This is a genomic window from Microbacterium sp., from assembly GCF_046295495.1.
In the GTDB taxonomy this organism is placed as follows: domain Bacteria; phylum Actinomycetota; class Actinomycetes; order Actinomycetales; family Microbacteriaceae; genus Microbacterium.
The window spans coordinates 55087-109713 of sequence record NZ_JBKBNC010000001.1; the positions used below are offsets into that span (position 1 = coordinate 55087).

62 protein-coding genes (2 of these 62 cut by a window edge) are annotated in these 54627 nt (G+C 70.3%); 34 read left to right on the forward strand and 28 right to left on the reverse strand.

The annotated features are described in order from the left end of the window. A protein-coding gene (locus ACK4LS_RS00280; RefSeq protein WP_409711928.1) for a TM0106 family RecB-like putative nuclease crosses the window boundary here: on the forward strand, positions 1 to 3408 show its 3' portion. 135 nt of this gene lie to the left of the window's left edge; only the last 3408 of its 3543 coding nucleotides appear in the window; its start codon lies off the left edge, out of view; its stop codon occupies positions 3406 to 3408. A 222-nt stretch (positions 3409 to 3630) separates the two neighbouring features. On the opposite strand, the gene upp is transcribed toward ACK4LS_RS00280, so the two are convergent. Further along, entirely contained in the window at positions 3631 to 4263 is a 633-nt protein-coding gene (gene upp, locus ACK4LS_RS00285) for a uracil phosphoribosyltransferase (RefSeq protein ID WP_056224019.1), read from the reverse strand. Positions 4264 to 4350: 87 nt separating this feature from the next. Between upp and tadA the strand changes: the two genes are divergently transcribed. Further along, positions 4351 to 4785: a tRNA adenosine(34) deaminase TadA gene (tadA, locus tag ACK4LS_RS00290; RefSeq protein WP_409712197.1), complete on the forward strand. Its 435-nt coding sequence runs from the start codon at positions 4351 to 4353 to the stop codon at positions 4783 to 4785. Between the two features lie 3 nt (positions 4786 to 4788). On the opposite strand, the gene ACK4LS_RS00295 is transcribed toward tadA, so the two are convergent. Continuing rightward, complete coding sequence (locus ACK4LS_RS00295; RefSeq protein ID WP_409711931.1) at positions 4789 to 5718, reverse strand: LLM class F420-dependent oxidoreductase; 930 nt, start codon at positions 5716 to 5718, stop codon at positions 4789 to 4791. A 16-nt stretch (positions 5719 to 5734) separates the two neighbouring features. Then, the gene (locus ACK4LS_RS00300; protein ID WP_409711933.1) at positions 5735 to 6847 is read right to left on the reverse strand and encodes an alpha/beta hydrolase; all 1113 of its coding nucleotides are present in this window, start codon (positions 6845 to 6847) and stop codon (positions 5735 to 5737) included. A gap of 121 nt (positions 6848 to 6968) precedes the next feature. Between ACK4LS_RS00300 and proC the strand changes: the two genes are divergently transcribed. Both proC and ACK4LS_RS00310 read left to right on the forward strand, forming a co-directional pair. Continuing rightward, positions 6969 to 7814 carry a pyrroline-5-carboxylate reductase gene (gene proC, locus ACK4LS_RS00305; RefSeq protein ID WP_409711935.1) on the forward strand — a complete coding sequence of 282 codons (846 nt, stop codon included), beginning with the start codon at positions 6969 to 6971 and terminating at the stop codon, positions 7812 to 7814. Position 7815: 1 nt separating this feature from the next. Continuing rightward, a complete protein-coding gene (locus ACK4LS_RS00310; protein ID WP_409711937.1) occupies positions 7816 to 8103 on the forward strand; it encodes a DUF1905 domain-containing protein in 288 nt (95 codons plus the stop codon). A 22-nt stretch (positions 8104 to 8125) separates the two neighbouring features. On the opposite strand, the gene ACK4LS_RS00315 is transcribed toward ACK4LS_RS00310, so the two are convergent. Together ACK4LS_RS00315 and ACK4LS_RS00320 are read right to left on the reverse strand one after the other, a co-directional pair. Then, positions 8126 to 8797 carry a potassium channel family protein gene (locus ACK4LS_RS00315; RefSeq protein WP_409711939.1) on the reverse strand — a complete coding sequence of 224 codons (672 nt, stop codon included), beginning with the start codon at positions 8795 to 8797 and terminating at the stop codon, positions 8126 to 8128. After that, positions 8790 to 10232, reverse strand: coding sequence for a TrkH family potassium uptake protein (locus ACK4LS_RS00320; RefSeq protein ID WP_409711941.1), 1443 nt, complete (start codon positions 10230 to 10232; stop codon positions 8790 to 8792). Before ACK4LS_RS00320 ends, ACK4LS_RS00315 begins: the two co-directional genes overlap by 8 nt. Before the next feature lie 68 nt (positions 10233 to 10300). Between ACK4LS_RS00320 and ACK4LS_RS00325 the strand changes: the two genes are divergently transcribed. The 6 genes from ACK4LS_RS00325 (at position 10301) to ACK4LS_RS00350 (ending at position 12183) form a co-directional block, all read left to right on the forward strand. Next, a complete protein-coding gene (locus ACK4LS_RS00325; RefSeq protein ID WP_409711943.1) occupies positions 10301 to 10696 on the forward strand; it encodes an ArsR/SmtB family transcription factor in 396 nt (131 codons plus the stop codon). Between the two features lie 140 nt (positions 10697 to 10836). Then, positions 10837 to 11028 (forward strand): helix-turn-helix domain-containing protein, encoded by a 192-nt coding sequence (locus tag ACK4LS_RS00330; protein ID WP_103205849.1) that lies wholly within the window; start codon positions 10837 to 10839, stop codon positions 11026 to 11028. Positions 11029 to 11110: 82 nt separating this feature from the next. After that, positions 11111 to 11209 carry a 30S ribosomal protein bS22 gene (locus tag ACK4LS_RS00335; RefSeq protein ID WP_003792170.1) on the forward strand — a complete coding sequence of 33 codons (99 nt, stop codon included), beginning with the start codon at positions 11111 to 11113 and terminating at the stop codon, positions 11207 to 11209. Positions 11210 to 11283: 74 nt separating this feature from the next. Beyond that, the gene (locus tag ACK4LS_RS00340) at positions 11284 to 11577 is read left to right on the forward strand and encodes a rhodanese-like domain-containing protein (RefSeq protein ID WP_409711946.1); all 294 of its coding nucleotides are present in this window, start codon (positions 11284 to 11286) and stop codon (positions 11575 to 11577) included. Positions 11578 to 11605: 28 nt separating this feature from the next. After that, complete coding sequence (locus ACK4LS_RS00345) at positions 11606 to 11884, forward strand: glutaredoxin family protein (protein ID WP_409711948.1); 279 nt, start codon at positions 11606 to 11608, stop codon at positions 11882 to 11884. Next, positions 11881 to 12183, forward strand: coding sequence for a Dabb family protein (locus tag ACK4LS_RS00350; protein WP_409711950.1), 303 nt, complete (start codon positions 11881 to 11883; stop codon positions 12181 to 12183). Before ACK4LS_RS00345 ends, ACK4LS_RS00350 begins: the two co-directional genes overlap by 4 nt. 12 nt (positions 12184 to 12195) lie before the next feature. Here the strand turns inward: ACK4LS_RS00350 and ACK4LS_RS00355 are convergent, their stop codons facing one another. Continuing rightward, positions 12196 to 13260 carry an ABC transporter ATP-binding protein gene (locus ACK4LS_RS00355; RefSeq protein ID WP_409711952.1) on the reverse strand — a complete coding sequence of 355 codons (1065 nt, stop codon included), beginning with the start codon at positions 13258 to 13260 and terminating at the stop codon, positions 12196 to 12198. Between the two features lie 73 nt (positions 13261 to 13333). After that, positions 13334 to 14692 (reverse strand): aspartate--tRNA(Asn) ligase, encoded by a 1359-nt coding sequence (gene aspS / locus ACK4LS_RS00360; RefSeq protein ID WP_409711954.1) that lies wholly within the window; start codon positions 14690 to 14692, stop codon positions 13334 to 13336. A gap of 66 nt (positions 14693 to 14758) precedes the next feature. Between aspS and ACK4LS_RS00365 the strand changes: the two genes are divergently transcribed. From ACK4LS_RS00365 to ccsB, 7 genes are all read left to right on the forward strand, one after another. Beyond that, complete coding sequence (locus ACK4LS_RS00365; RefSeq protein ID WP_409712199.1) at positions 14759 to 15280, forward strand: DUF6264 family protein; 522 nt, start codon at positions 14759 to 14761, stop codon at positions 15278 to 15280. 99 nt (positions 15281 to 15379) lie between these two features. Beyond that, the gene (locus tag ACK4LS_RS00370) at positions 15380 to 16060 is read left to right on the forward strand and encodes a DedA family protein (protein WP_409711956.1); all 681 of its coding nucleotides are present in this window, start codon (positions 15380 to 15382) and stop codon (positions 16058 to 16060) included. A 79-nt stretch (positions 16061 to 16139) separates the two neighbouring features. After that, positions 16140 to 16781, forward strand: a complete 642-nt coding sequence (locus ACK4LS_RS00375; protein WP_409711958.1) for a histidine phosphatase family protein — start codon at positions 16140 to 16142, stop codon at positions 16779 to 16781. Then, positions 16781 to 17386: a TlpA family protein disulfide reductase gene (locus ACK4LS_RS00380; protein WP_409711960.1), complete on the forward strand. Its 606-nt coding sequence runs from the start codon at positions 16781 to 16783 to the stop codon at positions 17384 to 17386. The genes ACK4LS_RS00375 and ACK4LS_RS00380 overlap by 1 nt, the downstream gene beginning before the upstream one ends. Continuing rightward, a complete protein-coding gene (locus ACK4LS_RS00385) occupies positions 17383 to 18132 on the forward strand; it encodes a cytochrome c biogenesis CcdA family protein (protein ID WP_409711962.1) in 750 nt (249 codons plus the stop codon). Before ACK4LS_RS00380 ends, ACK4LS_RS00385 begins: the two co-directional genes overlap by 4 nt. A 43-nt stretch (positions 18133 to 18175) precedes the next feature. Further along, on the forward strand, positions 18176 to 19879 hold the full coding sequence (locus tag ACK4LS_RS00390; RefSeq protein ID WP_409711964.1) for a cytochrome c biogenesis protein ResB: 1704 nt from the start codon (positions 18176 to 18178) through the stop codon (positions 19877 to 19879). A 4-nt stretch (positions 19880 to 19883) separates the two neighbouring features. After that, positions 19884 to 20891 (forward strand): c-type cytochrome biogenesis protein CcsB, encoded by a 1008-nt coding sequence (gene ccsB, locus ACK4LS_RS00395; protein ID WP_409711966.1) that lies wholly within the window; start codon positions 19884 to 19886, stop codon positions 20889 to 20891. 129 nt (positions 20892 to 21020) lie between these two features. Here the strand turns inward: ccsB and ACK4LS_RS00400 are convergent, their stop codons facing one another. From ACK4LS_RS00400 to ACK4LS_RS00410, 3 genes are all read right to left on the reverse strand, one after another. Next, complete coding sequence (locus tag ACK4LS_RS00400) at positions 21021 to 21965, reverse strand: endonuclease domain-containing protein (RefSeq protein ID WP_409711968.1); 945 nt, start codon at positions 21963 to 21965, stop codon at positions 21021 to 21023. A gap of 182 nt (positions 21966 to 22147) precedes the next feature. Continuing rightward, positions 22148 to 24232, reverse strand: coding sequence for a YhgE/Pip domain-containing protein (locus ACK4LS_RS00405; RefSeq protein ID WP_409711970.1), 2085 nt, complete (start codon positions 24230 to 24232; stop codon positions 22148 to 22150). Next, positions 24229 to 27120: an MMPL family transporter gene (locus tag ACK4LS_RS00410; RefSeq protein ID WP_409711972.1), complete on the reverse strand. Its 2892-nt coding sequence runs from the start codon at positions 27118 to 27120 to the stop codon at positions 24229 to 24231. Before ACK4LS_RS00410 ends, ACK4LS_RS00405 begins: the two co-directional genes overlap by 4 nt. A 117-nt stretch (positions 27121 to 27237) precedes the next feature. Here ACK4LS_RS00410 and ACK4LS_RS00415 point away from each other — a divergent pair, with 117 nt between their 5' ends. Then, positions 27238 to 27864, forward strand: a complete 627-nt coding sequence (locus ACK4LS_RS00415) for a TetR/AcrR family transcriptional regulator (protein ID WP_409711974.1) — start codon at positions 27238 to 27240, stop codon at positions 27862 to 27864. Here the strand turns inward: ACK4LS_RS00415 and ACK4LS_RS00420 are convergent. Next, complete coding sequence (locus tag ACK4LS_RS00420; protein WP_409711976.1) at positions 27851 to 28852, reverse strand: o-succinylbenzoate synthase; 1002 nt, start codon at positions 28850 to 28852, stop codon at positions 27851 to 27853. The genes ACK4LS_RS00415 and ACK4LS_RS00420 overlap by 14 nt on opposite strands. A gap of 16 nt (positions 28853 to 28868) precedes the next feature. Next, a complete protein-coding gene (locus tag ACK4LS_RS00425; RefSeq protein WP_409711978.1) occupies positions 28869 to 29048 on the reverse strand; it encodes a hypothetical protein in 180 nt (59 codons plus the stop codon). Between the two features lie 93 nt (positions 29049 to 29141). Between ACK4LS_RS00425 and ACK4LS_RS00430 the strand changes: the two genes are divergently transcribed. Genes ACK4LS_RS00430 through ACK4LS_RS00445 form a run of 4 tightly spaced genes read left to right on the forward strand, consistent with a single transcriptional unit; the run spans position 29142 to position 33059 of the window. Continuing rightward, complete coding sequence (locus ACK4LS_RS00430; protein WP_409711980.1) at positions 29142 to 29939, forward strand: LLM class F420-dependent oxidoreductase; 798 nt, start codon at positions 29142 to 29144, stop codon at positions 29937 to 29939. A 57-nt stretch (positions 29940 to 29996) separates the two neighbouring features. Continuing rightward, positions 29997 to 30899, forward strand: coding sequence for a 1,4-dihydroxy-2-naphthoyl-CoA synthase (locus ACK4LS_RS00435; protein ID WP_409711982.1), 903 nt, complete (start codon positions 29997 to 29999; stop codon positions 30897 to 30899). A gap of 16 nt (positions 30900 to 30915) precedes the next feature. Next, a complete protein-coding gene (locus tag ACK4LS_RS00440) occupies positions 30916 to 32076 on the forward strand; it encodes an AMP-binding protein (RefSeq protein WP_409711984.1) in 1161 nt (386 codons plus the stop codon). 11 nt (positions 32077 to 32087) lie between these two features. Next, on the forward strand, positions 32088 to 33059 hold the full coding sequence (locus ACK4LS_RS00445) for a 1,4-dihydroxy-2-naphthoate polyprenyltransferase (protein WP_409711986.1): 972 nt from the start codon (positions 32088 to 32090) through the stop codon (positions 33057 to 33059). A 30-nt stretch (positions 33060 to 33089) separates the two neighbouring features. On the opposite strand, the gene ACK4LS_RS00450 is transcribed toward ACK4LS_RS00445, so the two are convergent. Next, positions 33090 to 33413: a DUF4229 domain-containing protein gene (locus ACK4LS_RS00450; RefSeq protein WP_409711988.1), complete on the reverse strand. Its 324-nt coding sequence runs from the start codon at positions 33411 to 33413 to the stop codon at positions 33090 to 33092. 108 nt (positions 33414 to 33521) lie between these two features. On the opposite strand from ACK4LS_RS00450, the gene ACK4LS_RS00455 reads away from it, so the two are divergent. The 3 genes from ACK4LS_RS00455 (at position 33522) to ACK4LS_RS00465 (ending at position 36680) form a co-directional block, all read left to right on the forward strand. Beyond that, a complete protein-coding gene (locus ACK4LS_RS00455; protein ID WP_409711990.1) occupies positions 33522 to 33932 on the forward strand; it encodes a PLD nuclease N-terminal domain-containing protein in 411 nt (136 codons plus the stop codon). A 6-nt stretch (positions 33933 to 33938) separates the two neighbouring features. Then, positions 33939 to 35723, forward strand: a complete 1785-nt coding sequence (menD, locus tag ACK4LS_RS00460) for a 2-succinyl-5-enolpyruvyl-6-hydroxy-3-cyclohexene-1-carboxylic-acid synthase (protein ID WP_409711992.1) — start codon at positions 33939 to 33941, stop codon at positions 35721 to 35723. A 99-nt stretch (positions 35724 to 35822) separates the two neighbouring features. Beyond that, positions 35823 to 36680: a polyphosphate kinase 2 family protein gene (locus ACK4LS_RS00465; RefSeq protein ID WP_409711994.1), complete on the forward strand. Its 858-nt coding sequence runs from the start codon at positions 35823 to 35825 to the stop codon at positions 36678 to 36680. Positions 36681 to 36698: 18 nt separating this feature from the next. Here the strand turns inward: ACK4LS_RS00465 and ACK4LS_RS00470 are convergent, their stop codons facing one another. After that, the gene (locus ACK4LS_RS00470) at positions 36699 to 37913 is read right to left on the reverse strand and encodes an isochorismate synthase MenF (protein ID WP_409712201.1); all 1215 of its coding nucleotides are present in this window, start codon (positions 37911 to 37913) and stop codon (positions 36699 to 36701) included. Positions 37914 to 38186: 273 nt separating this feature from the next. Between ACK4LS_RS00470 and ACK4LS_RS00475 the strand changes: the two genes are divergently transcribed. The 7 genes from ACK4LS_RS00475 (at position 38187) to ACK4LS_RS00505 (ending at position 45052) form a co-directional block, all read left to right on the forward strand. Next, entirely contained in the window at positions 38187 to 38750 is a 564-nt protein-coding gene (locus ACK4LS_RS00475) for a DUF402 domain-containing protein (protein WP_409711996.1), read from the forward strand. A gap of 9 nt (positions 38751 to 38759) precedes the next feature. Next, positions 38760 to 39479: a demethylmenaquinone methyltransferase gene (locus ACK4LS_RS00480; RefSeq protein WP_409711998.1), complete on the forward strand. Its 720-nt coding sequence runs from the start codon at positions 38760 to 38762 to the stop codon at positions 39477 to 39479. Between the two features lie 62 nt (positions 39480 to 39541). Next, on the forward strand, positions 39542 to 40603 hold the full coding sequence (locus tag ACK4LS_RS00485; RefSeq protein ID WP_409712000.1) for a polyprenyl synthetase family protein: 1062 nt from the start codon (positions 39542 to 39544) through the stop codon (positions 40601 to 40603). A gap of 41 nt (positions 40604 to 40644) precedes the next feature. Continuing rightward, the gene (locus ACK4LS_RS00490) at positions 40645 to 42018 is read left to right on the forward strand and encodes an FAD-dependent oxidoreductase (protein ID WP_409712002.1); all 1374 of its coding nucleotides are present in this window, start codon (positions 40645 to 40647) and stop codon (positions 42016 to 42018) included. Between the two features lie 131 nt (positions 42019 to 42149). Then, positions 42150 to 43112, forward strand: a complete 963-nt coding sequence (locus ACK4LS_RS00495) for an alpha/beta hydrolase (RefSeq protein ID WP_409712004.1) — start codon at positions 42150 to 42152, stop codon at positions 43110 to 43112. 20 nt (positions 43113 to 43132) lie between these two features. Next, complete coding sequence (locus ACK4LS_RS00500) at positions 43133 to 44830, forward strand: AMP-binding protein (RefSeq protein ID WP_409712006.1); 1698 nt, start codon at positions 43133 to 43135, stop codon at positions 44828 to 44830. Positions 44831 to 44911: 81 nt separating this feature from the next. After that, on the forward strand, positions 44912 to 45052 hold the full coding sequence (locus tag ACK4LS_RS00505; protein WP_409712008.1) for a hypothetical protein: 141 nt from the start codon (positions 44912 to 44914) through the stop codon (positions 45050 to 45052). Between the two features lie 6 nt (positions 45053 to 45058). On the opposite strand, the gene ACK4LS_RS00510 is transcribed toward ACK4LS_RS00505, so the two are convergent. After that, positions 45059 to 45199 (reverse strand): hypothetical protein, encoded by a 141-nt coding sequence (locus ACK4LS_RS00510; RefSeq protein WP_409712010.1) that lies wholly within the window; start codon positions 45197 to 45199, stop codon positions 45059 to 45061. A gap of 180 nt (positions 45200 to 45379) precedes the next feature. Beyond that, entirely contained in the window at positions 45380 to 45601 is a 222-nt protein-coding gene (locus ACK4LS_RS00515; protein WP_409712012.1) for a hypothetical protein, read from the reverse strand. A 141-nt stretch (positions 45602 to 45742) separates the two neighbouring features. On the opposite strand from ACK4LS_RS00515, the gene ACK4LS_RS00520 reads away from it, so the two are divergent. Together ACK4LS_RS00520 and ACK4LS_RS00525 are read left to right on the forward strand one after the other, a co-directional pair. Next, entirely contained in the window at positions 45743 to 45943 is a 201-nt protein-coding gene (locus tag ACK4LS_RS00520) for a helix-turn-helix domain-containing protein (protein WP_409712014.1), read from the forward strand. Between the two features lie 53 nt (positions 45944 to 45996). Then, positions 45997 to 46281, forward strand: a complete 285-nt coding sequence (locus tag ACK4LS_RS00525; RefSeq protein ID WP_409712016.1) for a hypothetical protein — start codon at positions 45997 to 45999, stop codon at positions 46279 to 46281. Here the strand turns inward: ACK4LS_RS00525 and ACK4LS_RS00530 are convergent. The 12 genes in view from ACK4LS_RS00530 to ACK4LS_RS00585 are tightly spaced (at most 46 nt apart) and all read right to left on the reverse strand, a layout consistent with a single transcriptional unit that may run on beyond the window. Then, on the reverse strand, positions 46278 to 47246 hold the full coding sequence (locus tag ACK4LS_RS00530) for a hypothetical protein (RefSeq protein ID WP_409712018.1): 969 nt from the start codon (positions 47244 to 47246) through the stop codon (positions 46278 to 46280). The genes ACK4LS_RS00525 and ACK4LS_RS00530 overlap by 4 nt on opposite strands. Positions 47247 to 47248: 2 nt before the next feature. Further along, positions 47249 to 47773 carry a DUF859 family phage minor structural protein gene (locus ACK4LS_RS00535; protein ID WP_409712020.1) on the reverse strand — a complete coding sequence of 175 codons (525 nt, stop codon included), beginning with the start codon at positions 47771 to 47773 and terminating at the stop codon, positions 47249 to 47251. Next, complete coding sequence (locus ACK4LS_RS00540; RefSeq protein ID WP_409712022.1) at positions 47773 to 48057, reverse strand: hypothetical protein; 285 nt, start codon at positions 48055 to 48057, stop codon at positions 47773 to 47775. The genes ACK4LS_RS00535 and ACK4LS_RS00540 overlap by 1 nt, the downstream gene beginning before the upstream one ends. Further along, positions 48050 to 49141: a hypothetical protein gene (locus tag ACK4LS_RS00545; protein ID WP_409712024.1), complete on the reverse strand. Its 1092-nt coding sequence runs from the start codon at positions 49139 to 49141 to the stop codon at positions 48050 to 48052. The genes ACK4LS_RS00540 and ACK4LS_RS00545 overlap by 8 nt, the downstream gene beginning before the upstream one ends. Continuing rightward, the gene (locus ACK4LS_RS00550; protein WP_409712026.1) at positions 49138 to 49590 is read right to left on the reverse strand and encodes a hypothetical protein; all 453 of its coding nucleotides are present in this window, start codon (positions 49588 to 49590) and stop codon (positions 49138 to 49140) included. The genes ACK4LS_RS00545 and ACK4LS_RS00550 overlap by 4 nt, the downstream gene beginning before the upstream one ends. Further along, on the reverse strand, positions 49581 to 50840 hold the full coding sequence (locus ACK4LS_RS00555) for a hypothetical protein (RefSeq protein ID WP_409712028.1): 1260 nt from the start codon (positions 50838 to 50840) through the stop codon (positions 49581 to 49583). The genes ACK4LS_RS00550 and ACK4LS_RS00555 overlap by 10 nt, the downstream gene beginning before the upstream one ends. Beyond that, the gene (locus ACK4LS_RS00560; protein WP_409712030.1) at positions 50840 to 51364 is read right to left on the reverse strand and encodes a hypothetical protein; all 525 of its coding nucleotides are present in this window, start codon (positions 51362 to 51364) and stop codon (positions 50840 to 50842) included. Before ACK4LS_RS00560 ends, ACK4LS_RS00555 begins: the two co-directional genes overlap by 1 nt. A 3-nt stretch (positions 51365 to 51367) precedes the next feature. Continuing rightward, positions 51368 to 51775: a hypothetical protein gene (locus ACK4LS_RS00565; RefSeq protein ID WP_409712032.1), complete on the reverse strand. Its 408-nt coding sequence runs from the start codon at positions 51773 to 51775 to the stop codon at positions 51368 to 51370. A gap of 2 nt (positions 51776 to 51777) precedes the next feature. After that, entirely contained in the window at positions 51778 to 52128 is a 351-nt protein-coding gene (locus ACK4LS_RS00570) for a hypothetical protein (RefSeq protein ID WP_409712034.1), read from the reverse strand. A gap of 46 nt (positions 52129 to 52174) precedes the next feature. Further along, positions 52175 to 52510 (reverse strand): hypothetical protein, encoded by a 336-nt coding sequence (locus tag ACK4LS_RS00575; protein WP_409712036.1) that lies wholly within the window; start codon positions 52508 to 52510, stop codon positions 52175 to 52177. A 27-nt stretch (positions 52511 to 52537) separates the two neighbouring features. Beyond that, on the reverse strand, positions 52538 to 54286 hold the full coding sequence (locus ACK4LS_RS00580; RefSeq protein ID WP_409712038.1) for a hypothetical protein: 1749 nt from the start codon (positions 54284 to 54286) through the stop codon (positions 52538 to 52540). Beyond that, a protein-coding gene (locus ACK4LS_RS00585) for a hypothetical protein (RefSeq protein WP_409712040.1) crosses the window boundary here: on the reverse strand, positions 54283 to 54627 show its final stretch. Its footprint extends 744 nt past the window's final position; 345 of the gene's 1089 nt are visible here — the last part of the coding sequence; its start codon lies beyond the right edge, outside the window; the stop codon is at positions 54283 to 54285. Before ACK4LS_RS00585 ends, ACK4LS_RS00580 begins: the two co-directional genes overlap by 4 nt.

The window sequence follows — 54627 nt, forward strand, 5'->3', positions numbered from 1 at the left end:
GACGCGACGCTCGAGCGCGCCGCTCGCCTCGGTACCGCGCACGAATTGCGCGTGCTCGACGATCTCCGCGCGCGCCTCGGCGACGCCGTACGCGAGATCCCCGCGGCGCGCTCGTCGGACGCCGCGGCGCTGGGCGAGGCCGTGCGCCTCACCGACGCGGCTCTGGCCGATCCCTCCGCCGAGGTGGTCTACCAGGCGGCGTTCGCGACCGACGAGTTCGTCGGATTCGCCGACTTCCTCGTGCGCGAGTCCGTGCCCCGATCCGACGGAACGCGCCCGTGGATCGTGCAGGACACCAAACTCGCGCGTCGCGCGCGGGTCACCGCCCTCATGCAGCTCGCGGCCTATGTCGACCAGCTCGATCTGCTCGGGGTCCCCCGCTCCGGCGAGGTTCAGCTGCTCCTGGGCGACGGCACCACGAGCACCCACCGCGTCGACGACCTCCTGCCGGTCTTCGGTCTGCGACGCGACCGGCTGCGCGCCCTCATCGCCGACCGCCGGGTGGAGCTCGGCGCGGCGGGTCCGACCATCGCCTGGGGCGATGCGCGCGGCGAACTCGACGTCATCGCCTGCGGTCGGTGCGCCACCTGCGAGATCGAGGTCGTCGCCCACCGCGACCTCCTGCTCGTCGCCGGTATGCGGCCGGTGCAGCGCGATCGCCTGCGTGCCGCCGGCATCGAGACGATCGACGCCCTGGTGGCGGCGACCGACGTCCCTCCCGCGATGAGCGCCGACACGTTCGCCTCGTTGCGCACGCAGGCGCGCCTGCAGCTCGAGAGCCCCGCGGGCGTGCCGAGCGACACCGCGCCCGCTCACGCGGTGCCCCTGTTCGAGGTCGTCGCTCCGAAGTCGCTCGGCGTGCTGCCCCGTCCCGACCATGGCGATCTGTTCTTCGACTTCGAGGGCGATCCGCTCTACACCGAGGGCGTCGGCGAGCACTGGGGCATCGACTACCTCTTCGGGTGGGTCGATTCGCGAGAGACGTACGGCGCGCTCTGGGCCCACACCTTCGACGAGGAACGAGTGGCCCTCGAGAGGTTCCTCGACATGGTCGCGCTGCGCCGGACGCAGTACCCCGGCATGCACATCTACCACTACGCCCCCTACGAGCCGACGCACCTGCTCACGATGGCCGCGCGCTATGGGGTGCGGGAGGCCGACGTCGACCGGCTGCTGCGCGACGGCGTCTTCGTCGACCTCTACCCGGTCGTGCGCCGCGCTCTGCGCGTGGGGTCGCGGTCGTACTCCATCAAGAAGCTCGAGCCGCTCTACATGGGCGACGAGGTGCGCACGAGCGACGTGCAGCGCGGTGACGACTCCATCGTGAAGTACGTCGAGGCGCGGGCGCTCGCCGCCGACGGCGACACGGCGGCGGCTCAGCGGGTGCTCGACGACCTGGCCGACTACAACCGCTACGACTGCGTGTCCACGCGCCGGCTGCGCGACTGGCTCGTCGACCGTGCGCGCGAGTCGGGAGCCGTTCCGGCCCGGGGAGCCGAGCCTGACGAGCAGGCGTACGAGCCGTCTCCGCGGGCGACGGCCCTCCAGCGGTGGGCGGCCGATGCGGCCGAGCCCGATGCCACGGCGCTCCGGCTGGCAGCCGCCGCGATCGACTACTACCCGCGCGAAGAGAAGACCTACTGGGCGACCCACTTCCTGCGCCTGCGCGAGCCCGTCTCGGTCTGGGAAGAGACCAGAGACGTCCTCGTCGTCGATGGCGCCCGCTCCCGCGTGGTCGCGGACTGGCACATCGCCGAGTCGGGGCGGGGTTCCGAACGCCGCCTCGTCGAACTCCGCGGGGAGCTCGCCCCCGGCACACGCCTGAGCGTGGATGCCGACCCCTTCGCGGTCTACGACCTGCCGGCGCCCTTCCCCCTCGAGACGCGGCCGCGGTGGATCCATGGAGCCCGCCGCGCGACCGTGCGCGAGGTGCTCGACGACGGGGCGATCGTGGAGGAGATCGCCGCCGACGGCGTCACCTGGGAGGAGCTTCCGCTCGCCCTCACACCCCCCGCGCCTCCGCGTGCGGGCAACCAGCAGAAGGCGATCGACGCGTGGGCCGACGCCGTGCTCGCGGCCGCTCCCGGCCTCCCCGACGGCGCCGCCGCCGACATCCTCCGTCGGGTGCCCCCGCGAACGCGATCGGGCGCGCTCGCGCCGGTCACCGCGGTCGACGGCGCCCCCGGCGACGACGAGGTGACGGCGATCGCCCGCAGCGTCGCCGACCTCGACCGGAGCTACCTCGCGGTGCAGGGTCCCCCCGGAACGGGGAAGACCTACGTGGGGTCGCATGTCATCGCGCGCCTGGTGGCCGAACGGGGCTACCGCATCGGCGTGGTCGCGCAGTCGCACGCCACCATCGAGCACATGCTCGATCAGGTCATCGCCGCGGGCGTGCCCGCATCCCGGGTCGGGAAAGCCCCCAAAGACCCGAGCCGACCGCACGCCTTCACGGTGCTGCCCAAGAACGGCGTCGCGGCGTTCACCGCCGAGAACGCCGCGCACGGGTTCGTCGTGGGCGGAACCGCGTGGGACTTCAGCCACGAGGCGCGCATCCCCCGCGGGAGTCTCGACCTGCTCGTGGTCGACGAGGCGGGGCAGTTCTCGCTCGCATCGACCATCGCCGTCTCGCTGGCATCGAGTCGTCTGCTGCTGCTCGGCGACCCCCAGCAGCTGCCGCAGGTCAGCCAGGGCACCCACCCCGAGCCGGTCGACACCTCCGCCCTCGGGTGGATCATCGACGGCGCCGAGGTCGTGCCACCTGACCTGGGGTACTTCCTCGCCCGCACGCGGCGCATGCACCCGGCGGTCGCCGGTCCCGTGTCGCGACTGTCGTACGAGGGACGCCTGGCCGCCCACCCCTCGACGATGCTCCGACGCCTGGACGGCGTCGAACCCGGGGTCCACGTCGTGCCCGTGCGCCACCGCGGCAACGCCACCTTCTCCACCGAGGAGGCCGACGCGGTCGCCCGTCTCGTCGAGGGGCTGGTCGGCCGTGAATGGATCGGCGCCGAAGGGGGAGCGGGCGAGACCGCGACGGTCCGGGAGCCCCGCCCGCTGCGGCCCGACGACATCATCGTCATCACGCCGTACAACGCGCAGCAGGTCGCAGTCGAAGAGGCGCTGGCCGCCGCCGGCTACGCCGACGTCCCCGTCGGCACCGTCGACCGGTTCCAGGGGAAGGAAGCCGTGGTCGCGATCCTCACCCTGGCGGCCTCGTCCGGGCGCGAGGCACCCCGCGGCTTGGAGTTCCTGCTCCTGCGCAACCGCATCAACGTCGCGATCTCGCGCGCCCTTCAGGCGGCGTACGTCGTGTACTCACCGGCGCTCCTCGACGATCTGCCCCGCACGCCCGAGGGTGTCGCCCGACTCAGCGCCTTCGCACGTCTGGTCGCCGGCAGTCGGTGAGGCGGATCGCCCTCCCCGGCGGTGGGTTCGGGTCTCGTCCCGGCCGGCCGACGGCGTCGGAGCGCACCCCGGCGTCCGGGCGGTGAGTGACCGCTCCCTCCACCGCTTCGGGGCGCACCTCGTGAAGGGCCGGCAACCTCCCCGCCGACGCAGGAGGGCCGCCGAACCGCCGCCCTCGGCGGCCGCGCCTTATCGCGCCGCGCCGTGCCGTGTCGCGCCGTGTCAGGCTGTGCCGTACAGGCGGTCGCCCGCGTCACCGAGGCCGGGCACGATGTAGCCCTTCTCGTTCAGGCGCTCGTCGACGGCGCCGAGCACGAGCGTCACGTCGTGGCCCTCGACCTGCTTCTCGATGGCGGCGACGCCCTCGGGTGCGCCGAGCAGGCAGATCGCGGTCACGTCCTGAGCGCCGCGCGCGAAGAGGAAATTGATCGCCGCCCCGAGCGATCCGCCCGTGGCGAGCATCGGGTCGAGAACGAAGCACTGACGGTCGCTGAGGTCGTCGGGCAGACGCTCGGCGTAGGTGGTGGGCTCGAAGGTCTCCTCGTCGCGCACCATGCCGAGGAAGCCGACCTCGGCGGTGGGGAGGAGCTTGACCATTCCCTCGAGCATGCCGAGACCCGCGCGCAGGATCGGGACGACGATGGGCCGCGGCTCGCTGATCTTGACGCCCATCGTCGTGGTGACGGGTGTCTGGATCTCGATCGGGTCGACGCGCACGTTGCGCGTGGCCTCGTAAGCGAGGAGCGTCACGAGCTCCTCCGTCAGCTGCCGGAACACCGGCGACGACGTCTGCACGTCTCGCAGCACCGTGAGCTTGTGGGTGATGAGCGGGTGATCGGCGACGTGGACACGCATAGGCTCAAGGCTAACCTCTTCCCCCGCGCGCCTCAGCCCACGTTCTCCGGAGCTCCCGTGACCCCCACCGATCGCGACCTCAGCGCGATGCGCCGGGCCCTCGCGCTGGCCGAGGGGGCCGCGTCCGACGGCGACGTCCCGGTCGGGGCCGTCGTGATCGACGCCGAGGGGCGGGTGATCGGCGAGGGGCGCAACCTCCGCGAGATCACGGGAGACCCCACGGCGCACGCCGAGGTCGTGGCGCTACGCGAAGCGGCATCCCGCATCGGGTCGTGGCACCTCGCCGGCTGCACCCTCGTGGTGACCCTCGAACCGTGCCTCATGTGCGCGGGGGCGATCCTGCAGGCACGCGTGCCCCGCGTGGTGTTCGGATCGTGGGATGCCAAAGCCGGTGCCGCCGGTTCGATGTACGACGTTCTGCGCGACCGTCGTCTGCCCCACCGGGTCGAGGTCGTGGGCGGCGTCGCCGAAGCCGAGGCCGCCGTGCAGCTGCGTGCGTTCTTCGCGGACCGTCGCGACTGAGCCTCACCGCGGCAGCAGCGGCAGCACCTCGGCGCCCACGAGGTCGGCGTGTTCGACGTCGCGCAGGTCCATGAGCTGGAAGTACACGCGCTCCGCACCCAGCGCCCGGAGACGCTCGACCTTCTCCGCGACCTGCTCCGGGGTGCCGACGATGTTGGCACCGTCGTCGAACTCGGAGCGGGTCCGCCCGATGGCCGCCGCACGGCGCTCGATCTCGGCGTCGTCCCGCCCGACGATCGTGGGCAGGGCCACCGAGAGCTTCAGAGTGGCGGGGTCGCGGTCGATGGCCTCGCACGCGGCCCGGACGACGGCGAACTTCTCGGCGACGACGTCTTCGGCGACGAATCCGATGTTGAACTCGGTCGCGTAGCGTGCCGCGAGCGCCGGGGTGCGCTTGGGCCCCCCGCCCCCGACGATGACCGGCACGTGCGACTGAACGGGCTTCGGCAGGGCCGGCGCCGCGTCGAGGCGGTGATGCTCTCCCTGGAACGTGAAGGTCTCGGCATCCGGGGTCGCCCAGAGGCCGGTCACGATCTGCAGCTGCTCCTCGAGGAGGTCGAAGCGCTTCGGCGGGAACGGGATGCCGTAGGCCTCGTGCTCGCGTTCGAACCACCCCGTGCCGAGGCCGAGCTCGGCGCGGCCACTCGACATCGCATCGACCTGCGCCACCTGGATCGCGAGGATCGAGGGAACGCGGTAAGTCACCGACGACACCAGCGTCCCGAGGCGGATGCGGGAGGTCTCGCGCGCGAGGCCGGCCAGCGTCGTCCACGCGTCCGTGGGGCCGGGGCGCGGATCGCCCTCACCCATGCGCAGGTAGTGGTCGGAGCGGAAGAACCCGTCGAGGCCGTGCCGCTCGGCCGACTGCGCGAAGGCGAGCTGGTCGTCGTACGAGAAGCCCTGCTGGGGCTCGGTGAACAGGCAGTACTCCACGGGGTTCCGATCGTTCTCAGTCGGCCGAGCGCAGGATGATCGCCTCGGTGGGCGGGGCGGGGTCGGCCGGGCGGCCGACGTAACCGATGTGCGTGAGGAGCGCGCGGCGGAACTCCGCGGGGCGTTCGAGGTGCACGGAGTGACCGGCGCCGTCGATCGCGACCTCGGTCACCTCCCCGCCCTTCTCGGCGTACGCGGCGAGCACGTCGCGCGTCTGAGACACCATCGGCTGGGCCGGAGCGAGCTCGGCGCCGGGCCACCCCGGCACCACCCCGAGCGCGCCGAGGTGGTTGAGGTCGTAGAACGAGGCGTCGGACACGATGGCATCGGCGGTGCCGTGGATCCACAGGATGGGCGGCTTCGGCGAGAGCTCGACGATGCCGGAGACGTCGAAGTACCGCGGGGCCATCGTGTTGAGCACCCCGGTGGTTCCGGGCGCGAACCCGGGCCAGGTGTCCGTCGTGACGGCGTCGCCGGGGTAGTTGCCGCCGGCGGTCGAGGTGGTGAGCATCGACTCGACCCAGACGTCTTCGTGCTCGCTCTCGTACCCCGGCGCGACGTAGCCCGAGCGGAACACCGATCGCGGTGAGGTCGGGGCGTCGGCGCTGGGGTCGTGGTCGATGAGGCGCTGCACGAAGTCGGGGTTGGCGCCTCCCGCTCCGGTGCCGGCGTCTTCGTCGTTCAGGCGCGAACCGTCGCGCCGCGTGCCGCCGAAGCCGTACGGCGAGACGGGCGCCTGCAGGGTGAGGGAGCGCACCGGGTGGTCGAGCGCGTACTGCATCACGACGCCGCCTCCCATCGACCAGCCCACGAGGTGCGCCTCCGGGATGCCGAGGGCCTGCAGGGTCGCGAACAGGTCGTCGCTGAAGTCCCGCACGCCGCGGGTGGCGTCGATGGGCGAGTGCTCGGTGCGCCCGAAGCCGCGCAGGTCGACCGCGAGCACGCGCAGCTCGCTCGGCAGGTCCTGCATGATCTCCTGCCAGAACAGCGACGACGACACGTTCCCGTGCACGAAGACCACGGTGTGATCGGGCGTCGTCGCGGGGTCGTCGCCGACTCGCTCGAGCACGTTGACACCCAGCCGGTCGGTCTCGACCAGGCGCGCGCTGATGCCGTCGAAGAGAGTCATAGCAGGTCCTCCGTGTCGCTCACCGGTGCCGCGGTACACCGCTTTCCGACTCTAACGCGCGCCCCTTCGGCACGCACTCAGGCTTCCCCCGCGCGACGGGCCGGTTCGTAGACTGGGAGGCATGACGGATGCCATCACCTCCCTGCCCCCGATCGCGATCCTCGGTGCGGGCTCGATGGGAGGGGCCATCCTGCGTGGTCTCGTCGCTGCGGGCCTCACCGGCGGGGGAGTGACGGCCACGAACCGCTCGATCGCGAAGGCCGCCGAGCTCGCCGACCTCGATGGGGTCACCAGCGTCGCGCTGGAGGCCGATCCGAGCGGCAACACCCGCGCGGTGGCGTCGGCCGACCTCGTCCTGGTCGGCGTCAAGCCCGCGATGGTGCCCGACCTGCTCACCGAGATCGCGCCGCACCTGCGTCCGGGGGCGATCGTGGTGAGCCTCGCCGCCGGCGTGACCCTTGACACCTTCGCGCTCCACCTCGGCGAGGGCGTGGCGACACTTCGGTCGATGCCCAACACCCCCTCCCTCGTCGGTAAGGGCGTGACGGGGCTCGCGGCCGGACCCGCCGCCTCGGCCGACGACGTGACCGTCGTGCGCGCCCTGTTCGAGACCGTCGGCGCGGTGCTCGAGGTGCCCGAGGCCCAGATCGACGCGCTCTCGACGATCTCGGGTTCCGGCCCCGCCTACGTCTTCCTGCTCGTCGAGGAGTTCACGAAGGCGGCCGTGCGCATGGGCTTCGACGACGACCAGGCCCGGCTCCTCGCCGAGCAGACGTTCATCGGCGCGACGACGCTGATGGACGCCTCCGACGTCGACCCCGCCGAGCTGCGTCGCCGCGTCACGAGCCCCAAGGGCACGACCGAGCGGGCGGTCGCCGTGTTGCAGCGGGCCGGTCTCGACGACACCTTCACCGAGGCCGCCGAGGCGGCCCTGGTGCGCGCGAAAGAGCTGGCCGCCGGGAGCTGACATGCGCCTGCGCTTCTCGGGATCGGTCTGGTACTGGCGGGGTCCCGCGCCGTACCACTTCGTCACCGTGCCACCCGCGGAGGCGTCGATGATCGGCGAGGTCGCGCCCGTCGTCACCTACGGATGGGGCATGATCCCGGCATCCGTCACCATCGGCCGCACGACCGTGACCACCTCGCTCTGGCCCAAGGACGGCGGCTACATCGTGCCCGTCAAGAAGGCGCTGCAGGATGCCGAGGGCGTCGGCGTCGACGACGACGTCGAGGTCGTGCTCGAGATCGACGCCTGACCGGGCGGCGGAGGGGCGGTCGTCAGCGGTCGAGGGCGGCGAAGCGCTCGATGTCGGAGTTGGTGCCCGAGACGATGATGAGGTCGTGGTTGGTGACCACGGTGTTCGCCTCCGCGTAGCGGAAGGCCCGGCCGGGGCTCTTCACTCCGACCACCGTGACGTTGTACTTCGAGCGCACGCCCGACTCGTTCAGGCCGACGCCGCGGACGAGCTTGGGCGGGTACATCTTTGCGAGGACGAAGTCGTCGTCGAAGCGGATGAAGTCGAGCATCCGGCCGCTGACGAGGTGGGCGACGCGCTCGCCGGCCTCGGCCTCGGGGTAGATCACGTGGTTGGCGCCCACGCGGGCGAGGATCTTGCCGTGCGACTGCGAGACCGCCTTGGCCCAGATCTGGGGCACCTTCAGGTCGACGAGGTTGGCCGTGATCAGCACCGATGCCTCGATGAGAGAGCCCACGGCCACGACCGCCACCTGGAAGTCCTGGGCGCCGATCTGGCGCAGGGCGTCGATGTTGCGGGCGTCGGCCTGGACGGCGTGCGTGACGCGCTCCGACCACTTCTGCACGAGCTCGAGGTTGCCGTCGACGGCGAGCACCTCGCGGTCGAGACGGTCGAGCTCGCCCGCGCAGGCCGCGCCGAACCGCCCGAGGCCGATGACCAGGACGGGGGCGTCACTGCGGATGCGTTCAACCAACGATGGGCCTTTCCACGGGGAGCGCGTACAACTGCGACCGGGACGACGCCGCCACGGCCGCGGCGAGTGTCACTGTACCAATGCGACCCATGAACATCGTGGCCGCCATGACGTACACCGCGGGGTCGGGGAGTTCGGCGGTGAGCCCGGTCGAGAGGCCCACGGTCGCGAAGCCCGAGACCACGTCGAAGAGCACGTACTCGATCGGCGCATCGGTGATGCGACTGATGGTCACCGTCGAGACGGCGACGATGGTGGCTCCCCACGCCACCACCGAGAGCGCGACGCGCTGCACGTCGCTGGGGATCCGGCGTCCGAACGCCTGCACCGAGGGGCGCCCCTTCGCCTCCGAGAAGACCGCGAGGGCGAGCACGGCGAGCGTGGTGACCTTGATGCCGCCCGCGGTGGACGCCGAGCCCCCGCCCACGAACATCAGCATCGATCCGACGATGAGCGTGGCGCCGTTCAGATCGCCGATCTCGATGACGCTGAATCCGCCCGAGCGCGTCATGGCGGAGAGGAAGAACGCCTGGAACGTCGTGTCCCAGGCATCCATGCTGCCGAATGTGAGGGGGTTGTCGTATTCCAGAAGGAGAATGACCCCCGCTCCGGCGAAGAACAGCACGACCGTGGTGATGATCGTGAGCTTCGCGTGCAGCGACCACTGGCGGAACCGCCAGTAGTGCCGCCAGAGCGTGAAGATCACCGGGAAGCCGATGGATCCGAGGAACACGCCCAGCATCAGGACCGTGAGGAGGAAGTAGTCCTGGGCGAACGGCGTGAGCCCGTCGGCGTTGGGGACGAAGCCGGTATTGGTGAACGCCATTGCCGCGTAGTAGGGCGCCTCCCACAGGGCGACGAGGGGATGGATGCCGCCGATCACGAGCGACGGGTAGATGAGCACCGTGAGACCGGCCTCGATCACGAGCGTCGACAGTGCCACGGTGCGCAACAGCTGGCCGACCTCGCCGAGACGCACCGTCTGACCCTCGTTCACGGGGCCGCCGTGCGCGCGCAGGGGGTTGCTGTCGCCCGCGGCGATGAGCTTGGCCCGCAGACCGAGGCGCTTCGAGATGACCAGACCGAGGATGGATGCCAGGGTCAGCACGCCGAGAGCGCCGACGTTGACACCGATGTAGGTGATCACGCGCCCCAGCGGAGACCAGTCCGAGTACATGTTGACCGTCGAGAGTCCGGTGACGCAGATGGTCGACACGGCCGTGAACAGCGCATCGGCGAAAGGGATGCGTTCCCCGGTCGCCGACGCGGCGGGCAGGGAGAAGAGGGCCGTGAACAGCAGGATGAGCGTGACGAAGACCAGGACCGCGAATCGCGCGGGCGAGGCCGTCGTCAGGTTGCGCAGACGATCCCATGCCTCGAAGGCGATGCGACGTAATCGCACCGTCCGTCGAGCTTCGTTCGGCGTCGCCGCCATGCGCCGCTCCCTTCGATGCTCGAACCCGAATCATGGTACTCGGGCCGGGCCGCCGCTAATCTGATGCCATGGCGGACATCTTCGACGTGATCGCTGACGGAACGCGTCGCGACATCCTTCAGCTGCTCCTCGATCGAGCGACGGGCGGCGAGCGGGGCACGAGCGTCTCGCAGATCGTGGCCGCTCTCGGGGTGAGTCAACCGACGGTGTCGAAGCACCTCAAAGTTCTGCGCGAGGCCGAGCTGGTCTCGGTGCGCGAAGAGGGGCAGCACCGGTACTACAGCCTCGCCGTGGCGCCTCTCGACGAGGTCGACGACTGGCTCGTTCCGTTCTTCTCCATCGACGAGGAGAACGAGCCGGCCCTTCCCGAGTCCGCGGTGCACGCGGCAGAGGTGGTCGGCCGGGCCGCCGCCTCCGTGAAGCACTCGTTCTCGACCGCGTTGCGCAGATTCCCCGGGCGGTGACGGGCGCGGATGCCGCGGAATCACGGCATCCACGTTGCACTTGCGTCACAGGTTGCCCATAGGTTTACAGCCGTCGCACCCAGACCCTAGAGTGTGGTCAGCATCAGGAGGGTGAGTTCACCCGGAACGAGGGGTGAGCGATGGCCGAGCTGCCGGACGTGCGGTTCTTGACGGTCGCCGAGGTCGCCGAACTCATGCGCGTGTCGAAGATGACGGTCTACCGTCTCGTGCACGCCGGCGAGCTGCCCGCCGTCCGCTTCGGACGCAGCTATCGCGTGCCGGAGTCAGCCGTCGCGGACGCCGTGCAGCGACCGGTGTCCGACGTCGGTTAGACTGATCCGAGGCTTTTTTTCAACGCCTGCCGTTCCCGGGGGCCGACATCGGCACCCAGACCCCGACTTAGTGAGGTTTTCCGTGGGTTCTGTCATCAAGAAGCGCCGTAAGCGCATGGCGAAGAAGAAGCACCGCAAGCTGCTTCGCAAGACTCGTCACCAGCGCCGCAACAAGAAGTAAGCGGCCACCACACCGAGCGCCTGTCCGATGCGACGGGCGCTTCGTGTATCCGTTCGTCTTCTCCGGAGGAAAGCATGCAGTCCATCTCCGTCCACGATCTGCACGCGGGGCGTGAGCGTCCGCTCATCGACGTGCGCGAGGAGCACGAGTTCGCCGCCGGGCACGTCCCCGGCGCCGTGAATCTGCCGATGTCCACGATCGGCGAGCACCTCGACGACCTGCCGAGCGAACCCTTTGACGTCATCTGCCAGGTCGGCGGACGCTCGGCGCGCGTGGTCGAGGCCCTCTCGGCCCGCGGCCACGACGCCACGAACGTCGAGGGCGGTACGGGCGACTGGATCGCCGCGGGGTACGACGTCGAGTCCTGAGCCCCTCGTCGGCTCCTAGGATGGAGGGGTGACGACCCTCACGCTGATCGGCAAACCCGACTGCCATCTGTGCGACGTGGCTGAGCAGATCGTCGAGACGGTGGTCGATGACCTTCCCGCCGACATCGCCGATCGCGTGAGCATCGAGCACGCCTCGATCGCCGACGACGCCGAGCTCTACGCCGCATGGTGGGAGAAGATCCCGGTCGTTCTCATCGACGGGGACCTCCACGCGCACTGGCGCGTGTCAGCCGACCGACTCCGCGCCGCGCTCCTGGCGGCCGACCCCGAAGGAGCCTCCGCGTGAGCATCCGTCACATCGTCCTCTGGAAGCTCGCGGCAGACGACGCCGACACGCGAGCCCTCCACGCGGAGCAGATCGCCGAGCGGCTGCTGGCGCTGCGCGAGGTCATCGACGACATCGCCCACCTCGAGGTCGGGCGCAACGTCGCCTACCCGCAGTCGAACTGGGACGTGGCGCTGATCAGCGAGTTCGCCGACGTCGAGGCCCTCGAGCGCTACCAGGTGCATCCCGCGCACCAGGAGGCCGCGGCCTTCGTGCGTTCGGTCGTCGCCGATCGCTCCAGCGTCGACTACCCCTTCTGAGTCGCCGGCGCCTCAGCCGATCGGGCGGACCGTGGCGGGAACGGCCGCGAGAGCGATGCGAACCGCGTCGCGATCGTCCACCCGCTGGTCGGGGGCGTGCTCGACGACCACCCGGCTGCCGTCACTCGTGCGCACCGTGGAGCGGCGAACGCTGCCGAGGAAGATCGTCTCCTCCACCACGGCGTCGACGCCGGGGGCGTCCGGACCCACCAGGAGCACGTTCTCCGGGCGGACGACCACGTCGCAGTGCCCATCGTGGGCTGCACCGGCGAGCGGCAGCTCCTGGCCCCACACCTCCACGACCACACCTTCGACGATCCCCGGCACCGCGCTGACGGGACCGAGCACCTCGGCCACGGCCGCGTCGGCCACGCGCGCGTAGACCTCGTCGGGCGAGCCCGCGGCCACGATGCGGCCCTGATCCATCACGACGAGGTGGTCGGCGACGGCTGCGGCTTCGGCGGTGTCGCGCGTCGCCCACAGCGTGGTGACACCGCGCTCGCGCAGCTCTTTCACGAGACGGTCGCGTGTCTCGGCGCGGGCGGTCGTGTGCAGGGCGGCGAGGGCGTCGTCGAGCACGAGGGCGCGCGGCCGTGTCGCCAGTGCGCGGGCCAGCGCCCACCTCTGCCGGTCGCCGTGGGAGAGGCGATGCACGCTCTTGTGCGAGAGAGCGAGTCCGACCAGTTCGCACAGGCGATCCGTCTCCGCCTCGGGGTCGACGACACCCGAATGACGGGCGGCCGCGAGGATCGCGGCCCGCGCTCGGCCGAAGCGGGCGACCGGTGCGCGGTCGCGCACCTCGATGACGCGGGGGGCCGCCGGCCCCGTGCGCCCCTCGATCGTCACGGTCCCGGCATCCGGCCGCTCGGCGCCGGTCACAAGCCGCAGCAGGGTCGATGCCCCGCATCCCGACGGGCCGACGAGCGCCACGATGCCGCCGGGCTCGGCGTCGAGGTCGACATCGGCGAGCACGACGGCGCCGGCGCGCTCACGGCGCACGCCACGGAGAGTGATCGTCCAGCCCGACGGGCGCGGCGCCCCGGAGGCCGACGTATCCATGGGGGTGACGGCGACCATGACCACACGGTAGGCGCCCGGGATGACGCAGGGACGCCCGGGGGGTGAACCCCGGGCGTCGCTCGCTCGAACCTTACGGGGCGAGGCGGGTGGGACCGCGGAAGAGGTACGTGACCTCGCGGATCGAGGACTCGCCGAGCAGGAGCATCAGCACGCGCGCCAGGCCCATGCCGAAACCACCGTGCGGGGGAGCGCCGAAGCGGAAGAAGTCGAGGTAGAAGTCGAGGTGCTCGGGGTCGAGGCCCTTCTCCTTCGCCTGCTCCACCAGCACCTCGACGCGGTGCTCGCGCTGTGCGCCCGTGGTGATCTCGACGCCGTTGAAGAGCAGGTCGTACGACTTGGTCAGCCCGGTTTCCTCGTCGCGCATGTGGTAGAAAGCGCGGATCTCGGGGTGGTAGTCGGTGATGAAGACGAACTGGTGACCGAGAGTCTCCTGCACGTGCGCGGCGATCTGACGCTCGCCCTCGGGGTCGAGGTCGCCGTCGGTGCGGGGGATGTCGTAGCCGCGGGCCGCGACGATCTCGCGGGCCTCGGCGAGCGGGATGCGCGGGAACGGAAGCGTGGGCACCTGCACCTCGACGCCGAACAGGTCGCGGATCTCGTCGCCGTGCTTGTCGGCCACCGCCTGGAACGCCGCCTGCAGCAATTCCTCCTGCATCCGGGCGACGTCTTCGTGCGACTCGATCCAGCTGATCTCGGCGTCGATCGAGGTGAACTCGGTGGCGTGCCGGCTCGTGAACGAGGGGTCGGCGCGGAAGGCAGGGGCGATCTCGAAGATCTTGCCGAAGCCGGCGACCTGCGCCATCTGCTTGAAGAACTGCGGGCTCTGCGCGAGGTAGGCGGTCTTGTCTTCGAAGTAGGGCACCTCGAACAGCTCGGCGTTGGACTCCGAGGGGGATGCCATGAGCTTGGGGGAGTGCACCTCGATGTAGTCGCGCTCCACCCAATAGGTGCGCATCGCGTGCTCGAGCGTGGTCTGCACGCGGAAGATGAGGTTGTTGCGGCGCTGGCGAAGGTCGATGAAGCGCCAGTCCATGCGCTTGTCGGGGCTGCTGTCGGCCGCGATCGGCGTCTCCGGGTTCGCCGCGGCGGCGATGACGAGCTCGCCGACCTTGACCTCCACGCCGCCGAGCTTGACGCGCTCGTCGTGCTTCAGCTCGCCGCGCACGGTCAGGAACGTCCCCGTCGCGAGGGCGCCGATCGTTTCCGTCAGCGCCAGGGCGGCGGCATCCTGAGGCTCCGTGGTGCCGGAGTCCGCCGAAGGGTCCGACGGGCGCGTCGCCGGGTTCACCAGCTGGACGGCGCCGGTCTCATCGCGCAGGACGACGAACTGCACCTTCTTCTGATCGCGGACGGTCTCGACCCATCCCGACACCTCGACGGGGCCGGCGGGGAGGGATTTCAGCTGGTTGACCAGGACGCGTTCGCTCACGATCGACAAGTCTACGTGCGGGGGCAGCGCGCCGCCGAAGCCGGGACGACGGGCGTGCTCCGCCGAGTGTCGAGGAACCGACGCGAGAGGGAGGAGCGGACCGTCGGGCGTGGACGGCCGGCGCGACGACACGGCCCGGATGAAGAGGCGCAGGCCGTCGACGCCACTTCACGGCGCCGCGTCTCTAGGATGACGGTCGTGACCTACTCCCTCCCCCCGGAGTCGTACCGCTTCCTGCGGCCCGAGAACCCGCGCCGAGCCCGGCGCGGGTGGGACCTCGTCCTGTCGATCGTGCTGCTGATGCTGCTGCCCTTCGCGGCGCTCGCCGCGACGTACGCCGGGATGCTGCTCGCGTTCGCCGCCGACGCCTGCGGAGCGCAGGCGTGCGACACCGATCTGATGAACATCGGGTTCTGGCTCGCGGTCATCGCCCCGTGGGTGGTCCTCGTCCTCGGGGTCGTCGTGTCGATCGTTCGTCTAGTGCGCCACCGGGTGGCGTTCTGGGTGCCGCTCGTGGCGATCGTTCTGATGATCGCCGTGTGGTTCGTCGCCGCCGCCTTCGTCGGCGCCGGGGTGTCGGCATCCTGAACCGCTCGGGGCCAACCCCCAGGATCGGCGCCTGACCGGGCCGTAGCCTGAGGGAGGGCGCCCGGACGGGCGGCCGATCACCGAGCGCGAAGGCACCCGATGACCGACACCACCCTCTTGCTCGTCCCCCGCGCGTCGTCGGGGGGCGATCAGTCCTGGCTGACGTCGCTCGCCGACTGGACCGTGTCGCTCATGGAGATCATCGGGCCGGTGGGGGCCGGCGTCGCCATCGCGCTCGAGAACCTCTTCCCGCCGCTGCCCAGCGAGGTCGTCCTGCCCATGGCGGGCCTCACCGCCAGTCGCGGTTCGTTCACGCTCTTCGAGGCGCTGCTGTGGACCACCCTCGGCTCCGTGGTCGGCGCGTTCGCGCTCTACGGCCTCGGCCGCTGGCTGGGGGCCGGACGGCTGCGGTCGTTCGCCGCCAAGATGCCGCTGCTGCACCCGGAGGACGTCGACCGCACGGTCGCGTGGTTCGAGCGGCACGGGGGCAAGGCGGTGTTCTTCGGCCGCATGGTGCCGATCTTCCGCAGCCTCATCTCGATCCCGGCGGGCGTGGCGAAGATGCCGCTGTGGCGCTTCGGCCTGCTCACCGGAGCGGGCAGCCTGATCTGGAACACGATCTTCGTGCTCGCCGGATATCTCTTGGGCGAGAACTGGCACGTCGTCGAGGAGTACGCCTCGATCCTGCAGTACGTCGTGATCGCCGCCGTCGGCATCGGGGTGGCCTGGTTCCTGTACTCGCGCATCCGGTCGCTGATGGCGGCACGCAAAGACGCCTGACCCGGGGCGTTATCTCCACGTCGAGGCAACCGCGCCCCGATCTCAGTCGGCCCACAGAACCCGCGCCTAGACTGAGATCGTGCCCGCCGATCGCCTTCATCTCGTGCGCCACGGAGAGGTTCACAACCCCCGTCGCGTGCTCTACGGTCGGCTCCCCGGATTCGGTCTGAGCGTCGACGGGCGTCGCATGGCGCGTCAGGCGGCGGAGTACGTGCGGGGGCTCGAGCGTCCCGTCTCGGCCCTGGTCGTCTCGCCGCTGCAGCGCACCCGTGAGTCCGCCGAGCCGTTCGCGGAGCTGTTCGGCGCCGAGCCGTTCATCGACGACCGGGTGATCGAGCCGACCAACGTCTTCGAGGGGCGCCGGATGAAGCAGGCGCTCGCGAACCCGCTCAACTGGCGCCACCTGAGCCGCCCGGCCGTGCCCAGCTGGGGGGAGCCGTACGAGCGGATCGTCTCGCGCATGGTCGCGGCGATGGACGAGGCCTGGGAGCGCGTGCCCTCGGGCGACGTCGTCGTCGTCTCGCACCAGCTGCCCATCTGGGTGACCCACCTCGCCCTGTCCCACCAGCCCACCCGCCACGATCCCCGCAAGCGCCGCTGCGCGCTGTCGAGCGTGACGAGCTTCGAACGGCGAGACGGCGCCGGCGGCTCGCGCTTCGTGGAAGTGGCGTACGCCACGCCGGCCGCCACCGCCGGCGCCGTCGACGTAGGAGCCGTGTGATGCGCCGAATCCTCACCGCCGCCGGGTCGCTCCTGGCCGGCGCCACCCTCGTCGTGGGGCTGGCCGCGTGCAGCGCCGATCCGCTCGCCGACCAGTACCGGGCCGGGGACAACAAGGGCTACATCGCCGCGAACGGCTTCCAGACGCAGGAGATCCCCGCCGACCAGCGCGGGGAACCCGTCGACTTCGCCGGCACCCTCGACAACGGCTCGCCCGTGTCCAGCGGCGACTTCGCCGGCAAGGTGCTCGTGGTGAACTTCTGGTACGCCACGTGCGGTCCGTGCATCATCGAGGCGCCGCGCCTGGAGCAGGCGTACCAGACGTTCGAGGGCCAGGACGTGGCCTTCCTCGGCATCAACACCTACGACCAGCCCGCGACCGCGCTGTCGTTCGCGCGCGACCACGGGGTGTCGTACTCCAGCGCCATGGCCGTCAACGACGCCCCGCTCAAGCTCGCGTTCAACGGCAAGACGCCCCTGAACGCCACCCCCACGACCCTCGTGCTCGACAAGCAGGGGCGTGTCGCCGCGCGCATCGTCGGCGAGCTCCCCGAGGCCTCGATCCTCGAGGCGATCGTGCGCACGCTGGTCGCGGAGAACGCGTGAACCCGGGCGCCCTCGTCTTCGACGGCGCGCTCTGGGTCGCGGTCCCCCTCGCCCTGGCGGCGGGGCTCATCTCCTTCCTCTCGCCGTGCGTACTGCCGCTCGTGCCGGGCTACCTCGGCTACATCGGCGGTGCCGTCGCCCCGCGCGGGGGTGCGGCATCCGGGTCGGGCCGCGGGCGTCTGCTCGGCGGCACCCTGCTCTTCATCGCCGGGTTCACCGTGGTGTTCATGGCGATCAACGTGCTCGGGGGCACCCTCGGCGGGTTCTTCGTGGCCTACGGCGATGTGATCACCCGCGTCATGGGCGTGGTCATCATCCTCATGGGACTCGTGTTCGTCGGCCTGTTCGGCCTCGCGCAGCGTTCCGCGCGGTTCCAGGCCCGCGGGAACCTCGGTCTCATCGGGGCGCCGCTGCTGGGCATCGCCCTCGGCATCGGGTGGACGCCGTGCATCGGCCCGACCCTCACCGCGATCCTCTCGGTGTCGTACAACCTCGGCGACCCCGGCCGGGCGGCGCTGTTGGGTCTGGCGTACTCGCTCGGGCTCGGCATCCCGTTCCTGCTGCTCGCGCTCGGCTTCGGCTGGGCGACGCGGTCGGTGGCGTTCGTGCGTCGGCACATCCGGGTCGTCAACCTCATCGGCGGCGGCCTGCTCATCGTGCTCGGCCTGCTGATGGTGACGGGCGTGTGGGGCCAGTGGATGTCGATGCTCCAGGGGGTGATCGGCAGTGTCCAACTCCCGCTCTGACCCGACCCGTCCCGACCGTTCCCGTCCCGCCCGAGGAAGCTCCGTGACCGATTCCGCCGACGGCGTGCTGCGCCCGTCCGACCACGCCGATTCGGCCGCCGAGTCTTCGACCGACGACATCACCCAGCCGCGGCTGGGCGTGGTCGGCTGGCTTCGCTGGGGCTGGCGGCAGCTGACGAGCATGCGCACGGCCCTCGTGCTGCTGCTCCTCCTGGCGATCGCCGCCGTTCCCGGCTCCCTTGTGCCCCAGCGCAGCGCCGATCCCAACGGCGTCACGCAGTACTTCACCGACAACCCCGGCCTCGCGCCGGTGCTCGACAACCTGAGCCTGTTCGACGTCTACACCTCGCCGTGGTTCTCGGCCATCTACCTGCTGCTGTTCATCTCGCTGATCGGCTGCGTGCTGCCCCGGACGAAGCACCACTGGAAGGCGCTGCGCTCGCAGCCGCCCCGCACGCCGGCGCGCCTGTCGCGTCTCGACGACCACCGCACCCGTGAGTTCACGATCGGAGCGGACCAGGATGCCGCGGTGGTCGCGGCGGCGGCCGTCGACAGCGCCGCGGCCCAGCTGCGCAAGAGCGGGTACCGTGTGGCGCGCTACGACGGGCGCGGCACGTTCTCGGTGTCGGCCGAGCGCGGATACCTTCGCGAGACCGGCAACCTCGTCTTCCACGCCGCGCTCGTGGGCGTGCTGATCGCGGTGGGCCTTGGCGGTGGCTACACCTACACGGGCCAGCGTGTGCTCGTCGAGGGCCAGGCCTTCGTCAACAGCCTCCTCGACTACTCCTCGTTCAACCCCGGCCGGTTCGTCAGCGGCGACACGCTCTCTCCGTACTCGCTGACGCTCGACCAGTTCGACGTGTCGTACGTGCCTCCCGGTCAGCCGGGTTCGGGTCAGGCCGGTGACTTCGTGGCCCACCTCACCACGCAGGCCCCCGGGTCCGACCCGCAGCAGGGCGAGGTGCGGGTCAACCACCCTCTCGACGTGCAGGGCGACCGCGTCTACCTGCTCGGCAACGGCTACGCGCCCACCGTCACGATCCGCGATGCGCAGGGCGTGGAGGTGTTCCACGATTCCGTCGCCTTCCTCCCGCAGGACGCCAACATGACCTCGCTCGGGGTCATCAAGGTCGCCGACGGCCTGCCGCAGCAGCTCGGTCTGCTGGGCTTCTTCTATCCCACGATGGATGTGCTGCCCTCTGGCGCCCTCACCTCGACCTTCGGCGACCTCGAGTACCCCGTGTTGACGCTGCGCGTGTACGAGGGCGACCTCGGCATCGACGACGGCACCCCGCGCTCGGTGTACACCCTCGATCCCTCGGGCATGACGCAGATCGCCGGCGGAGACAGCGGCACCCCGGCGCTGCAGCTGATGCCGGGCGAGACCGAAGACCTGCCCAACGGACTGGGCACCATCACGTTCGAGAACGAGGCGCCGGCCGGGGCGGCCGGGTACGACGGCTCGGTCAAGCGCTTCGCCTCGCTGTCGATCCACCGCGACCTCGCCGGACCCTGGGTGCTCGCCTTCGCACTGCTGGCCCTCTTCGGCCTGCTCGCCGCCCTGTTCGTGCCGCGTCGGCGCATGTGGGTCAAGGCGAGCCCGCGCGACGGCGCCGTGGTCGTCGAGTACGCGGGCCTTGCCCGCGGTGAGGATCCGACGCTCGCCGCCGCCGTCGACCAGCTCGCCGAACGGCACGGCAGCACTCTTCCCGCCCAGAGCCACCCCGACACCGGAAAAGTAGACTGACACCATGCCCGGAACCGATCCGCTTCTCCTCGATGAGATCTCCCTCCTCCTGGTGTGGACGGCGGTCGCCATCTACGTGCTGGCGTTCATCGCCTACGCCATCGACCTCGCACGCCGCTCCGATCTCGCCCTGAAGGCGAAGGACGAGGTCGTCGCGCGCGAGCTCGTCACCGCGGGCGGCGGGGGAGTGATCTCCTCGGGCCGCGGGTCGTCGGCATCCACCGCCGCACAGAAGCCGCGGTACCTGTGGGCGCGCCTCGGCACGGTGCTCACGGCGCTCGGCTTCGTGTTCCACCTCGTGGCGACCGTGCTGCGCGGGATCGCGGCCGAGCGCGTGCCGTGGTCGAACATGTACGAGTTCGCCCTCACCGGTCTGCTGCTCATCATCGCGGTGTATCTCGCCGTGCTCACGCGCTACGACCTGCGCTTCCTCGGTTCGCTCATGACCGGCCTCGCCGTGCTGCTCCTGGGCGGTGCCACGCTGGCCTTCCACGTCGAGGTCGTACCGCTGGCCGACCCGCTGAAGTCGGTGTGGCTCGTGGTGCACGTGTTCGTCGCGAGCCTCGCGACGGCCCTGTTCGCCCTCGCGTTCGGGCTCTCCGTCGTGCAGCTCATCCAGACGCGCCGGGAGCGCAAGCTCGCCGATGCCCCCGTGGATGCCGAGCCCACGCGTAGTTTCCTGCGCACCGTGCCGAACGCCGACGCCCTCGAGTCGCTGGCCTACCGCTTCGCGATCGTGGGCTTCATCTTCTGGACCTTCACGCTGATCGCCGGCTCGATCTGGGCGAACGACGCGTGGGGTCGCTTCTGGGGCTTCGACACCAAGGAAGTCTGGACCTTCGTCATCTGGGTGCTCTACGCCGGATACATCCACGCCCGCGCGACCCGCGGCTGGCGCGGCACGCGTTCGGCGTGGCTGTCGATCATCGGCTTCACCGCCGTGCTGTTCAACTTCACGATCGTGAACGTCTTCTTCAAGGGCCTGCACGCGTACAGCGGCCTGACGACGTAGGCGCTGTGCTCGCTCTCGGGCCCGTCCGGCTTTCGCTGGGCGGGCCCTCCCGCGTGCTGCCCTCGCCGACTGTCCAAAACACCCGGACCGCTTTTCCATCGGTCCGGGTGTTTTGGACAGTCGATCGCGTCAGGGACGCCAACCGCGGGAACGGAGGGCGCGGTCGACGGGTGCGACGACCGATCGAGTGGGATCTTCGAGGTGGTGGTCGACGACGCGCACCAGGAGCCACCCCTGAGCGGCGATCGCCGGCCACCGGTCGGCATCCCGTCTGAATTGCGCCAGCTCGGCGTGCTGTCTCCCGTCGTACTCCACGGCCACGCGGTACGCGGGATAGGCGAGATCCAGGCGCGCGACGAAGCGACCTTCTTCATCGCGAAGGTCGCGGTTCAGCTCGGGCTCGGGCAGACCCGCTCGCGCGAGGATGAGGCGCACAACCGTCTCCCGGGGCGACTCGGCGCCCGCCCGGAGGAGGGGCAGCGCTTCGCGGAGACCACTCATTCCGCGTCGGGCGAGGCGCTGGGCGGCCTCTTCGAGATCGGCGCGTTCGGCCAGGCGCCGCGTGAGTATGGCATCGCCGACAGCGACGAGATCATCGACGCGGTGCAGTGCACCCAGCTGCGCCCAGGTCTCGGCCGGGGTTGGCACCGGGAGACCGTGGCGGAGCGTCAGGTGCTCGATCGGCAGGTCGAGGCGGTGCCCCCTGACCCCGCGTGTTCGCGGTTCTCGGCCCGGTGGACGAGTCGAAACATGCAGGCTCGTCGAGTCGACCGTGGGCAGAGGGAGGCCCCACAAGGCCGCCGCGGTGGTGTGACTGAAGAACTGGGCCGAGGTCAGGCGCGGCTCATAGATGCGGCATCGAGCCAGCATGTCGTCGGCGGCGGTGTCGACGCGTGCGCGAACGCCGTGAAACGGTGCGCGGAGATCCAACGCCGTCAGTCGATCTCGCGCCACGCCGAGCGTCCGCGCCTCGCGCACGGTGAACGCGGGTCCGAGTTCGTGGGGGAGGGGCTGCCTGTGCATGCCTCGACCACATCGCATCGCGGGTGGTGGCGGCATCGGATTCCCCGGCATCCGTGGACCAGGTCCCCCGCCGCCGGGGTGGGGAGGAGCCGCCCGGCCGTCCCGTGACCGGCGGTCAGCAGCCCGTCAGCCCGCGCGAGTGTCCAAAACACCCGGACGTCCCGGAAAACCGTCCGGGTGTTTTGGACACTCGATGAGGGGGGTGGGGGGCAGGGGGTCGGGGCGGGGGCGGGCTATGCGGGCTGGGCGGCGGCTCGGGCCGACGTCGTGCGGCGGCGGACCACGACGAGCGTCGTCGCGATGAGCGAGAGCACGGCCCAGACGACGAAGCCGGCCACACCCGCCGCCACCCCGCCCGCCGACGACAGGGCGCCGAGCATCGCGTCGTAGGCAGGGGCCGTGGGCAGCAGCGAGGCGACCGCCGCGAGGGCGGGCGGGACGGTGGAGACGATGCTGGCGCCCAGCGCCAGTGCGCCGATCACCGCGGCGATCCATCGACCGGCCCCGCCGAACACGGCGACGAGCGCCTGGTGCACGGCGGCGAAGGCGACACCGGCCGCCACGCACACGAGGGCGAACACCGCCCAGTCGCCCCAGTCGTAGTCGGATGCCACCTGCACCACGGCCGCGACCAGCAGGCCCTGCACCGCCCCCACGAGGGCCGCGGGGGCGAAGCCGCGGAGGGCGACGAGTGAAGAGGGGCGCCGGCTGGTCAGCGCGCGGGCCGAGACGGCCTGGAAGGCGACGAAGGAGGCGAGTCCGCCGAACCACAGCACGGCCATCGCCAGCAACGGCACGGCCGCGAGGCCGAACAGCGAGTCGCTCGCGCCGGTCGCGGACACGGGGTCGGCGACGACGTCGGCGAGGTTCGTCGCCTGCGTGTCGGTGTAGGTCGGCAGCTGCGCGACCGCGGTGTCGAGGCCGTCGGCGAGCGACGAGGTTCCGGATGCCACCTGGCCCACACCGTCGGCGAGCTGCGCGGCGCCGGTCTCGGCGTCGGAGGCCCCGGATGCCACCTGCTGGGCGCCCGATGCCAGCGCCGACGCGCCGGTCCCGAACTGGCGCGCGCCGTCGGCGAGCTTCGTCGCACCTCCGGCGACGCCGTCGATGCCGCCCGCGATCGTGTCGATCCCCGCGGCCGCTTCGCGTGCGCCCCCGGCCAGACCCGTGGCGCCGTCGGCGAGCTGCTGGTTGGCGTCGGCGATGGCGCGGATGCCGGCCGGCAGCGTCGCGGCCTGTCCGGCCAGGTCGCCGATCTGTGTGACCGTCTGGGTGGCCTGGGGGAGGGCCTTGTTCGCGGCGGTCGACGCGTCGCGGAGCGCCTTGCACTGCTCCGGCGTGTCGGTGCACTCGTCGGCGGCCTTCTGCAGCGCAGCGGCGGCGTCGACCAGGGCCGTGTTCACCTGCGGTGCTGCCTGGGACAGTTTCTCGGCCTCGGTGGCGAACTGCGGGGGGATCTGATCGGCGAGACCGTCGATGCGCGTGGCGAGCTCTTGATTACCCGCGGCGATCCCGTCGGCGCCGGTGGCGAGCTTGTTCACGCCCGCGGCGGCATCGCGGGTTCCCCCGGCGAGAGCGCTCGCCCCGGTCGCGAGCTGGTCCGCCCCCGACGCGAGGGGCCCCGCACCCGCCGCGAGCTGGTCGGCACCGTCGGCGAGCTGCGCCGCCCCGCTCGACAGTTGGCCCAGTCCGTCGCGCAGCCCGCCGGCGCCGGTCGCCGCCTGCGAGGCGCCGTCGGCGAGCTGGTGCGCGCCGGAGGCCGCGGAGCCCAGCTGGTCGCTGAGCGTGGTGAAGCCGAGGAACACGTTCTTGAGGTACTGCGACGACAGTTCGCTGCCGTAGACGCTCGACGCGGTGGAGGCCAGCTGCGCGGTGATCGCGCCGTCGACGACGCGCGCGTTCGGCGCGGTCTGCACCCCGATGGTCGCCTTCTCGGGCGTCTCGCCGGGGCGGGTCGACAGCGAGGCGGCGGTGAAGTTCTCGGGGATCGTCACGACGGCGGTGTACGTGCCGTCGGCGAGGCCGGAGGCGGCATCTTCGTCGTTGGAGATGACCCAGTCGATGTTGCTCGGCTGGTCGTCGGCACCCTTGACGAGACCGCCGGTGAGCTGGCGCCCGAGGGGGACGAGCTGACCGTTCAGTTCGACGGCCTTGTCGTCGTTGACGATCGCGGCGGTGATGTTGTCGAGCCGGTCGGTGGGGTCGTAGAGGGCGCCGACCAGGATGCCGCCGATCACGGCGGGAAGCAGCAGCACGCCGATGAGCGTCAACCAGGTGACGGGACGGCGCGAGCGGGAGCGCTCGACGGGGAGAGTCATGCGAACACCTCGGAGAGATCGGCGAAGGTCTCGGGTTCGGGCCGGTGACGGCGCGGAGTGGGGAGGGAGAGGGATGCCACGTCGGGGCGCTGCGCGGCGGAGAGCAGGGCGAGGGCACGGCCCTCGTCGCGCGCGGAGACGACGAGGGTGAACGGCGAGGTCGCGTCGCCGGAGCGTTCGCGCACCTCGGTCGCGGCCCGGCGGAGGACGTCGGCGACGTCGTCGCGGGCGTCGTCGTCGAGCCGGTCGACGTCGGAGACCACGACGATGCGCGTTCTGCCGGCGACGGCCCGCGCGACCTCGGCCGCGGCGGTGGCGGGGTCGTCGACGAGGGCTACGCCCACCCTCGAGCGCACGGCCCCGGCGCGCTCGGGCACCAGAAGCCCGTCGACGCGTAGGCGGCCCTCGATCCGCGAGAGGCGACCGGACAGCGCGAGCAGCAGCGTGCGGGTGGTGCGCGTCTCACCCGTGATGAGAAGCGTCCCGCCATAGCCGAGGCGCACCGACACGTCGCGGAACACCGGCTCCTCGGCATCCGAGGAGCCCACGGTGCGCAGGTCGTCGGCGGCGACGGCCATGCCGGGCTCGGCCGGCCAGTCGGTCAGATGCACCTCGCGTTCGACGGCCTCGCCCTCGACGTCGAGCTTGGGCAGCAGACGATCGAGCCAGCGCGGCATCCACCACGCCTTCGCCCCCAGGAGCGCGAGGATCGCCGGAACGAGGGTCATGCGCACGAGGAAGGCGTCGACGGCGACGCCGACGGCGAGACCGAGGGCGATCGGCTTGAGGCTGGAGTCGCCCTCGGGCACGAACGCGACGAAGACGGCGAACATGATGACGGCGGCCGCGACCACCACGCGGGCGGATGCCGCGAATCCGCTGCGCACGGCCCCGAGCGCCACCTCGCGCGGCGTCCGGCCCTCGCGGTCGGCGTGCACGTAGTCCTCGCGCATGCGCGAGACGAGGAACACCTGGTAGTCCATGGCGAGGCCGAACAGCACGCCCATCACGACGATCGGCATGAAGCTGATGATGGGTCCGACCTTGGCCACGTGCAGGGCGTCGGCGAACCAGCCCCACTCGAACACCGCGGCCACGACGCCGAACGACGCGGCGACCGAGAGCAGGTATCCGCCCGCGGCGGTGAGCGGCACCCAGATCGAGCGGAACACGATCATGAGCAGCACGAGCGAGAGGCCCACCACGAACAGCCCGAAGGGGAGGAGCGCAGCGCCGAGCTGGTCGGAGATGTCGATCGTGACGGCGGTGTAGCCGGTGACGAGCAGGCGCACGCCGAACTCGTCGAACAGGCGGTCTTCCTGGGACCGCAGCTCGCGCACGAGGTCGGCGGTGCGCGGGTCGTCGGGCGCGGTCTCGGGGACGATCTGCACGATGCCGGTGTCGGCGGTCTCGTTCGGGGTGGCCAGGGCCACCTCGGCGACGCCGGGGATCTTCGCGATCTCGTCACCGATGTCGGTCATGAGGTTCAGTGGGTCGTCGCTCGTGACGATGGTGCCGGTCATGATGAGCGGGCCGTTCGCGCCGGGGCCGAAGTACTCGTCGGTGAGCTCGTACGCGACGCGGGCCTCGTCGCCCTCGGGCAGCTGCCCGGCGTTGGGGAGGGTGAGGGCGAGGCTCGCGGCCGGGATGGCCGTGACGCCCAGCAGTCCGATCACGGCGACCGTGGTGACCACCGGATGCCGCGTGACCAGGCCGACCCAGCGGGTGGCGGTGCCGTTGCGACCCGCGCGCGTGCGCGCGGCGGCGGCCCGCTCGTCGCGCTCGGCGGCGGCGGCGGCGAGCGTCTCGGCATCGTCGGCGGGCGCGCCACGGTGGCGGCGCGACGTCTTCTTGGGGCCGAAGCCCCAGCCGACGACGCGGTGCCCCGCGAAACCGAGGAAGGCCGGGGTGAGCGTGAGCCCCACGCACACGGCGATCGCGACCGCGACCGAGGCGGCGATGCCCATCGTAGTGAGGAACGGGATGCCGGCGAAGCTCAGGCCGATGAGGGCGATGAGCACCGTGATGCCGGCGAACACCACGGCGGAACCGGCGGTGCCGACGGCGCGGGCGGTCGACTCCTCGGGGTCCATGCCCGCCCGCGTCTGATCCTGATGTCGCGACACGATGAACAGGGCGTAGTCGATGCCGACCGCGAGTCCCAGCATCACCGCCAGCAGTGGGGTGGTCGACGACACCGTGGCGAAGCCGGTCGCGATGAAGATGAGGGCGATCGAGAGGGCGACGCCGAGGATGGCCGTGGCCAGCGGCATGCCGGCCACGAGGAACGAGCGGAACGTGACCATCAGCACGAGGGCCGCGATCAGCACGCCGAGGGCCTCGGTGAGGGAGGCGCCGGGGATCTCGGTCGCGAACAGCTGACCGCCGAGCACGGCCTGAGACCCACTCGGCAGGGCCTCGCCGAGCGCGGTGGCGGCGTCGCGGAGGCCGTCTTCGGTGGCCTGCGGAACCTCGGTGGACTCGCCCGAGAACTGGATGCGGACGATGGCGGCGCGCTCGTCGTCGGAGATGCCGCCGGAGATGCGGGTGTCGTACGGGTCGGTCACGGCTTCGACGAAGTCGAGCCCGCCGATGTCGCCGGAGGTCTTCTGCACGGCATCCTGATAGACGGGGTCGGTGACCTTCGCGCCGTCGGCGGCGACCACGATGATCTCGGCGCTCGCACCGCTGACCTGGGGGAAGGTGCGCTCGAGCATCTCGAGGCCGGCCTGCGACTCGGTGCCGGGGATCGTGAAGGTGTTGTCGGTGCCCTTCGCGAAGAGCGCCACCCCGCCTCCGGCGAGCACGAGCACCAGCAGCCACGCGGTCAGCACGCGCCAGGGGTGGCGGAACGACCAGCGACCCAGGGTGTACAGGAATGTCGACACGGCGGCTCCCACGATCGGTGAACGAGTCGATACATCACCGTATCGGATACATCAATGTATCGTATTCCTCGAGGGTGGCAGTCAACCTGGACGTCACCCGAGAAGTGGAGACCCCCGATGACCGATTCCGCACCCGCGATGACGCGGCGTCGTGAGAACACGCGCATCCGACTGATGGATGCCGCCGCGGAGATGTTCGCCGAGGTCGGCATCGACGCGGCGTCCGTCGAGGCGATCTGCGAGCGCGCCGGGTTCACGCGCGGCGCGTTCTACTCGAACTTCGCCTCCAAGGAGGAGCTCTTCCTGGCGCTGTGCGCGCGGTCGGCGGAGACCACGATCGCGGCGGTGCGCGAGCGCGTGACCTCGATCGAGGACCGCGGTCTCGATACCGCCGGTGACGTCATGCAGCTGGTGCACGAGGTGCTGGAGGCGACTGGGGAAGACCGTCTCGACGTGCTCCTCGGTGCGGAGACGCGTCTGCAGGCCCTGCGCAACGCGGACTTCGCCGAGGCCTACCTCGCCCTGAACGAGGGATTGGGTGGGAGCGTCACGCAACTCGTCCGCGACATCGCTCAGGCGCGCGGGCTGTCGCTGCGCGTTCCGGCCGATGTCGCGACCGACCTGCTCCTGTCGGTGTGGATCTCCACGTCCGAGACGGCCCTGCTCACCCGTCAGTCGCCGGCGCAGGCGCGCTCGGGGCTGGCCGAGCGGCTGACGCAGGTGGTCGGTCTCATCCTCGACTGAGTTCCAGCAGGGCGTGGCATCGGCCGAGCCGCGCGAGCCACCAGTCGCGGCGGTCGTCGGGGGCGGCGACGCGGTCGAGGTCGGCCGAGGTCGGGCGTGGACGCTCGAGCCCGAGCACCCCGCGGCGCGCGACGAGGGGGGATGCCACGACGTCGGCGGTGAAGAGCGAGGCGGTGCCGAGCCCGCAGTCGTACGGCAGTTCGGGAAGGGATGCCGCGAGGGCGGCACCCATCGACAGCCCGATCGAGGTGTCGAGCGCGCTCGAGACGACGACGGGCAGCCCCGCCTGCCGCGTGAGCTCGCGCGCGGCATGGACGCCGCCGAGAGGCTGCGCCTTGATGACGAGCAGATCGGCCGCGCCGCTGCGCGCGACCCGGAGCGGGTCGGCCGCCTTGCGGACGCTCTCGTCGGCGGCGACCGGGATGTCGAGGTAAGAGATGCGCGCGCGCAGCTCCGCCAGCTCCTCGACCTCGGCGCACGGCTGCTCGACGTACTCGAGGTCGAACTCGGCCAGGGCGTGCACGGCGCGCTCCGCCTCGTCGACGTTCCAGGCGGCGTTCGCGTCGACGCGCACGCGACCCTCGGGGCCCATCACCTCTCGCACGGCCCGCACGCGGTCGATGTCGTCGGAGAGGGTCTGCCCCGGCTCCGCGACCTTGACCTTGACCGTGCGGCATCCGTCGTACCGGGCGAGGAGGCGGGGCACCTCGGATGCCGCGACCGCGGGCATCGTGGCGTTGACGGGGATCGTGTCGCGCTGCGCCGGGGGAGCGGTGCGCCAGCCGAAGTCGAGGGCGCCGGCGAGCCAGGTCGCCGCTTCGTCGTCGCCGTACTCCACGAAGGGGGAGAACTCCGTCCACCCCTCCGGCCCCTCGAACACGATCGCTTCGCGCACCAGGATGCCGCGGAACCGGGCGGCGAGGGGAAGCGAGACCACCCGCGCGGTGGACAGGATGTCGGCGAGCGAGGGGAGGGCGACGGTGCTCATGCCCTCATCATGGCGCTCAGCGGGGTCCGCCGCCGCCGAACCCGCCGAGCCAGAACGTCTGGCGTTCGACGGTGTAGGACGACAGGTCTTTCTGCGAGTCCAGTGACTGCTGCGCGTTCTCGGCCTGCTCGTGCGTCCGGCGCGGACCGAAGAGGTAGTCGCGCAGTCGCGAGAGCTTCGACATCTTCTTCGTCATGATGACTCCGATCGTCGGGAACCCTCCACGCTACGTGCGAGCACCCCCGCGGTCCACCCGTCCCGGTGCGCGGCACGGGCATAGGCTGACGCCATGCTCTTCGACACCCCGGTGCGGCTCGGCGTTCAGATCCAGCCCCAGCACGTGCAGTACTCCGACATCCGCGACGCCGTCCTCCGTCTCGAGGAGATGGGCGTCGACGTCCTGTTCAACTGGGACCACTTCTTCCCGCTGTACGGCGACCCCGACGGGGAGCACTTCGAGGCCTGGACCATGCTCGCGGCCTGGGCCGAGCAGACCGAGCGCGTCGAGTTCGGCGCCCTGGTCAACTGCAACAGCTACCGCAACGCCGACCTGCAGGCCGACATGGCCCGCACCGTCGACCACATCAGCAAGAAGGGCGGCGACACCGGTCGCTTCATCTTCGGCACCGGTTCGGGCTGGTTCCAGCGCGACTACGACGAGTACGGCTACGAGTTCGGCACCGCGGGTTCGCGCTTGAACGCCCTCGCGACCGACCTCGACCGCATCGCCGCTCGCTGGTCGAAGCTCAATCCCGCCCCCACCCGCGAGATCCCCGTCATGATCGGCGGCAAGGGCGAGCAGAAGACGCTTCGCATGGTCGCCCGGCACGCCCACATCTGGCACAGCTTCGTCACGCCCGACGAGCTGCCCCACAAGTTCGAGGTCATCGAGAAGTGGGCCGAGACGGAGCAGCGCGACCTGTCCGACCTCGTCGTGTCGAACGAGCTGAAGGACCGCGACGAAGACGTCGCCGACGCCCTCTTCGACGCCGGCACGCGCCTGTTCACGCTCGGCTTCTCGGGACCGGAGTGGGACTACTCGCTCGTCGAGCGGTGGCTGCGCTGGCGCGACGCCAAGAACGCCTGATCGCGCATCCGGTTTGCGCAGCACCCGCGGACGGAACCCCGCGCGTAGGCTGATCCGGTGACCGTCTCCGAGCTCTTCGACCCCGCGGAATGGACCCTGGCGCCCGGCGCCGAGGGCTACACCGACATCACGGCCCACGTCACCCACGACGGTCGCGTCGCGCGCATCGCGTTCGACCGTCCGGAGGTGCGAAACGCCTTCCGCCCGCACACCGTCGACGAGCTGTACCGCGCCCTCGACATCGCGCGCCAGGACCACCGGATCGGCGTCGTGCTTTTGACGGGCAACGGTCCGAGTCCGAAAGACGGCGGCTGGGCGTTCTGCTCGGGCGGCGACCAGCGCATCCGCGGGCGCGACGGCTACAAGTACTCCCACGACGAGGCCACCGTGCACGATCCCGGCCGCGCCGGCCGCCTGCACATCCTCGAGGTGCAGCGCCTCATCCGGTTCATGCCGAAGGTCGTCATCGCCGTCGTCCCCGGCTGGGCGGCGGGCGGCGGCCACTCCCTCAACGTCGTCTGCGACCTGTCGATCGCCAGCCGCGAGCACGGCCGGTTCAAGCAGACGGATGCCGATGTCGGCTCGTTCGACGCCGGGTACGGCTCGGCCTACTTCGCGCGCCAGATCGGCCAGAAGTTCGCGCGCGAGATCTTCTTCCTCGCCGAGGAGTACTCCGCGGAGCGGGCGTACGAGATGGGAGCGGTCAACCGTGTCGTCGCGCACGCCGATCTCGAGCGCGAGGCGCTGTCGATGGCCCGCACGATCCTGACGAAGTCGCCCACCGCGATCCGCATGCTCAAGTACGCCTTCAACGCCGTCGACGACGGACTCGTCGGTCAGCAGCTGTTCGCCGGCGAGGCCACACGGCTCGCGTACGGCACCGACGAGGCCGCCGAGGGTCGGGACTCCTTCCTCGAGAAGCGCGAGCCCGACTGGTCCGACGTGCCGTGGCACTACTGATCGCCGGGGATCACGCATGAGGCTCGAGCCGCCGGCATCCACGGATCCCCGCGACGTGCTGCGGGCGCTGCGCGCGGCGGTCCTCGGGGCGGGCCCGGCGGTCTCCCTCGGAGCGACCGATCTCCGCGCCGAGGTGCCCGCGGGCACGGCCGCCGTGGTGACGACCTCCGGATCGACCGGCGTGCCGAAGTCGGTGGTGCTCTCGCGCAACGCGCTCATCTCCAGTGCCTACGCGACCGCGGGGCGCATCGGCGAGGGTGCGTGGCTGCTCGCGGTTCCGGCGAGCTACGTCGCGGGAGTGCAGGTGCTCGTGCGCGCTCTGCTGGCCGATCGCGAACCCGCGGTGGTGGCCGGCCCCTTCCGCCCCGAGCCGTTCGCGGCGGCTGCGCGCGGAATGGCCTCACACGACAACGGCTCCCGCGTGCCGACGTACACCTCGCTCGTCCCCGCGCAGTTGCAACGGCTCCTGGATGCCGCGGACGCCGACACGACCGTGGCCGAGGCGCTGCGGTCGTTCGAGGCGATCCTGATCGGTGGTCAGGCCCTCGCGCCATCGGTCGCCGAGCGGGCGGAGGCCCTCGGCGCCCGGATCGTGCGCACGTACGGGTCGAGCGAGACCAGCGGAGGGTGCGTCTACGACGGCGTGCCGCTCGACGGGGTCGGGATGTCGGTCGTCGACGGTGAGGTGCGGCTGTCGGGTCCGATGCTCGCGGAGGGCTATCTCGGCGACCCCGCCCGCACGGCATCTGTCTTCCCCGTCGACGCCGATGGCACGCGCTGGTACCGCACCGGCGACGGCGGCGAGATCGTCGACGGCGTCCTGCGCGTGACCGGGCGGCTCGACAACGTCATCGTCTCGGGCGGGGTGAACGTGTCGCTGGACCGGGTCGAGGCGGCGGTGCGTGGCATCCCCGGTCTCGAGGAAGCCGTGGTCGTGCCGATCCCGGATGCCGACTGGGGTCAGGGTTCGGTCGTGGTCGTGCCCGGCATGCCGGCGTCGCGGGAGGGGGCGGTGCGCGACACCGTCCGGTCCGTGGTCGCGGCGGCCGTGGGCGCTCCCGCCCGCCCCGCGCGGGTCGTGGCCGTCGCCGAGCTGCCGACGCTGTCGTCCGGCAAGCCCGACCGCGCCGCGTTGCGACGGTGGCTCGAGACGGAGCGCCCGGGGCCGCGGGCTTAGGCTTAGCCTCCGTGGCAGCACAGTCTCGTAAGCGTTCGCGTCCGGCCCCGAAGCGTCGTCCCGGCGGCAATCCGCAGAAGGCGAAGGCCGGTGCTCCCCAGGCCGTCGCGCCGGCCACGGCCCGCGACTGGATCGCGGCGGCACGCCTGCGCACCCTGCCCCTGGCCATCACCCCGGTGCTCATCGGAACGGGCGCGGCGACCCTGGTCGACGAGCAGCTGCACTGGGTGATCGCACTCGCGTGCCTCGCGGTGGCGTTCGCGCTGCAGATCGGCGTCAACTACGCCAACGACTACTCCGACGGCATCCGCGGAACCGACGACGTGCGCGTCGGCCCGGGGCGCCTCACGGGTGGGCGCAAGGCGAAGCCGCGCACGGTGCTCATCGTCGCTCTCGCGTTCTTCGCGCTCGCCGCGGTGATCGGCCTCGCGCTCGTCATCCGCACGGGGCAGTGGTGGCTGATCGCGGTGGGTGCCGTCTGCATCGTCGCGGCGTGGTTCTACACCGGTGGCAAGCGCCCCTACGGGTACAACGCGATGGGCGAGCTGTTCGTCTTCGTCTTCTTCGGTCTGGTCGCGACCCTCGGCACCACGTGGCTGCAGGTGCGCTCGCTGCCGCAGGAGGCGTGGTTCGGAGCGGTGGCCGCGGGGCTGCTCGCGTGCGCGGTGCTGCTGGCCAACAACCTCCGCGACATCGACCAGGACCGTCTCGCCGGCAAGCGCACGCTCTCGGTGCTCATCGGGCGCCGCGCGACCAAAGTGCTGTTCACCCTGTTCGTGCTGATCCCGTTCGCGATCGCGGTCTTCCTCGCGTTCGTCTATCCGATCGCGTGGCTCACCCTGCTGGCGCTGCTCGGGGGGCTCGCCGCGATCCTCATCGTGTGGACCTACCGCACGCCGCGCGAACTCATCACGGCGCTGCAGGTCACGAGCTTCACCTCGGTGGCGTACGGCGCCCTGCTCTTCTGGGCGTTCGCCGGCTGATCCGACGCGCGGGTACGTCCGCGCTCGAGGTCAGTCCGCTGCGGGGCGCTGGTCGTGGTCTGAATCACGGCGGGTGGCGTCCAGCACCGCGTCTTCGGCGTCGGCATCGGATTCGGCGCCGGAGCGTCGGCCGGTCGTGGTGCGCTGCGCGCGACGCTCGGCGAGTCCGCCGGTGACGTTCTCGAGGGGGCGACGCAGGAACAGCAGCGAGAGGCTGAAGCCGATGAGGGCCGCGAAGATCGCCGCGAGCCAGGGAAGTTCCTGGAAGACGGGGAACAGCAGCAGGATGCCGAGGGGCACGAGGAAGGCGAGCAACCGCAGCACCGTGTAGACGAGGGCCGAACGAGCACGCATTGCCTCATTCTACGGCGGCGGCCCCCTCGCCGACCGCGGGTCCTTCGACGGTGGGGGATGACGGGGGACTCCGGGCCGGTGCCCAGCCGACGCACGTAGACTCGGGCCATGGCACGGTTGCTTCTCATCCTGGCGCTCGTGGCGGTCCTGTTCTGGGTCTACACGATCGTCGACTGCGCGGTGCAACCTGCGTCCCGGCACCGCGGGGTGAGCAAGCCCGCGTGGCTCGCCATCGTCATCCTGCTGCCGGTGCTCGGCGGCATCCTCTGGTTCGCCATCGGTCGAGGTCGCGCGACCCGCACCGTCGTGCGCAGCGCGCCCGACGATGACCCCGAGTTCCTCGGTCGCATGACCGCCTCGGCGCGCGCCGAGCAGGACGAGCGCATCCGCCGCCTGGAGGAGGAACTCGCGCAGCTCGATTCCGACGACCCGCCGAAGCCGACGCCCTCGACCGATCCCGACGACACCCCCGGCAAGGGCGACGACGATACCCGCGGTCAGCGCGGCGCCGTCGGCTGAGCCGTCGTGACCTCGCTGAACGAACGCGCCGCTGCGCCCTCGACCGACGGCGCCGCGGCTCTGCTGGCGGGCCTCGTCGCCCGCGGTGTGCGGCACGTCGTGGTCAGCCCCGGCTCGCGCTCGCAAGCCCTCGCCCTCGTGGCGGCGGAGCTCGAGCGCGCGGGCCTCGTGCGGCTGCACGTGCGCATCGACGAGCGGGTCGCGGGCTTCACCGCCCTCGGCATCGGCCGCGAGACGGCGATGCCGGCGGTCGTGATCTGCACCTCCGGCACAGCCGTCGCCAACCTCGTGCCGGCCGCCCTCGAGGCGCATCACGCGGGCGTGCCGATGCTGCTGCTGACCGCCGATCGTCCGCCCGAACTGCGCGGTGTCGGAGCGAACCAGACGACCCGCCAGCCGGGACTCTTCCGCTCCGCCGTGCGGTTCGAGGCCGACCTCGCCGTGCCCGAAGACACCGACGACGACGGCACGGGCGCGCAGACGGCCGTGCTCGACGCCGTGGCCGCCGAGGCCCTCGCCGCGACCCTCGGCGAGGGCGCGCGCGCCGCGGGCCCCGTGCATCTGAACGTGCCTTTCCGTGAGCCCCTCGCCGGGGCGGTGCCGTCGTGGCTCGCCGCGCACGCGGCATCCGGGATCACCGTCGTCGACGAAGACCCGGAGCCCGCCGCCGACGTCTCGGGCGCTCTGTACCAGGGCGGCGGGGGGATCGGTGTGGCGGACGTCGCCCCCGACGCCGATGCCGCGTCGGTTGTCGAGACGGGCCCGCGCACGATCGTCGTCGCCGGGGCCGACGCCGGGCCCGCGGCGGAGCAGTTCGCGCACGACGGCGGCTTCCCCCTCGTGGCCGAGATCGTCAGCGGCTCGCGGTTCGGACGCCGCATCGTGCACGGCTACCGAGCCCTGCTGCGCGATCCCGCGCTCGGCGGGCGCGTGGAGCGCGTGGTCGTGTTCGGTCGTCCCACCCTCAGTCGCGAGGTCACGCGGTTGCTCGCGCGCGACGACGTCGAGGTGCTCGCCGTGCGCGGACCCGGCGAGCCGGTGAACCTCAACGGTGCGACCGTCGCGGTCGACGCCGTGCGGGTCGCGGGCGACGCCGATCACGCGTGGCTCGGGGAGTGGATGCGGGCGTCACGCGACGCCGCGGTCGACCTCTCGCCCCCGGCCCCCGACGCCGACGGACTGGCATCCGCCGTCCCCCACGAGCGGCTCGGGGCGATCAACGCCGAGGTGGAGGTGATGCGCGCGCCTCTGGATCGGGCCGCCCTCGTCGACGCCCTCTGGCGGGCGACCTGGCCCCACGACCGCCTCGTGTTCGGCTCCTCGCGCATCGTGCGCGTGGCCGACGAGCTGCTCGGCGGCAAGAAGGTGCGGGTGCACTCGAACCGCGGCCTCGCCGGCATCGACGGCACGATCGCGACCGCGACGGGCGTGGCACTGGCGAGCCAGGGCGACGAACGCCCCGGCGTCACGCGCCTGCTGCTGGGCGACCTGGCCTTCCTGCACGACATCGGCGCACTGCTTCTCCCGCCGGGCGAGCAGGAGCCGCGGCTGCAGGTCGTGGTCGGCAACGACGGCGGCGGCACGATCTTCGACGGTCTCGAGGTGGCATCCGTCGCCGGTGACGACGCGATGACCCGCGTGCAGTACACCCCTCAGACCGCGCGGCTGGAGCAGCTCGCCCTCGCCTTCGGGTGGGAATACCACCGTTGCACCACGCGTGTCGCCCTCGACCAGGTGCTCACGGCGCCCACCGGCGGTCGACAGCTCATCGAGGTGCCCCTCGCCCGCTGAGGCGACCGGTGACCCCCGACCGCTGCGGCATCCGCCCCGCCCGACGGCGTCCGCGTCAACGGGGGGTGTCGATCCCGGATGCCACGGCACGATGGCGGGATGAGCACGCGCAGCAGATGGTCCACGCCCGCCGCCGACGCCCTGCGCGTCGACCCCGGCTTCCGCCTCGCCGACATCGACACGCGGTCCACCCCGGGCTACGACGGCGACAAGACCGACGGCAGGGCCGACCTCGAGGCCGGCCGCGAGCCGCTCGAGGGCCTGCAGGAGCGACTCTTCGCCCAGAGCGTCGCGGGGACGGCGACCGGCTCGGTGCTGCTCGTGCTCCAGGCGATGGACACCGCCGGCAAGGGCGGCATCGTGCGCCACGTCGTCGGTGCCGTCGATCCGCAGGGTGTCGAGCTCGCCTCGTTCAAGAAGCCCACGGCCGAGGAACTCGAACACGACTTCCTGTGGCGCATCGAGAAGCGACTGCCGGATGCCGGCCGGATCGGCGTCTTCGACCGCTCGCACTACGAGGACGTGCTCATCGGGCGTGTGCGCTCCCTCGCCCCGGCCCAGGAGATCGAGAGGCGGTACGGCGCGATCGTGTCGTTCGAGGCGGAGGCCGCCGAGATGGGCATCCGCGTGGTGAAGGTCATGCTGCACATCTCGAAGGACGAACAGCGCGAGCGGCTGAGCGAGCGGCTCGACCGCCCCGACAAGCACTGGAAGTACAACCCGTCCGACGTCGACGAGCGCGAGCTCTGGGACGAGTACATGGATGCCTACCAGGTCGCGATCGAGCGCACGTCGACCCCGATCGCGCCGTGGCACGTCGTCCCCGCCGACCGCAAGTGGTACGCGCGGCTGGCCGTGCAGCAGCTGCTCCTCGACGCCCTGCAGGACGTCGACCCGCAGTGGCCGGCGGCCGAGTACGACGTCGCCGAGGAGAAGAAGCGCCTCGCGGCGTCGTGAGGCTCGGGCGGGCGTCGCTCAGGCGAGCGCTTCGACGATCGGGCGGAACTTCACGCGCGTTTCGAGCAGCTCGGACTCCGCGACGCTGTCGGCCACGATCCCCGCTCCCGCGTACGCGGTGATCGGGGCGGTGGGCGAGGCGGGCGCGGCGCGGTCGATCTGCGCACAGCGCAGGGCGATGGCCCACTCCCCGTCGCCGGAGGCGCCCGTCCATCCCACGGCTCCGGCGTAGCGCCCGCGGTCGAAGGGCTCGAGGCGGCGGATGACCTCGATCGCGGCGGCGGTGGGGGTGCCGGCGACCGCGGCCGTGGGGTGCAGCACCGACAGCAGGTCGAGCGACGAGGCGTCCTCGCTCAGCACGCCCTCCACGTCGGTGGCGAGGTGCCAGACGTTCGGCAGCTTGAGCGTGAAGGGCTGCTCGGCCGCGACGAGCGACGAGGTGTGCGGGCCCAGGGCCTTCAGCACGCTCTGCACGGCGAAGCGGTGCTCCTCCTGGTCTTTCGTACTCTCGGTCAGACCGATGGATGCCGCGACGTCGGCGTCGGCGTCCCCGCCGCGCGCGACGGTCCCGGCGAGCACGCGCGCGGTCACCGTGCCGTTCGACACGGTCACGAGCGTCTCGGGACTCGCGCCGATGAGGCCGTCGACGGCGAACACCCAGCAGTCGGGGTAGCCCTCCAGCAGGGAGCGCACGAGGCGCCGCAAGTCGGAACCCGCCGGCACGGTGCCCGAGATGTCACGGGCAAGCACCACCTTCTGCACCTCGCGGGCACCGATCGCCTCGATCGCCTGGCGCACGGCATCCTGGAACTTCTCCGCCGTCTGGAGGCCGGGGCCGAGGGTCGCCGACCAGTGCGGACCGAAGGGGGAGCGCGGCGGGAGCTCGGGCTCGGGCTCGTCGGGGGTGTCGTCGAAGGCGAGGCGGGTGACCCACGCCCGTCCGCTGTGGCGGCCGACGATCATGCCCGGAACGCGCAGCACGTTCTCGCGCTCGGACTGCGGGTCGAACACGAACGATCCGAAGGCCACGAGGCCCGTGCCGGGCAGCTGCACCGGGTCGTCGACCTCGGCGGCCGCGGCGATCGCCCGCCAGCGCTCCGAGATCGTGGCATCCCCCGGTTGCGCGCCGACGTAGCGCAGCGTGAGCAGATCGCCGAACGCGGCAAGCGACTCGCCCCGGCGACTCCAGAAGAGGGGGTCGTACGGCGTGGTGTAGGCCAGCACGTCGTCCATCGGGGGGAGCTCTCGCGTGACCACGCGCAGGCGCGGCACGACGTCATCCGCGGGTTCGAGCACGTCTTTCAGCGTAGACCCGCGGCAATCGGTGCGGAGGTGCGCGGCATCCTGATGCTCCAGCGTCGAGCAGACGCGGCGTACACAACGCAGGAGTTTCCGGTTTCCGGGGGCGTCGCAGCGGAGACTTTCCCGCGTCGAACTTCTGAAGTCCTGCGCTGTGTCCGCGTGCGCGCGGAGGCCCGAAGTCGGGAGCGTTTTAGACTCCGGGACATGGACAACCGACCCGCCCCCGGCACCCGCCTGCTGTTCGAGTGGCGCAAGTGGGACGGCTCGCCGCACTGGGTGCAGGACAGCGTCTACCTCGGCTCCGACGAGTGGGGCGAGTGGTTCGGGCAGCAGGTGGGATGGCGGAGCGCGCGTCCGGGAGCGGCGTTCGTGTGCCGCCAGCCGAACGTGACGCTGGTGCCGGCGAGCGGAGACTGGGCGTTCACGCACAACGCCGATCCGCATCCCGTGGCCGTGTACATCGACCTCGCGTGGGACGTGCGCTGGCACGACGACGGCGTGCCCCGTGGCATCGACATGGACCTCGACGTGGTGCGCCGCACCGACGAGCGCGGCACGTGGATCGACGACCGCGACGAATGGGACGAGCACCGGGTGCGCTACGGCTACCCGCTCGACATCGTGGAGCACCTGGATGCCACGGCCACCGACCTCGAACGGCGGGTTCGCGCCCACGAGGCACCGTTCTGCGACGCGGTCACCGGTCCCTGGCTCGAACGTCTGGCGGCGCTCGCAACCCCCGGCGATGACACGACGGTACGCGCCTAGACTCGACGGGTGAGCAGCGACCCCAACCGCGCCGACCTCGGTAAAGACCCGCAGCGCGTCAGCGGCATGTTCGATCAGGTCGCGGCGGCCTATGACCGCACGAACTCCGTGCTGAGCCTCGGCAACGACCGCCTCTGGCGTGCCGCGACGCTGCGCGCGGTGGCACCGAAGCGGGGCGAACGCATCCTCGACCTCGCCGCGGGCACCGGCACGTCGTCGATGGCCTTCGTGCCGAGCGGCGCTCATGTCGTGGCCGCCGACTTCTCGCGCGGCATGATCGCCGAGGGTCGCCGTCGCCACGGGAGCGTGCCGAACCTCGAGTTCGTGCAGGCGGATGCCACCGATCTCCCCTTCGCCGACGGCGAGTTCGATGCCGTGACCATGTCGTTCGGGCTGCGCAACGTGAACGACCCGCGTCGGGCCCTGCGCGAGCTGCGCCGCGTGACCCGCCCCGGCGGACGCATCGTGGTGTGCGAGTTCTCGCATCCGCCGTCCCGCGCCTTCAACGGGCTCTACCGCTTCTACAACGACCGCGTGCTGCCGATCGTGGCGAAGGCCGTCAGCAGCAACGCCGAGGCCTACGACTATCTCAACGAGTCGATCCGCGACTGGCCCGACCAGCCCACGCTCGCGGGATGGATGCGCGACGCCGGGTGGGAAGACGTGGCCTACCGCAACCTCTCATTCGGCATCGTGGCGCTGCACCGCGGCATCCGTCCCCTGTCCTGATCCCCTGTCAACCGTCGAGATACCCGCGGCGGCCCGCAACCGCGCCAGGATAGGCTGAAGCCGTGACCCCGAGACCGTCTGCGGCCAACACCCGCCTGTCGGGAAAGCTGGGCCTGAGCGACCGTATCTTCGCCGGGCTGCGTTCTCGCACCCTCCTCTCCACCGTCGAGGCGGGTCTCGCGCGCGTCGAGACCGAGCTCGAGGGCGAGGTGCGCAGCGCCGACAAGCTCGCCGACGTCACCGCCCGCTACCTCTACGAGGCCGGCGGCAAGCGCGTGCGGCCGATGCTGGCGATCCTCACTGCGCAGCTCGGTCAGGGCACGACGAAAGAGGTCGTCGAGGTCGCCACGGCCCTCGAGCTGACCCATCTCGGCTCGCTCTACCACGATGACGTCATGGACGGCGCCGACAAGCGCCGCGGGGTGCCGAGCGCCCAGACGGTGTGGGGCAACAACATCGCCATCCTTACCGGCGACCTGCTCTTCGCCCGTGCAAGCCAGTTGATGGCCCGCCGAGGAGAGCGCGCGATCCAGCTGCAGGCCGACACCTTCGAACGGCTCGTGCTCGGGCAGATGCACGAGACCGTGGGTCCGCAGGAGGGCGACGAGCCCGTCGACTACTACCTGCGGGTGCTCGCCGACAAGACCGGGTCGCTGATCGCGGCCGCGGCTCAGTCGGGTGTCATCTACTCCGGTGCCCCCGAGGAGTTCGAGCAGCCGATGGTCGTCTTCGGCGAGAAGGCCGGCGTCGCCTTCCAGCTGCTCGACGACGTGATCGACCTCTCGCCCGACCCCTCCGAGACGGGCAAGGTGCCCGGCACCGACCTGCGCGCGGGCGTGCCCACCATGCCGTACCTGCTGCTCGGGCACCGCTCCGACGCCGCATCCGCCGACCTGCGCGCCCGCATCGACGAGGGTCAGGAGCGCATCGCAGCCGGGGCCGACCCCTCGATCCTCGACGGCGCCCTCGCGGAGCTGCGCGACCACGAGACCACGCACGAGACCCTGAGCCTCGCGCACCAGTGGTCGCAAGAGGCGATCGACGCCCTCGCGCCCCTGCCCGACGGCGCCGTGCGCGAGGCGCTGACGCGCTTCGCCCGCGCCGTGGCCGACCGCTCGGCCTGACCACTTTCCACCCCCCCCCCGATCGCGATCGAGAGGAACCCATGACGAAGCTGCGCCTCGCCATCGTCGGAGCCGGCCCCGCCGGCATCTACGCCGCCGACATCCTGCTGAAAGCCGAGCGTCAGTTCGACGTGTCGATCGACCTGTTCGAGCAACTGCCCGCGCCCTACGGTCTCGTCCGCTACGGCGTCGCCCCCGACCACCCGCGCATCAAGGGCGTCATCACGGCGCTGCGCGAGGTGCTCGACCGCGGTGACATCCGCATCTTCGGCAACGTGCGCTTCGGCGAGGACATCACGCTCGATGACCTCAAGCAGCACTACAACGCGGTGATCTTCTCGACGGGCGCGATCCGCGACGCCGACCTCGACATCCCCGGCATCGACGCGCACGGCTCGTACGGTGCCGCCGACTTCGTCAGCTGGTTCGACGGGCACCCCGACGTGCCGCGCGAGTGGCCGCTCGAGGCCGAGTCGGTCGCCGTGATCGGCAACGGCAACGTCGCCCTCGACATCACGCGCATGCTCGCCAAGCACGCCGACGACCTGCTGCCGACCGAGGTGCCCGACAACGTCTACCAGGGCCTGAAGGCCTCGCCCGTCACCGACGTGCACGTCTTCGGGCGTCGGGGTCCCGCGCAGGTCAAGTTCACCCCGCTCGAGCTCCGCGAGCTCGGCGAGCTGCGCGACGTCGACATGGTCGTCTACGACGAGGACTTCGACTACGACGACGCCTCGCGCGCAGCGATCGAGACCAACAAGCAGGTCAAGGTCATCGACCGCGTGCTGCAGCAGTGGCGTACCCGCCCCAGCGTGAACAACGCCGGGGGAGACGCCTCGCGTCGCCTGCACCTGCACTTCTGGGCCAAGCCGCTCGAGATCGTGAAGGACGACGAGGGTCGGGTCGCCGCCATCCGCTACGAGCGCACGAAGCCCGACGCCGAGGCCGGTGTCGTGGGCACCGGCGAGATCCGCGAGATCCCGATCCAGGCCCTCTACCGCGCCGTCGGGTACTTCGGCTCCCCGCTGAAGGACGTCCCCTTCGACGAGCGGCACGGCGTCATCCCGAACCACGAGGGCCAGGTCATCTCCGCCGACTCGAACTCCCGCGTCCCGGGTCTGTACGCCACCGGCTGGATCAAGCGCGGCCCCGTCGGCCTCATCGGACACACCAAGTCGGATGCCATGGAGACGGTGCGCCACCTGATCAACGATCAGGGCCAGTGGTGGCAGCCCGCGCACCCGGAGGAGGAGGCCATCCCGGCCCTGCTCGCCGAGCGCGGCGTGCGCTGGACTGACCTCGACGGCTGGCACCGCCTCGACGAGCACGAGATGGCCCTGGGCGCCCCGCACGAGCGGGCGCGCATCAAGGTCGTCCCGCGCGACGAGATGATCGCGATCTCGCGCGGCGAGTGACCTCCTCCGCGAACCGCCCCGTCTCAGGACGGGGCGGTTCGTCGTCGGCTGGCGGGGAGGACCCGCACGGCTCGCCCGGAGTCGGAGATCCCACTCGTCCGATCCGCGGCGTCGTTTCCTATGCTGGGGCGATGGGGGAGTGGCATCCGGACATCCTCGGTGAGGGCTTCGAGCAGCAGACGCTGCCGCTCGGAACAGACCCCGAGGGAGAGGTCGTCGCGACGCTCGTGCGCGCGAGGCCGCACCCCGGCGCGCGGCTGTTCGGCGAGTGGCGCGACATCGACGTGCTGTACGTGCACGGCTGGTCGGACTACTTCTTCCAGACCGATCTCGCCCGCTTCTTCATCGACCGCGGCGCGCGCTTTCACGCTCTCGACCTGCGCAAGTACGGTCGCAGTCTCCGTCCCGGCCAGACGCCGGGGTACACGGTGGCGCTCGACGTGTACGACGCCGACATCGCCGCGGCCCTGGATGCCATGGGCACTGCGCGCGAGGGGCGCCGACTCGTGCTGCTCGGGCACAGCACCGGCGGCCTCACGCTCACGCTCTGGGCGGCGCGTCATCCGGGTGTCGCCGAGATGCTCGTGCTCAACAGCCCGTGGCTGGAGCTGCAGCTCGGACCGCTCGGCCGGCAGGCGCTCGCGCCCCTCGTGAACGCCCGCGCGCGTCTCGACCCTCTTGGCACGCACCCGGTCGTCGACCTCGGCTTCTACACGCGGGCCCAGCGCGAACTCGGCACGCTCCCCGACAGCCCCGACGGGTGGCGGCCACCCCAGGGATTTCCGACGCACCCCGGGTGGCTCGCGGCGATCATCGCCGGGCACGCGCGGGTGGCATCCGGGGTCGACGTGGGGTGTCCCGCCCTCGTCCTGCTCTCGCAGCGGTCGGCCCCGGCGCTCGCATGGACCGACGCGATGCTCGCGAGCGACTCGGTGCTCGTCGTCGACGACATCGCCCGCGCGGCGACACGAATCGCCCGCACGGTCACGATCTCGCGCATCGACGGGGCTCTGCACGACGTGTTCCTGTCGGCACCGGCGGCCCGCGACGCGGCGTTCGCGGCGCTCACGGCGGGGATGGGAGGGATAGCGTAGAACGCGATCGAAGGAGCACCATGATCCCCACCGCCGCGTCCGCGACCGAGATCTACCGCGCCGCGCGCGACGAACTCCTCGCGGCTCGCACCGACCCGGCTCGAGCAGCGGGCTTCGTCTGGCCCCGCTTCGAGGGGCCGTTCAACTGGGCGATCGACTGGTTCGACCCGATGGCGCGCGGCAACGATCGGCCGGCGCTCATCGTGGTCGATGACGATGACACGCACCACCGGCGCACCTTCGACGAGCTCGCCCGTCGCTCCGACCAGGTGGCGGCGTGGCTGTCGTCGCGGGGTGTGGAGCGCGGCGACACCGTTCTGCTCATGCTGAACAACCAGGTCGAGCTGTGGGAGTCGATGCTCGCGATCATGAAGCTCGGCGGGGTGATCGCCCCGACCACCACCGCTCTGGGCAGTGTCGACCTGGGCGACCGCATCGAGCGCGCCGACATCCGCCACGTCGTGGTCGGTGCGGCCGATGCCGAGAAGTTCGATGACCTGCCCGAGGGGCTCGGCCGCATCGTGGTCGGCGGCACGCATCCGGGGTGGGCGTCATACGACGACGCGTTCCTCGTGGATGCCGAGCCGGCACGGCATCCGGGAACCACCGCCGACGAGCGCCTGCTGCTGTACTTCACCTCGGGGACGACGTCGAAGCCGAAGCTCGTCGAGCACACGCACGCCTCGTATCCGGTCGGGCACCTCAGCACGATGTACTGGCTGGGACTGCAGCCCGGCGACGTGCACCTCGCGATCAGCTCGCCGGGGTGGGCGAAGCACGCGTGGAGCCTGTTCTTCGCCCCGTGGATCGCCGGCGCGACGGTGCTCGCCCTCAACTACTCGCGCTTCTCGGCCGAGCGTCTGCTGTCGGAGCTCGAGAACGACCGGGTCACCACGTTCTGCGCGCCGCCGACAGTGTGGCGCATGCTCATCCAGGCCGACCTCACGGGGCGCCGCGGCGCGCTGCGCGAGGTCGTGTCGGCGGGGGAGCCGCTGAACCCCGAGGTCATCGCCTCGGTGCAGCGCGCGTGGGGCCTCGACATCCGCGACGGGTACGGGCAGACCGAGATGACCGCCGTGGTGGCCAACACACCCGGCGCCGATCTCGTGCCCGGATCCATGGGGCGTCCCCTGCCGGGTTGCCCAGTGGTGCTGGTCGATCCCCTGACCGGGGAGCGCGCCGACGAGGGTGAGATCTGCATCGACCTCACCGAGCGTCCGGTGAACCTCATGACCGGCTACGTGGGGGATGCCGAGCGCAATGCCGAGGCGTTCGCCGACGGGCTCTTCCACACCGGCGACGTGGCGCGGCGCGACGAGACCGGCAGCATCACCTACATCGGTCGCACCGACGACGTGTTCAAGGCTTCGGACTACAAGATCAGTCCGTTCGAGCTCGAGAGCGTGCTCATCGAGCACCCGGCGGTCGTCGAGGCCGCCGTCGTCCCCGCGCCCGACGACCTGCGTCTCGCCGTACCGAAGGCGTACATCGTGCTCGCGGGAGGGCGGGAGCCGGACGAGGAGGTCGCCCTCGACATCCTGCGTTTCGCTCGGGAGCGGCTCGCTCCGTTCCAGCGTGTGCGGCGCGTGGAGTTCTTCGACCTGCCCAAGACCATCTCGGGCAAGATTCGCCGCGTCGAACTGCGCCAGCGCGAGGAGGCGGTGTTCCGCGGCGAGGTCGTCTGCGTGGAGTGGCGCGACGACTCCCTGCGGGGCTGACGGAGCCCGTTCCGGGCGGCCGGGTCGGGTGGGGCCCGCAACCCCCTCGCGGGCGGCCGGGCGCCGTGTGAGCATCGAGATATGGACAACGACAAGAAGCAGCCGTTCGAGAACCCCACCGTCGACGACGACAGCGACATGCCTTCGCGCACCGAGGAGCGCAACGTGGGCCGCGAGACCGAGCGCGAGATCACGCAGATGATCAACGGCATCGAGGGCTGATCGGCCCTACACGGGCTCGGTGGTGCGGATGAGGCCGCACGTCACGCACGACCAGGCGACGAGGAAACGCTCGTCGTCGAGGATCTCGAAGCGCAGCGGGTCGCCGCACGTCGGACACACGCGCGGATCCGCGGTGTGCTGACGCACGGCGTCCTCGCTCAGCGGTAGTTCGTGAATCGCAAACCGCCGATTGTGAGTGGTTGAAGTGAATTGAGATTCGACACCTGGCCTGGTCTTTACTGCTTGGGACCGGTTGGGCTCGATTGAGCTCGGTCGGACTTGTTGCGGACTATTCGCGGACTCGCCGCGTCCCCCTCTTGCGATTGGCTAGGCCATTCGCTGGCCGGGCAGATCGTCCGTGCGGTGCTCATCAGTAAGGGCCAGGGCGATCTCCTGCATCCCAAATGCCAAGAAATGCATCGCGCTCGCCAGTTCCCTCACGGCGGGGTCTTCGTGCCGCTTGAGCGGCTCAAGTTTGGCGGTGGCGGTCTGGCACTTCGCGATGCCTTCGAGGGCAAGTTGCTTTCGGCTCAACATGATGCCGAGCATAAGTGCGATCAAGGTGCCCGTCTCTGCTCGTTGTCTACGCGGGGGCCTCGTTCCCCTGCGGATAACACACGCCGTGATCAGAGCGGATAACACTCTCGACCAGGTCTTTTATTGCACCAACACTCCTGCTAGCGTGCCCGCATGGCCGGAGAAGTAGAAGACCCGTACAAGTGGAAACGCGGATTCAGCCGCGAGCAAGCATCGGACTACTGCGCGATCAGTATCGACAAGGTGAAACGCGCAATCCGCTGGAACGAACTTCCCGCAAAGCGCCACGGACGGGACATAATTCTGTTCCGCGAAGACCTTGACGCGTGGATGGAAAGTTGGGAGACGGTCTAAGACATGTACCTGCTCCGTCAACCGACCGATATGGATGCCGGTAGCCTCGGGCCATGACCGAAGCGACGCAGGAAGCAACGCCGAAGACAGATGCGCCTGGGCAGTTGGTGGGTCTCATCGTCCTCACCGTCCTATCAGCCGTTGCAGCCGTCGTCCTCGCCGTTGTGGCCCTATTCGTCGGAACCGGCACCTACCCGACCGACTCCGAGCTTGCGATCAAGGTTGCCCTCGGCTGGTGGTCGAATTTCGCGCTGACCGTTACCGTCGTCGCCTTCGTCGGCACCCTCGTCCTCGCTGGAATCCGACGCATGCTCGGTACGGCGGGCTTTCGGGTCTAAGCCGCCACCGCTGCGTGGCCGTTCTTGAGCGTCTCAATCCCATGCCGGCGACGCCAGACGGTGAGCGCTTCGGTGCAGCGCGGCCAACCCCACCCAGTGCGCTCTCTGAGCTCCCCGATAGTGCGAGGCGCGGGGTCCATCGTCTCGACGTACTCGACGTCCGCCGCCCGGTCCACCTTCGGCTGCGTGTAGTGGATCATGTGTCCGTTGGCGGTGTTCACGATGTCGACCAGGCAGGACACATCGGCGACGTAGGATCGCTGCACCCAGCCGAGCCACGTGTCTGCGTCCATCCCGTATCGGGCGGCGGCTTCGGCTGCGGCACGCTCTAGCGGCTCCTCATACTTCGCCCGAATTCGGGGCAACGGAGGGCGGTCAAGCTCGCCCCGTTCCGAGACCTCCCGCTTCGCGCACCAGAGGAGATGAGCGCACAGCGCCGCCACGTAGTTAAACGGTGGCTTGTCCGACGAGCCGATCATCGCGCCCATCTTGCCGAGAGAGGACTGCTCGAAAAACCGGAGGGCAAGGATGATCTTGTGCCGTCGCGGCAGCACGGCGATCGCCTCCGCGAGGGCGACCTGCAGCAAGCTGTATTCCTGCCGAATGCGGAGCTGAGTGTAGCTGTCCGCCGGGTCCATGCCCTCTATCTCGTCGTAGTGGTCGGACCGTACGTTCTCGGCTCCTTCCCGCTCGTACAGGACGCGCTGCACTCGCCAGTCGATCGCCTGCTTCGCCGCCGCCCAGAATCGACCGGGGTGACGACGGAACTCGCCGTCCGGGGCATTCGCGAGCTCAACCAGGGCGACGTGCGCGTACGAGATCAGGTCATCCTTTTCGATGCGACCCCCGTCGCCCTTGTACCACCGCCAGAGGACGTATGAGCGGGCCGGGGAGACAAAGGCTCCGAGGTCACGAAAAGCGTCGAAGTCATCGGCCTCGACGTGCTGAAACCACTTCTCGACCATGCTTAGGCTCCTCCTGCGCGCCAGGCGCCGCCGACGTTCGTGTAAGGGATGGCAATGCGCCACTCGCCGCCGACATTCGTGTAGGCGATGGTGTGACGCCAGACCGCGCCGACCTTGGTCCGGGGTCCGCGCGGGATGCGAGGCAAGTCGAGAGGGCCGGACGCCGTTGCAGAACCGATGTGGTTGGTCGTGAAGGTGCCCGAAACGGTGATTGACAGGGTGCCGTCCGGGTTGTGCGCGACGGTACTTTCGCCTGATCCGAGGGTGATCGTCCCGAAAAGGTTCAATCGGAAGTCGTAGGCCGCGGATCCGCCGGAGCTTTGACCGCCGATGTTGACGGACCAGGGGAACGCCTGACTGTTCCAGGATCCGGGCGTGCCGGAGGTGTGGCGCAGGCGCAGCGTCCACGCAATCCGAGATGTGTTGGCGGCGATGTCTTGACCGCCCTCGACGACATTCGCCGTCAACTCGAGCCTGTGTCCGTTCGGCGACGACCCGCCCGTGAGGTCTGCTGAGTAGTCGACCATCAGACGACCTTGAGGTAGATGTCGCCGTCCTGGCCGCCGGAGGGGTCGCCGAATCCTCGCGTGATTTTCGGGATGGTGACGACGTCCGTGATGTCGACCTGGACGATGACGCGACCGTCGAGCCACTTCAGGCCGATGATGTTTCCGCCCGCGTTGTAGTTGCGGACGGCGCGGGTCGCGATGTAGTCGCGGGTCTTGTTGTCCTCGTCGTAACCCTGGCGGCGATCGTCGGTGCCGAGGACGACGTCCATGCCGGCCGAGACGGCCTGTTCTCCGTTAGCCATTCGCGGTCTCCTCAATCCAGGACTCGCCCGCTGACGAGTCGGTCCATGCCTCGCCCTTGGGGAGCAAGATCCATGCGGTGCCGGGGGTGTCGATGGTGCGGGCCTCGATGGTCATCTCGTCGCGGCTGAGGTCGAACCTCACGCGCTGGATGGACCCGACCTGCACAGGGGTGTCGGGCAAACGGACGATGACCGGCTGCTCGGCGGCTGTCGTCCAGTCGGCGACCTTCGTCGCGGTGACCTCTCGCCCTCGCTGCTGCGCGCGACGGACGGCATATGCGGAGCGGCCGGGGCCGGGGTAAGGGGCGTCGACCTCGACGAGGTTCGCCCGAGTGTGAGGAGTGCGCAGCGCGAACGAGTCGACCGCCTCCTGCTGCATGCCAGCCCCATCGGTCCACCGGTATCGGGTCACCTGCGCGTCAAACCAGAGCGCGTTGTCGCGGTCGATGGTGTCGGTCCCGTCGATCAGATCTTCGCCGTAAGTGATCGTCGCGACCTCACCGAAGCCCGCGTAGTTCTCCGTGCGCAGTGTCCAGGCGCGCCGCTCGTCGCACACCAGGCGCATTCCGACTGCCTGCACGAGCGGGTGGAGGAAGTCCATTGCCGACTTCCCGGCCTTCCACACAAGGGCGTCGTCGGCCGCCTCGGGGCCCGTAGCAGACGCATCAACGCCAGGCTCAAGGACTGCGTCGGGCAGGACGACGCCCAATACGTAGTTGACGACGCCGCGGATAGTCGGGAAGGTCGCCGGCGTGCTGTCGTCAGCGAGCGGGCGCCAGTCGTCTAGCAACGCCTCATCCGATGCGAGGCTCAGGGACATCGTCCCGTCGCGGTGATTCACCGGGCGGCGGCGGACGCCGAGGTCGAAGATCCGAAGCCGAGACTGCGCGCCAACGCGCACGGTCGCGGTGACGACGACGCGCGGTGTCACGCGCGGGTCAAGCGCGTCGAGGAGACCGACCGGGACGCGCAGATCCGCTTGGACGTGCGGGACCGTGCCCGCGTCGAGCGTCAAGGTTCCGCCGCGGACGCTGACTTGATCTGCGCCGACCGTCGCGCTGTAGGTGTGCCGGGATACAGTCATGCCGCGTCCTCGGGTAGCGGGTCCATTCCCGGCTGTGTGCTGTAGACGCGAGCGGGCGGCTCGATCTCTTGGAAATCGAACTTGACGACCCATTCCGTCTTCGTCGGGTCGAGCTCCTTTGAGATGTCTCCGGTTACGACGAAGAACATCCACACCTCGTTTTTGAGGGACGACGTGAGCGTGTTGATGATCGAGCAGACTTCGCCCCGAGCAAGGCACTCTTCGGCCCATGTGCCGCGTCGGCCCCATCCAGACGCCTCGACGGGAAGACGCATCTCGATCGACCCGGAGCGCGCCGCCGCGGGGCGCAAAGTGATATCGGGGTAGGGCTTCCCGAGGATCGGGTGCACGATGTTTCCCGACTCCCTGCGAGTCCGGTACTCGGTCAGTGAGCGCGGCTGAATCTCGGCACCGTTGCCGACGTGGATGCGAAAGACCGTCATTGCCATGTCGTCCCACCCGATCCGCCGGGGCCTACAGCCGTGTGAACGCGCCCGATCTTTGCGCCGGGCACCCAGTTACGCCATGCGGAGTCGTCGACGTTGACGCGCACCACTGCGGTCTTGTCACGGACGCCGTAAATCTTCTGGTCGATCGCTTCGACGTCCTGCGTCGCCTGGCCCGTTTCGGCGTCGATATAGACCTGCTTCCCGTCCGGGAGGGTGATGACTGTGTCACCAAACTCATCGACGGTCTCGGTTGCGCCGACCGTGTTGCGAGCGACGTCGATCATCATTTGACTCACGAACCCTGCGGTGTCGCGCCCGAGCTGCATCGCTCCGGTGAGGTCGTCGAAAGCCTTGCGGCCCTCAATGAGCGAGTTGTTCGCCTCCGACTGCCCGGTCGTCGCCGCCTCGATGTTCTGTGCGTAGTTGTCCGCGCCGGATGCGTTGGCCTTGAGCGCCTCTTCCTGGCGACCGAGAGAGTCGGACACCTGGTCGATCGCTGTCTGCGACCCGGCCATCGCTGCGGCGGCGGTTGCCACCTCGACGCCCCAGAGCTTCGCGTTCTCCCGTACTTCATCTCCCCGTTCGACGAGGAGCTTCTGCCCCTGCTCGACAATCTGCGACGTGGTAAGCACACTCGACCCGGCGTCGACGTAGGCCTGCGCCCACTCGGCGGCTTGCTCTTTGAGTCGCTCCTGCCGTTCCTCGGCTTCTTGTAGGCCGGCGGTCAGGAGGCCGAGACCGACCGCGCCGGCCGCGAGGGCAAAGGCTCCCGCGAGGCCGCCAGGACCCATGCCTGCGACGGTCGCGGCAAGGCCGCCGAGCGAGTCCTGCCCCACCTGGCCGAGGTCACTGAGGTCGCCACGGATGCTCGACACGGCCTCGCCGAGGTTGCTCCCAATCTCCTGCGTGACTTCTTGGCTGGCCGCGCGCACGCGATCCATGCCACGGCCCCCGTTGCTCCCGACATCGTCGAGACTGTCGTCGAGCCGCTCGGACTGCCGCCGCGCATCCCGCAGGGCATCCTCAAGCCGATCAATTCCTCGCTCGCCGTCGCGGCCGGCACGTTCAGCTGTGTCTCCGACATCCTCGAAGTCGCTCAGGATGTTGGAGAAGTCAGGCTTCTCGGCCGCTCGCTCGAGCTGGTCGAACGCCTTTTCGGCGTCCTCTACCGGGCGGATGACGCCACGCTTGATCGCGTCCTCAAACGCGCGTGTCTCCGCGCCGACGCCGATCTCGTGCACGCGAGCCATCAGGAACCTTTCTTGCCGTCCATCCCGTCGAACAAAGCTCGACGGGAGGACTGAATGACTACCGACGCGATGCGCGGGATAGCGTCGCGTGCGGCGTTGTAGACGACGTAGCCACCTCGGCGGACGGCAGGCAGGCGCCCCCCGATCTTGCGGGTGTGCGCCTTGACCGTCCCGCCCCTGCGCGAGTGGGCCGCGACCTTCTGCAGCTTGTTGGGGTTCACGCCGAATTCCGCTCCCATGCCGAGGGTCGAGACAGCGGTACCGGAAGAGAGCTTTCCGACACCGCCGGATCGGAGGTAGACATTGCGGGTAGCGACGCCGACCCGTGCGGAATTGACCAGGACGCGCTGCTGTTGCCGCGTCGCGGCTCGGTCGCGGACTTCCTCAAACCAGACAGGTTCGGCCGCGCGGCGCATGTGCGCTGTGACGTGCTTTCGCGTCTCGGCGGGCACGGCCCGCAGCGCGAGGAGGAGGTCACGGAACGGCGAGTCGATGAGGAGGCTGATGCGCCCCTGACCCGCCACAGGTCAGGCCCCGGACGGGGGCGTGAAGGTCGGCTGACCGTTGACCCCGAGAGCGAGGGTCGCGGAGTGCCGGCCGGTGTCGCCGCCGACCTGCGCGGCCCGGAAGCGGACGGTCGCGGCGATGCTGTCGCCGCCATCCTGCGGGGTGTAGACGATCGGCTTCTCCATGCCGTGCCATTCGATCGAGCGCTTCGACAGGGAGCCGGTCGTCTTCCAGTCCTGGTGGAAGGTGATCTGCAGCTCCCACATGTTGGCGCTGACGTTCGCCTGGACATCGCCGGAGATGTCCATCACGGATTCGGCGGTGGCGGTGGGAACGAGCGCGCAGGAAGTCACACCGAAGTGTTCGGTCCCGTCGACGAGGAGAGAACCAGTGGTGCCGTAGTAGGCGGCATTCCGGACAGAGGGCATTGTCAGTCTCCTTCGGGAGGATCAGGGGTGAAGACGAGGATGGTGAGCGATACCCGCCAGGCGAGGTTTCCGCCCTTCTCGAGCCGCTCCTTGCGGGCGCGTGACCAAGCGATGTCGTCGCGAGGGTCGAGCGCGCGTAGGAGGCGCAGCACGTTGACGTCTACGGCGTCCTCGCCGCCCTCGGCGGTATTGGGCTCGGAGATGAGCAGGTCGACTCCGGCCGCTACCTGGCCGCGGGGAAGAGGGGATCCGTCGACCGTCGAATCGAATGTCGAGAACTCGGTGTAGACCACCGGGACGAGCGACTCGTAAGGCTCGGTGACGTGCTGCTCGATCTTCCACTTCGGGGGCACCGCGTCACGGATGATGCGCGCTAGGTCGGCTCGGATGGTGCTGAGGTCAGAAAACATCGGCAACCCCCGATCTCGGCCGGATGATGTTCTGCACGGTCTTGTCGAGTGGTCGCGGCGTGAAGCTGAATCCCTCGGGTCCAACGTCACCGGCAGAGTCGACGCGGCCCGCGTTCCACAAGTTCTTTGCCTGCTGCAACTGTGCGTAGACGAACCGCGTCGGGACGGTGAATCCTTCTGCCTCGTTGCCGTACGCCAGCACCTGCTGGCAGGCGACTTCGAGGATCATCTCGAGCAGTTCGACATTGGAGACCGGAGCATCCTTCCAGGCGTCGACCACCCGCTGCTGCGCGGCGGGAGAGTCGGCGGTGTACCAGTTAGCCATTTGGGATGCTCCGGTCTAATGCGTCGGTCAGGCCTGCTTGGTGCCGATGAAAACGGTGGATTCGGGACGCACGACGAAGGTCTCGACGAAGCCGACGATTGAACGGTCGAGACCGAACTTCGCGACCTCGACGGCGTCGATCTGGATCGGGGTCTCCCCGAGTTCCTTGAACTCGACGGCGGCCTTCGATCCGGCAGCGACCTGAGGGTCAGTGGCCTTCGTGCCGGGGAAGGCCGACTGAGGCGCCTTCTTGACGATGACCTTCCCGTCGACGTTCGCCTCGCCGGTGCCGGCGGTGACCGACAGAGAGACGAACTCGGGGAGCAGTTCCTTGGGCGTGTAGATGAGCTGCTTCCACAGCACGGGGTTGACGATCGCCCACGCCGGGTCGTCGTCCGCGTCGCTGATCGCCTCGATTGCCTGGATGAGCTGCACGACACCGGGGTAGTACTGCGCGTTCGCCGGGGTGCCCGTGGGCAGCGATTCCGGGGCGATGAGACGGGAGAGAGCCGTGGTGTCGTCGCCCTGGCCTGCGACCTTGATGAGGGTGTCGCGGGCGTCGATGTCGGTGACCTTGGCGTAGCCCTCGGCGATTGCCTGCCAGAACGCGGCGAGAACCTCGGCACCGCCGGTCAGGTGGTACCACTCCTGCGCGATGTCCGCTGCGTATCCGTAGCTGTCGCGGGTGGAGTTGCGCTTGCTGGTCGTCGCGGATCCGGTCGGGAGTTCCTTCTTCTCGCCGGTCGTGCGCTTCTTGACCAGGCCCTCGGTGTCGTTGAGGCGGTACCCCTCGCGGCCGGCGATGTCGATCGGGCCGTAGGTGTGGGTGGCGAGGTCGATGAACTTGCGGACGTACCGCTTGCCCTGCCAGAGCTTGCCGACCCACGCCTTCGGGGCCACACCGTTGCTGAGGGATCCGGAGGTGGTGATGTCGGCGAGAGCCATCAGGGCCGACTCGGCGTCGGCGTTGGTCCCGCCGTTCTTGATGGTCGCCATCGCGGCGAACACTGCGCCCATGTCGACATCAGCAGGGGCGGGGGCGACCGGTGCGCCGCTGAACAGCGCGGGCACGGCCGGGGTCTGAGGCTCCGCGGTTGCGGCGGCTGCGGTCATTGTCTCCTCCTCGGAGTCATTGGGGGTTTCCTCTGCCGGGGTTTCGGCGTCGGTGATCTTCTCGACGGTCGACTTGCTGCTGTACTCCTCGATGCGTCGCCAACGGACGCCTTCGGAGTCGGTGAACTCGGATACCGTGCGGGAGTTGTTGTCGCGGTCGGGGGCGCTGTATTCGTCACTGGCGGGCACGTCGGTGGTGAACTCGACGTCCTGGCCGGGGGCGAGGGAGAACAGCGCAGCCGACTCGAATGCGCCTTCGGTGCAGACGGCAGCCCCGGTGAGGCGTGAGCGAACGGCGTTGATCCCGTTGCGCACGAGGGAGCCGAGCTCAGCGGAGAGCTTGCGCTTGCCGGTGCCGTCGCCGTAGGACGCCAGGAATGCGTCGCCCTCGTCGGTGTTGGCGATCGCGAACCGGCCGATGACGCCCTCGGGCTTCATCGTGAAGGCCACACCCCGACCGAGCGGGTTGAAGCGGTCGTGTTCGTCGTTGAGCGTGACGATGGACGGATCCCGGGGTAGCGCGACGGCGGAGGCGCTGAACATGACGGGCTCGGTTCCGGAGAGGTTCGGACGGGACATCTCGCCGAACGGGAGCAGCAGGCCCTCGATCTCGCGAGTGTCGGCGACGCGGGAGAACAGTCCCGCTTCGGTGTGTTCGGTCATGCGGTTACCTCCTGCGGGCTGTCGCCGGCCTCGGGGTCAATGGACGTGGGGACGGGGCTCGAGATATGGGACAGGTCGGCGCGAACTTCAGCGTTCGGTCCTACGACGTCATCGCCAGAGAGAGCCGCTGTGATCGCGTAGGCGTACTCCGCAGATCCGAATACCCACAGCTCGGCGGTGGGGCCACCCGCGCCCTCGTATGTCATCTCCCCGTTCGCGCCGCCTTCCTTGCCGCCCTCGACGAAGGACGCGGGCACGCCGCCATGCATGGCGAGTTCGAGGCGGAGACTGTTCTTAGCCGACTCGAACAAGTCGAGTTGGCCGTTGACGCCGCGCTCCTT

Coding starts and splice junctions, on each gene's coding strand:
- ACK4LS_RS00320 (WP_409711941.1), bottom strand. CDS start 10,232: ATGGCGGCGACGCCGAACGAAGCTCGACGGACGGTGCGATTACGTCGC.
- ACK4LS_RS00565 (WP_409712032.1), bottom strand. CDS start 51,775: ATGCCCTCTGTCCGGAATGCCGCCTACTACGGCACCACTGGTTCTCTC.
- ACK4LS_RS00420 (WP_409711976.1), bottom strand. CDS start 28,852: ATGAGCACCGTCGCCCTCCCCTCGCTCGCCGACATCCTGTCCACCGCG.
- ccsB (WP_409711966.1), top strand. CDS start 19,884: ATGCCCGGAACCGATCCGCTTCTCCTCGATGAGATCTCCCTCCTCCTG.
- ACK4LS_RS00470 (WP_409712201.1), bottom strand. CDS start 37,913: ATGGACGACGTGCTGGCCTACACCACGCCGTACGACCCCCTCTTCTGG.
- ACK4LS_RS00575 (WP_409712036.1), bottom strand. CDS start 52,510: ATGGCTAACTGGTACACCGCCGACTCTCCCGCCGCGCAGCAGCGGGTG.
- ACK4LS_RS00555 (WP_409712028.1), bottom strand. CDS start 50,840: ATGGCTCGCGTGCACGAGATCGGCGTCGGCGCGGAGACACGCGCGTTT.
- ACK4LS_RS00380 (WP_409711960.1), top strand. CDS start 16,781: ATGCGCCGAATCCTCACCGCCGCCGGGTCGCTCCTGGCCGGCGCCACC.
- ACK4LS_RS00325 (WP_409711943.1), top strand. CDS start 10,301: ATGGCGGACATCTTCGACGTGATCGCTGACGGAACGCGTCGCGACATC.
- ACK4LS_RS00355 (WP_409711952.1), bottom strand. CDS start 13,260: ATGGTCGCCGTCACCCCCATGGATACGTCGGCCTCCGGGGCGCCGCGC.
- ACK4LS_RS00450 (WP_409711988.1), bottom strand. CDS start 33,413: ATGCGTGCTCGTTCGGCCCTCGTCTACACGGTGCTGCGGTTGCTCGCC.
- ACK4LS_RS00505 (WP_409712008.1), top strand. CDS start 44,912: ATGGACAACGACAAGAAGCAGCCGTTCGAGAACCCCACCGTCGACGAC.
- ACK4LS_RS00430 (WP_409711980.1), top strand. CDS start 29,142: ATGCTCTTCGACACCCCGGTGCGGCTCGGCGTTCAGATCCAGCCCCAG.
- ACK4LS_RS00525 (WP_409712016.1), top strand. CDS start 45,997: ATGACCGAAGCGACGCAGGAAGCAACGCCGAAGACAGATGCGCCTGGG.
- ACK4LS_RS00490 (WP_409712002.1), top strand. CDS start 40,645: ATGACGAAGCTGCGCCTCGCCATCGTCGGAGCCGGCCCCGCCGGCATC.
- ACK4LS_RS00370 (WP_409711956.1), top strand. CDS start 15,380: ATGACCGACACCACCCTCTTGCTCGTCCCCCGCGCGTCGTCGGGGGGC.
- ACK4LS_RS00520 (WP_409712014.1), top strand. CDS start 45,743: ATGGCCGGAGAAGTAGAAGACCCGTACAAGTGGAAACGCGGATTCAGC.
- tadA (WP_409712197.1), top strand. CDS start 4,351: ATGCGCCGGGCCCTCGCGCTGGCCGAGGGGGCCGCGTCCGACGGCGAC.
- ACK4LS_RS00475 (WP_409711996.1), top strand. CDS start 38,187: ATGGACAACCGACCCGCCCCCGGCACCCGCCTGCTGTTCGAGTGGCGC.
- ACK4LS_RS00515 (WP_409712012.1), bottom strand. CDS start 45,601: ATGCTCGGCATCATGTTGAGCCGAAAGCAACTTGCCCTCGAAGGCATC.
- proC (WP_409711935.1), top strand. CDS start 6,969: ATGACGGATGCCATCACCTCCCTGCCCCCGATCGCGATCCTCGGTGCG.
- ACK4LS_RS00465 (WP_409711994.1), top strand. CDS start 35,823: ATGAGCACGCGCAGCAGATGGTCCACGCCCGCCGCCGACGCCCTGCGC.
- ACK4LS_RS00580 (WP_409712038.1), bottom strand. CDS start 54,286: ATGACCGAACACACCGAAGCGGGACTGTTCTCCCGCGTCGCCGACACT.
- ACK4LS_RS00330 (WP_103205849.1), top strand. CDS start 10,837: ATGGCCGAGCTGCCGGACGTGCGGTTCTTGACGGTCGCCGAGGTCGCC.
- ACK4LS_RS00545 (WP_409712024.1), bottom strand. CDS start 49,141: ATGACTGTATCCCGGCACACCTACAGCGCGACGGTCGGCGCAGATCAA.
- ACK4LS_RS00405 (WP_409711970.1), bottom strand. CDS start 24,232: ATGACTCTCCCCGTCGAGCGCTCCCGCTCGCGCCGTCCCGTCACCTGG.
- ACK4LS_RS00535 (WP_409712020.1), bottom strand. CDS start 47,773: ATGGTCGACTACTCAGCAGACCTCACGGGCGGGTCGTCGCCGAACGGA.
- ACK4LS_RS00310 (WP_409711937.1), top strand. CDS start 7,816: ATGCGCCTGCGCTTCTCGGGATCGGTCTGGTACTGGCGGGGTCCCGCG.
- ACK4LS_RS00400 (WP_409711968.1), bottom strand. CDS start 21,965: ATGCCGGGGAATCCGATGCCGCCACCACCCGCGATGCGATGTGGTCGA.
- ACK4LS_RS00425 (WP_409711978.1), bottom strand. CDS start 29,048: ATGACGAAGAAGATGTCGAAGCTCTCGCGACTGCGCGACTACCTCTTC.
- ACK4LS_RS00540 (WP_409712022.1), bottom strand. CDS start 48,057: ATGGCTAACGGAGAACAGGCCGTCTCGGCCGGCATGGACGTCGTCCTC.
- ACK4LS_RS00500 (WP_409712006.1), top strand. CDS start 43,133: ATGATCCCCACCGCCGCGTCCGCGACCGAGATCTACCGCGCCGCGCGC.
- ACK4LS_RS00440 (WP_409711984.1), top strand. CDS start 30,916: ATGAGGCTCGAGCCGCCGGCATCCACGGATCCCCGCGACGTGCTGCGG.
- ACK4LS_RS00415 (WP_409711974.1), top strand. CDS start 27,238: ATGACCGATTCCGCACCCGCGATGACGCGGCGTCGTGAGAACACGCGC.
- ACK4LS_RS00550 (WP_409712026.1), bottom strand. CDS start 49,590: ATGGCAATGACGGTCTTTCGCATCCACGTCGGCAACGGTGCCGAGATT.
- ACK4LS_RS00455 (WP_409711990.1), top strand. CDS start 33,522: ATGGCACGGTTGCTTCTCATCCTGGCGCTCGTGGCGGTCCTGTTCTGG.
- ACK4LS_RS00530 (WP_409712018.1), bottom strand. CDS start 47,246: ATGGTCGAGAAGTGGTTTCAGCACGTCGAGGCCGATGACTTCGACGCT.
- ACK4LS_RS00300 (WP_409711933.1), bottom strand. CDS start 6,847: ATGACTCTCTTCGACGGCATCAGCGCGCGCCTGGTCGAGACCGACCGG.
- ACK4LS_RS00495 (WP_409712004.1), top strand. CDS start 42,150: ATGGGGGAGTGGCATCCGGACATCCTCGGTGAGGGCTTCGAGCAGCAG.
- upp (WP_056224019.1), bottom strand. CDS start 4,263: ATGCGTGTCCACGTCGCCGATCACCCGCTCATCACCCACAAGCTCACG.
- ACK4LS_RS00340 (WP_409711946.1), top strand. CDS start 11,284: ATGCAGTCCATCTCCGTCCACGATCTGCACGCGGGGCGTGAGCGTCCG.